This is a genomic window from Erythrobacter sp. (assembly GCF_036351135.1).
In the GTDB taxonomy this organism is placed as follows: Bacteria; Pseudomonadota; Alphaproteobacteria; order Sphingomonadales; family Sphingomonadaceae; genus Erythrobacter.
Genome location: NZ_JAZBON010000027.1, coordinates 334,311 through 388,907, shown reverse-complemented (window position 1 = coordinate 388,907; position 54,597 = coordinate 334,311). Strand labels below are relative to the sequence as shown.

Below are 54,597 nucleotides of genomic sequence, written 5' to 3'. Positions count from 1 at the left end.
CCGATCTTGTATTGCTTGCCTTCCTCGCCCGTCGTGCGAATTACGCCCGAGCTTTGCGCCTCGATCTCGCTCGTCGATTTGTCGGTTTCGACGGTGTAGATCACCTCGCCCTTCTCGACCCGCTCGCCGTCGCCATACATCCATTCGAGCAAGGTCACTTCGGTGATGCTCATTCCGAGCTTGGGCACCTTGATGTCCTCTGCCATCAGCGGCTCCAGTCCATGACCTTGCGCACGGCGGCGGCGATATCCTCTTTCTTGGGGATCCACTCCTGTTCGAGCGCATTGGCCATCGGCACGGCGGAGAAGGTGCCCCCGATCCGCTGCACCGGCGCCTTGAGGTCGTCGAACATCTCTTCGGTAATGCGTGCGGCGATCTCCGCGCCGGTCCCGAACGAGCGCACCGCTTCGTGCAGGATGACGGCTCGGCCCGTCTTGCGCACCGAAGCCATCACCGTCTCTTCGTCATAGGGCGCGATGGTGCGCAGATCGATCACCTCGACCGATATGCCGTCCTCTTCCAGCTGCCCCGCAACCTCGAGCGCGTCGAGCACGGTGCGGCCATAGGTGACGATCGTGCAGTCGCTGCCCTCGCGCGCGACCGCCGCCTTGCCGATAGGGACGCGGTGATCCGTGCCCGGATCTTCGGATTTGAGGCCGTAGCACAGGATGTTCTCAATGAAGATGACGGGATCGTTGTATTCGATCGCCGAGCGCATCAGGCCCTTCGCATCCGCGGCATTGGAGGGGGTGACGACAGTCATGCCCGGAACATGCGCGAACCAGGCTTCGAGCATGTCCGAATGCTGCCCGCCGAAGCCGACGCCGACCCCGGTGGTGGTGCGGATGACGAGCGGCACGTTGGTCTGCCCGCCCGACATGAAACGCAGTTTGGCGGCGTGATTGACGATCTGGTCCATCGCGACCGCGACGAAGTTCATCAACATGATCTCCGCGATGGGCCGCATGCCCGTGAGCGCTGCGCCCACCGCCGCGCCGACGATCGCCTGTTCGGAGATCGGGGTCGCGCGAATGCGGTCTTCGCCGTATTTCTCGGTCAGGCCGGCGGAAACCTTGAACACTCCGCCGCCCTGTTTCGCGCCGACATCCTCGCCGAGCAGGATGACGCCTTCATCGGCGGCCATCGCCTCGTCGATCGCCTGGTTCAGCGCCTGCGTCATGGTGATCTCGCTCATGCCGGGATCTCCTTCTCGAACACATCGCGGCGCAGTTCCTCCGCGCCCGGCATCGGGCTGTCGAAGGCGAAATCGCTCGCCCTCTCGATCTCGGCGTCGATCTCCGCGACGATTGTGTCGAGCTCGTCCTCGCTGAACTGGTGATCGAGCATCGCCTGGCGCAGCTTGGGCAGCGGGTCTTCCGCCTTCATCTCGGCAAGGTGCTCTTCGGGCATGTAGGAGAAATCGGCGCCGAAGAAATGCCCCATCATCCGGTAGCACATCGCCTCGATCAGGGTCGGCCCTTCGCCGCTGCGCGCCCGCTCGACCGCTTCGCGCGCGGCTTCGTACATCGCCTCGACATCGTTGCCGTCGACCTGAACGCCCTTCATCCCGTAGCTGTCGGCGCGCCTGGCGACGTTTTCAACGCGGGTGTGATCGGCAAAGGCGGTGTGTTCGCCATAGCGATTGTTCTGGCAGAAGAAGATCACCGGCAGCTTGTAGAGCGCGGCCATGTTCATCGCTTCGTGAAAGGCGCCGATATTGCTCGCCCCGTCGCCGAAACAGGCGACCGTCACACGCCCGTCCTTGCGGTTTTGCGAGGACATGGCGAGCCCGTTGGCGATCGGCAGACCCGATCCGACCACGCCGGTCGTCACCATCACCCCGGTTTCGGGATGGGTGATATGCATCGAGCCGCCCTTGCCCTTGCAGGTGCCCGCCTCGCGCCCGATGATTTCCGCCATCAACTTGTCGAGCGGCACGCCCTTGGCGATCTGATCGTGCTGTCCGCGATAAGTCGTGACGATGTAGTCGTCGTCATTCAGCGCCGCCATCATCGCCGCAGAAACCAGCTCCTGTCCGCGCACCGTGTAATAGACCACGGCGAGCTTGCCGCTGGTCAGCAGCGAGCGCATTTTCTCGTCGAACCGCGCGACTTTCATCGTGCGTTTGTAGATGTCGAGCAATTTGTCGCGGGAGAGGGCCATCGAATTCGCTCCTAGCTGTCCATTCCGTTCTGGGGGTCGGCGCTGATACCGGCGCTGTCGCGGGCTGCGACGCGCTCGTGCCAGGCCTTTAGTCGGGTGTTCTCATCGGGGATCGGCTGGCCGACCTGCGCGCCGAAATCAGTGAACGCGAATAGCAGGATGTCGGCGAGGCTGAAGCGATCGCCGCACAGATAATTGCCCTCGCCGATCATTTCCTCGAGCTTGCCGAGGCCGAAGCGGCCTTGCGCCTTCATGCTCTCGGCGGCGTCGGGGAAACAGGCGACGCGATCCTTGAACAGGCCCAGCCCCTCGGCGCCGCGAAAGCCGATCACCATCGGCACCACCACCTGCTGATCGACGAAACGGGTGGTCATTCGCGTCTGGGCGCGCGTCGCGGGATCGGTGCCGAGAAGGTCGCTGGGGCCGTTCACATCGTCGAGATATTCGCAGATCGCTACGCTCTCCGCGATCACCGTCCCGTCACTAAGTTCGAGCGCGGGGGTGTGGCCAACCGGATTCTTCGCCAGATAGTCCGGCTGTCGGTTCTCGCCCTTCAGAATATCGACGAAGCGGCGCGGCACCTTCTGCCCGGTTTCCGCCAGATACATGGTGACGACCCGCGGATTGGGCCCGACCGATTGGTAGAGGAGCATGGGGCGGCGGCCTAGAACTGGACGCGCTGGGTGAAGCCGCCATCGACGACGATGTTCGATCCGGTCATGTAGGGACAGGCTGGACTGGCGACGAAGACGATCGCGTTGGCCACCTCCTGCGGATTGCCGAACCGGCCCATCGGCATCTTCGAAAGCGTGCCTTCGTAGAGCTCGAGCATGCCGCCCTTGATCATCTCCCAATTGCCGCCGGGATATTCGATCGCGCCGGGCGTCACCGTGTTTACCCGGATCCCCTGTCCGGCCATCGCCTGGCTCAGCTGCGAAGCATAGGTGATGAGCGCGGCCTTGAGGGCGTTGAAGGCCTGCGGGGCGATGAAGGTTTCGAGCGCCGCGGTCGAGGACATGAAGACCACCGAGCCCGCATCGCTCGCTTCCAGCTTGGGGGTGAGCACTTCGAGCGCGTTGACCGCGCCCATGATGTCCATGTCGAGCCCCTGCTGCCAGTCGCCGGTGCCTCCGGTGCCGGAGGACGACGCGGTGTGGACGAAGATATCGCAGCCGCCCAGCGTATCGGCGGCGTTCGAGAGCCAGGATTTGTAGGCGTCTGCGCCATCGGCCATGTCGAACACCTCGCCATGGACGCGGCCCGAGCCCGCGGCATCGATCTCGGACTTCGCGGCCTCGATCTTGTCGTCCTTGCGGCTGAAGAAGGCGACATCCGCGCCCTCGGCGGCGAAGGTCTTGAGCGCCGCCAGGCCGAGCCCGTGTGCGCCGCCGTTCATGATGACTTTCTTGCCTGCCAGTCCGAGATCCATCGTCCACCTCTTCGCCCGATTTCGTTGACCAGCAGTGCTAGGCGAAGCGCCGTGGGCGCGACATTCGCAAAATTGGTAAGGGTAACGCGGTCGACCAGACCAAATGTCGATGTAGGCGGGCGATCGTGCCTTCGGACAAACGGGCGAGAACCCCCGGTCGCGGCGGGGACGATGGCAGGCCGGCATGGCTGGCGAAATCCTCAAGCGGCGGGCGCCCGCATGTGATCTTCAGAAAAATCCGTTCGTCGTCAGTGCCCGCACGGTGCATCGCCATCGTCAATTCGTTGACATGCATGACGACGTGGCTGTTGATCGAGGTCAGATTGATCACTTCAATCAAGCGCGCCGCCCGCACTCGGGTGCGGACCTCTTCTAAGGCTGATGCATTGGTGGGTCTAAAGGAGACGCTCATGACCACGCTCTATACTATGCCCGGCACGTGCTCGCTTGCGTGCAACATCGCTGTGGCTTGGCTCGATGCACCGGTAGAAATCCATAATCTGGCATACGGGGATCATCAGAAGGACGAGTACCTCGCCATCAATCCCAAGGGTCAGGTTCCCGCGCTCAAATTCGATGACGGCAATGTCTTGACCGAGCTCGCGGCGATTATGGCCTGGCTTGGTGCAGAGCATGGCGGAGAAGGGTACGCCCGGGACAAGAAGCTCGGCTATCGCGAGGCAGAAGCTCTGGCCTACATGACCAGCGAAATACATGCCGCCTACGGTCCGCACTTTGCCGCGAAGCGGTTTGCCGAAAGCGAAAGTGCGCAAGAAGAAGTGAAACAGGCCACATATCGAACGCTAGGCGATCACTATCAGCGTCTCGAAGACAACCTGAGCTCAACAGACGGCGAATTCTATCTCGGCAAGCGCAGCTTCGCAGATGCGTTTCTCTATGTGCTCACCCGATGGATCGACCAAACGCCCCTTGCAATCGACGATTATCCGAACCTGAAGGCGCATCGCGCGCGCATGGAACGGGACGATGATGTGCGCAAAGCGCTCAAGCGGCAGGACATGGAAGCCGTCGGCTAGCGCCTCCTGCGAGACATGATGTCGCAGGTCCACTTCCGCCAGGTCAGAGATCGACCGGGTTTCGTTGGCTCAAACCCACGTTCTTCTGGTCCGGTCCAAACCAGGTTAGATGACGTACCGCGATAAGGTCCGACGAAATGCGATCAAACAAGAGCACGAGCATTCCCCAGTGCGATTTGCGCTAAGTTATTTGCGAACTACCTCGCGCAGCATGAAGGTCACAGGCGGGCAATTGCCGTGACTGCTCGATCCGATGACCGCGAAGCCGTGCCTCTCGTAGAACGCAATATTTCTCGGATTGGGGGTCTCGAGATAGGTGGGCAATCCGTCGCGGTCGACGATGAGGCTGCAGGCTGCGTCAAGGCGGAAAAGGGTAGGTGAGATCATGATCGGTTATCCTCTCTTCCGGGCTTCAAACCGGCTTGCGAAACGTCAGCAGGGCTCCGAGTTTGCTTGATGCGCCGTCGTAGAAACCCGCCTCTTCCGTCCATTCGCGAGGATTGCGAAACGTCCCGAAAAGCATGTCGATCAGCGGGAAGTCGCAATAGTTGAAGGCATGGACGCCGCGCTCGTGATGAACGGCATGGCTCTCCGGCCGGACGATCAGAAAGCCGATCCAACGCGGCGTCCTGAGATTGGAGTGCTGGAACATCGCCAATGCGGTTACGAACACCGCCACGACAAAGCCTGCTTCGCCGCTGATGCCGACGCCAAGGATGAGCGCAAGACTGCCGATAAAGGCCCATCCCACCATGTCGAGCGGGTGGAAGTAGAACGCGCCCCACAGATCGACGCGCTCGGCGCTGTGATGCGTCTGGTGGAAAACGCGCCAGAGCAGGTCGGAATTGTGCATCGAGCGGTGCCAGACATAAATGCCCAGTTGCAACGCGCCGAAGCCGAGCGCGATTTGCGCGACGAAGGGAAGACCGGTCGCATCGAGTAACTGGTACTGGCCAAGAAAACCGTCCCATGCGAGCGGCGCAAAGGTCGCTACTGCAAAATAGAGCACGGTGAAGGCAAAGCCCTTCAACCGCCATCGCGGGACGAGCGGAAAAGCTCTTGCGGAGGCGGGCGCTTCCAGTAGCGCGAACGTGCCGAAGAGGCCGATTGAAATCCAGTGATAAGCGGTCATGATCGATCTTTCAGGGTCGAGTGAAGCGGCGCGGGACCGGTATCGGCCCGCGCGCTCGTTTCACTTTCGGGGACAAAAACCGGCCCGGAAGGCCCGGGTCGCAAGGGGAGATATTGACCTTCCGGGCCGGCGCTTGCAGCCGGGTCAGCTCCTGCAAACGTAGTAGGCGTTCTGCATGTCGTGCTCGAGGCGGTGCGTGACGACTTCGGAGAAGCCGGCTTTCGCAAACAGCTCCAGCGCCTTCTCCTCGCCCCACGCCGCACCAAGGCCGATCCCGCCCTGTGCGAGGCTGACGGTCATGCAATGCATGAGGCTGATCGTGTAGATGAAGGGGGCGAGCGGATGATCGCGGTTGTCGCCGACATCGGTGTGCGCCCAGATATCCTGGCCGATGTAAACGCCATCCTTCCGCATGGCGCGGCGAATGTTTTCGAGCAGCTTCAGGGGGTGAGGCTGATCGTGGATCGCATCGAAGGTGAAGATCAGGTCGAACGCGTCTTTATCCCTCATCCGCATGCAATCGAGCACCTCGAAGCGCAGATTGGGAAGATCGGCCGCCTTCTCGCGCGCCGACGTGATTGCCTCGTTCGACAGGTCGTATCCGGTGAAGCGACTGTTCGGAAAGCGCTGGGCGTAAACGCGCAATTGTCGCCCGCGACCGCACCCGACATCGAGCACATCGATCCCTTCCTCCAGACGCTCGACGAGACCCGGTACCAGCACCAGTGTCGCATCGGCGTCGAAGGTCAGCTTGCCCTCTTCCTCCATAACATCGTGAAATCGTGGGTAGGCGCTGTAGGACACGCCGCCGCCCTTGCTGAAGCAGCGCACGATTTCGCTTTCCACCGGCGCTAGCACGCCGACCCATTGCATCATGCTGGTCATGCTGCCGGCAGGCGCGTCCTCGCCCAGGAATAGCGCATGCTCTTCCGGCAGGCTGTAGCGGCCTTCGCCATCGACATGGGTGATGCCAGCGGTGGTAACCGCGCCGAACCATTCGGCGAGATAGCGCTCCTGAAGACCGAGGCGCTGCGACCACTCTGCGGGAGTAAGCGCGTCGCCGCCCCGCATCGCGTCGAACAGACCGAGGCGATGGCCGATGGAAAGCGACATGGCGGTCGAGGCCTTGTTGATGGTGTCGAGGAGCCCCGCCGCGAAGGGCGGGAGCTCCGACTGGTCGGCATATTCGTCGACGACTTTGCTATGGGCTAGGCACATGGGAATTTCCTCTGCTGGATTGGCTTACGCAAACATGGTGCTGGCGTCGGCGAGCCGTGTGATCGAGATGAAGAACACGATTTCGGCAGTGCAGATCGCCGCGATGGCTATTCCGAAGAATTTATCAGACATTGCTTTTCCTTTTTCGATGCTGGCTTTTTCGCGGCACCGCGTGGAAGCGATCGTGGGAACGCGCGTGGTATTGCGCGGGCCAAGCGTGGTATTGGCGTGGTGATCGTTGGAGGGAGCGCCCCGTGGCGACTCGAATCGAGATTGGCAAGGACGTGCGCGTTCTGCGCGACGGGCGAGAGATCGAGCTGCCGAAATCGCGCAAGGCTCGTGCCCTTCTCGCCTATCTCGCCTTGCAAGATCGCCCCGTTCATCGCTCTCGGCTCAGCGAGATGTTCTGGGAACGCGCGGCCGATCCACGCGGGGGGCTGCGCTGGGCGTTGACGCGGCTGCGCAAGGTTCTGGGACCGGACGAGAACTGGCTGCGAGCCGACCAGGCCACGGTGTGGCTGGACGTCCCGGTGGACAATCTCGTCTTTCCGGACGAGGATCGCGAGCGTCTTTTGCTGGCGACAGAGACGGGCGAGCACGATGCCTATGCCGCATGGTTGGTTACGCTGCGCGAAAAGCCAAGAAATGCAGCGACAGGCGCGCCCGATGATCCGTCAAGCAAGTGTGAAACGCAGCTCCGCCAGACCATACGCTACACCACCGCGGAAGATGGCACGCGCATCGCCTATGCCGCGATGGGCGAAGGACGTCCGGTTCTGAAGGCCGCGAACTGGCTGACGCATCTCGATGCGGAGCTGGAAATCCCCGCATGGTCCGGTTTCACCATCGAACTGGCGCGCCGCTACCGCCTCTACCGCTATGACGAACGGGGCAACGGTCTTAGCGACTGGAAGGTCGAGGACCTGAGCTTCGAAGCCTTCGTCAGCGATCTCGAATGCGTAGTCCAAGCTTTGGGGCTCGAACGCTTTCCGTTGATCGGCATCAGTCAGGGCGCCTCGGTCTCCATTGAATATGCCGCGCGTCACCCGGAGCAGGTCAGTGGGCTCGTCCTCATCGGAGGATATCCCGCCGGGTGGCGGTTTCATACCAATCCCGAATTGCTGGCCCGGCGCGAAGCGGAAATGACACTTGTGCGGCACGGATGGGGCGACAACTCGCCGGCCTATCGACAGATCTTTTCGCACAGCTTCTTTCCCGAAGCCGATAGCGCCACGCTCGATCGCTTCAACGAATTTCAGCGTCAGACGACCTCGGCGGAGAATGCCGCGCGGTTCATCGACACCTTCGGCGATATCGATGTGCGAGGGCGATTGTTTCAAATTCAGACGCCGACGCTCGTGCTCCACAGCCGCGATGACGAGCGCATTGCGGCGAGTGTCGGAGCCGACTTGGCAGCCAGCATGCCAAATGCGGAGCTGCAAACCCTGCCTTCCCGCAGCCACTTGCCGCATCCGGGCGAAGCCGCCTTCGACATGATGATCGAGGAAGTCGAAGCCTTTTTGGAGCGGATAAGCTGACATCGGGAGTATCGACGAGGTCGGTGAGGCGATGCGCCCCATCGCGCTCCGCGCAATCCTGTTTTCCGCCCAACATGAACTTTCGCGCGCCCGCTGCGTTGAAGGTGACATGCATATTATCGAAGACCAATTCGAAGCTGCCGGCCCTGCGTGGAACACCGTCATATCCGGCGGGCCGGTAACAGCGACGGCCATTCACGCCGGCCATATCGTGCGCAGCGAGCTCGAGCCGCATCTCGCCATCGACGAGGAAGGGCGGCGGCGCGAGGAAGATCCGCTGACGGATTTCTTCCTCAATCTTGCCGACAATGTCGTGCGGGTGAACCGTTCGCGTTTCGAATGCGACGTAAACCGCCCGCGCGACAAGTGCATCAGCGACGATCCGGAAGACACTTGGGGGCTGAAAATCTGGAAAGACGATCTGCCGGATTTGCTGAAGGAGAACTCGCGCAAGCTGCACGACCGTTTTTATACCGAGATGCGCGCGATGTTCGACGACCTGCTCGAACAACACAAACACATCCTCGTGCTCGATCTGCACAGCTATAACCATATGCGCGATGGCCCCGACGCGCCGCCGGCTCCTGAAAAGGACAACCCCGACATCGATATCGGCGCGACCACGCTGGACAAGGGCGTGTTTGGCGATGTGCTGTCCGCCCTTTCCAATGGCCTGACCCGTGTGCCGGTGCGCGGTCGCAAGCCGCAGGTCGCCGAGAATATCCGCTATCCCGACGGCGGCAATTTTCCCGAATGGCTGCACGAGATTTATCCGGATCGCGCATGCGTCATCACTTTGGAATACAAGAAGATATTCATGAATGAATGGACCGGCACACTCGATATCGGGGCGGTGCAGGATCTGCGGACCGGACTGATGCACGCGTTGGGAGCAGCGCGCGAACAATTGGCGAGGCTCGAGGGATGAGCGACACCGTTACCTTCACCGAAGAAGCACGCGAAACCGATCAAGCACTGGCGCAGATCGACCACGAGATCGACTGGCTCGCGCTGTTGACGCCGACCAATCTGGACACGGTCGAAGCGGGCTTTCGCGACTCCGGCTGGCGCACCATGCCCGAGCTTGCCTATCCGGATCTGCCCGATGATTTCGACAGCTTGCGCGACCGACTGCTCGGCTTGAAAGTCCGCGGACTTGGCAACACCGACATCGAGGCGCTGGTGCTCGAGAAGCAGCGCGAACTCGACCGGCAGATCCAGCTGGTGCGACTACGCGGGCGGTCCGGCTTCACGATGGCGGCAATCGACATGTTCGGAAATGTCGATGCACGTCTGTTGGAGGCGGCCGAGAAAGTACTCGCAAATGTCCCGGTGGAGGATCGGGTAGACGCGCCGCTGGTCGACGCGCAACACTTCATGGCGGCTGCGCGCGAGGAAATGCAGCGTTATCGCCATCGCGACGAGCGCTTCGATTTCGCGGTTGTCGAGGAAAAGATTCCGGGCACCCACCTGTTCACCTCCGCGGGCAATCTGCATGTTGCGTTCGACTACGAATGCCCCGAAACCCGCGTCTACCCGCTGATCCAGCACGAAATCGGTGTCCATAGCGTCACCCGTTTCAACGGCAGCCTCCAGCCGCTCACGATGCTCGAGGGCGGGTTGGCCGATTACGACGACCTCCAAGAAGGGTTGGCGGTACTGGCTGAATATCTGTGCGGCGATATGCCGCCCTCACGCCTGCGGGTTCTGGCTGCACGCGTGGTCGCCGCGCGCATGGCGATAGACGGGTGCAGCGCCGCCGATATCTTTGCCGCCATGCATGAGGAGCACAGTCTGAACGAGGACATTGCCTTCGATACGACGGTGCGCGCCCTGCGCGGTGGCGGAATGACGAAGGACGCGCTCTATCTCGACGGGCTGATCGACGTGCTCGCCTATCTGCGGGCCGGCGGCGATGTCGAATTTCTGTTCATCGGCAAGTTCGCGTTCAAACAGCGCGCCGTCCTGCAACACCTGCTCGATGCCGGATTTCTCAAACCGCCCGCGCTGATGCCGGATATCTTTACCGGCGAAGAGGGTCGTCAGCGCCTCGCCGACCTGCGCCGCCTCCACGTCGAACAACTCTACACCGAAAGTATACCCGCATGAAACTCGCCTTCGTCGTCAACAAGGTCGCAACCGAAAAGGACGACTACACCACCATCCGCCTTGCCCGCAAAGCCGCAGCGCGTGGATACGAGCTCGCCTTCATCAGCCTGGGCGATTTCATCTATGCCTCCAACGGCACGATCTGCGCGAAGGCCACGTTGCCACGGATCGATGAATACGCGGACGACCGATCCTTTCTCGATCATTTGCAGAACGAAGCACCGTGCGAACGCATCGTAGTTGAGGATTATGACGTGGTCATGCTGCGAAGCGACCCGGCCGATGAGCTTGCCGCGCGTCCCTGGGCGCCGCCCTCCGCGCTGTTGTTTGCGCAGTTGGCCGCAAAACATGGAACCATCGTGCTCAACGATCCCGGCCACCTCACTCACGCGCAGAACAAGACCTATTTCCAGCATTTTCCCGAGGACGTGCGCCCTTCGACCTGCATCACCCGCGATGCGGACGAGATCGAGGCGTTTCTCGGCGAGCATGGCGGCAAGGGGGTGATCAAGCCGTTGCAGGGTTCCGGGGGTCAGGGCGTCTTCATTGTAACGGAGGAGAACCGCCAGAACCTCAATCAAATCATCGAATCGGTGACGCGCGACGGTTATGCCATCGTCCAGGAATACCTGCCCGAAGCAGCCGATGGCGACCTGCGGATCATCACGCTTAACGGACGGCCCTTGCAGATCGATGGAACCTACGCCTCGCTGCGCCGATCGAACGACAGCGACGATCACCGCTCGAACATTTCCGCAGGCGGTCAGGCCGACCTTGAGCAGCCCAGCGAAGCCGCCTTGCGCGCCGCCGAATTGTGCGCGCCCAAGCTGATCGAGGACGGCATGTATCTCGCCGGATTGGACGTGGTGGGCGACAAGCTCATCGAGGTGAATGTCGATACGCCCGGCGCGCTCAATTACATCGAAGATTTGTGCGGCGTGGATTTCTGCGGCGCGATCCTCGACGATCTCGAGCGCAAGGTGCGATTGCAAACGCACTATCGCGGCAAGCTAAACAATCGCCAGCTTGCGGTCATGTAAAGCCCTTTCAGCCGCCATTGGTAAGCGCAACGCTTCGACCCGATCCGGCGATCTGTCGACCGGAAAAATGCGCAAATATTCTCAAGGACCACTGCTCAGAAGAAAATAGCAAAAACGTCTGTTTTCGAAAGGTCGCACGCATCTGGCTCAGCTTGAAATTGGTCGGCAGTTTCAGCCTCGCTTACAGGATCGCCTGTGCGGCCCAAGCGTCGATCACTTCCGCATATTTCGCCTGAAGATCGGACAGGTTCGCCTCGTGGACGCCGGACTGTTGATCAGCACAAGCGTCGCGGACCACGAAAGGCGCAAAGCCGTATTGGAGCGCGTCTAGCGCGGAGGCGCGTACGCATCCCGATGTCGAGTAGCCTGCGATTAGGAGCGTATCGATCCTGCGCTCGCTCAGCGTGGCGGCAAGGCCCTTGTCGAAGAAAGCGAAAGGATATTACTGTGTGCTCACGGTCTCGCCATCGCGAGGCCGCTGTGCCTGAGAAAAAGCGCCCAGCGGCGACCCTTCTTCGAACACGTTCAGCACCGGAACCTTTCTATAGAACAGGCCGCCATTCGCCCCGCCTTTGTCATAGCGGACATTGGTAAAGATGACCGGTCGCGAGGCTGCTCGTGCCGCTTTTAGCAGCTCGGCCGCCTTACCGAGCGCCGCCTTGGCGGTTTGGCAATAGAGGGGACTTTCGAGATCGAGATAGGCTTCGACCATATCAATCAGCATGAGCGCCGGTCTTTCGCCGGGCCGCAATCGACCGCCGAAAGGACCGGGCGAAGGTTGCTGCATCAGATAATGCCGGCCTCGGACTTGGCAGCGAGCGTTTCCGTATCCCAGCCGAGCACCTCGCCATAGACTTCCGCATTGTGCTGGCCCGGCGTGGCGGGTGCCGGGCGGCGAATGCCAGATGGCGTTTTCGAGAAACGCGGGAAGGCATTCTGCATCTTGAGCGGACCATGGCCATCGGTGTCGACTTCGACGATCGCTTTGCGCGCCCTGAAGTGCGGGTCTTCCATCATGTCCTCCGCTGTGTAGACGCGCCCTGCCGGGATCGAGTGCTCGATCATCAATGCGTCGACTTCTTCAATCGTGTGCTGCGCGGTCCACTCGTTTATGATCGCGTCCAGTTCGAGCTGTTTCTTTCCGCGGCCGACATGGGTCGCATAATCCGGATCTTCTGCAAGGTCGGGTCGGTCCATGGCCGCGGCGAGCCGCTTGAAGATGGCGTCGTTATTGGCCCCGATCATGAACGGGCCATCCTTGCAGGTGTAGACGTTCGACGGAGCGATACCGGGCAGGATCGAACCCGAACGCTCGCGAATGACACCGCTGTAATCGTATTCGGCGACAAGACCCTCCATGACCTGGAGCACGGCTTCGTAGAGCGCGGTGTCGATCACCTGGCCCTCACCGGTTTTGTTGCGGTTGTGAAGCGCTGCGAGCACCCCCATGCAGCCATAGCTCGCGCACAAGGTGTCGCCGATCGATATGCCCATACGCGCAGGAGGCCGGTCGGGTTCGCCAACGACATAACGCCAGCCGCCCATCGCCTCGCCGATCCCGCCGAAACCCGCGCGGTCCGAGTACGGCCCATCCTGACCATAGCCGGACATGCGCGCGATTATCAGGCGTGGGTCCTCCTTGAGGAGGTCATCAGGTGCAAGGTCCCAACGCTCCAGCGTGCCGGGCTTGAAGTTCTCGATCACGATATCGGCGGTCGCGATCAGTTTTCGCGCAAGCTCCTGGCCTTCGGGGACGCGCAGGTTGCAGGTGACCGATTTCTTGTTGCGAGCGATAACCTCCCACTGGACCTTCTCTTCGCCACGGCCCCATTCTCGCATCGGGTCGCCCGCACCGGGCGGTTCAATCTTGATGACTTCCGCACCCATGTCGCCAAGGAGCTGGCCGCAAAACGGACCGGCAAGAAGCTGGCCCATCTCCACGACGCGCAAACCTTCGAGCGCGCCGGTATTCGAAGGTTTGCTCACTCGGCCACCTCGCAGCCATGATGTTCGTGCCATTCGGGCGGGGTCGGCGCAGGAAGCCGGGTCTGCTCTTCGCAAGATGCGCGCAATTGTTCGATGCCTGGGCCGAAGTTGAACACGTTATCCTCTTCCCGCTTTGTGCGCATGTCGCCGCGCAAGGCTTCGGTCGCCGCCCGGTCGATCGCACCCTCGTCGCTCGCAACGACGCCATAGTCGCGTGCGCCGTCCGCCGTGACAAGCCCCTCGCGTATCTAGCGCGCCACGATCGCGGGATCGCGCTCGAGCGGGTCGCCCCAGCTGCCGCCTTAGATTATGGAATGCAGCTGGTCGCCCTCGCGCACCTCGACGTCGTCGACCTTGTTTCCGACGATCTCGGTCGTGCCATCGGCGCGCTCTATCACCTTGCGGGCGCGCTTGCCCGGCTCGCCGCCATTGACGCCCCAAGGCTGATCGCGGGCCAACTCCCCATGAGCTTCGCCGCCGCGTTCACACGCAACGGGCCAGCGCCGCCGAATCCCATTAGGGCGAAGTGGCGGGGATCGTATCCCGCTGGACGCTGATCATTCTGAGCGCGCCGAACATGTTTTCGCTCACGATGTCGATGAAATGTTCGGCTTAGGAAACCCGCCCGCCTTGCTGACCATGGCGGGCAGATCCTTGCCCATCACGTCAGCGAGCCAGCGATTGGTTTCGATCAGTGTGTCGAGGTCGAGCGCAGTTTCGATACCGGCGCGTTCCAACATGTAGGTCACGTCTTCGGTCGCCACGTTTCCGGCCGCACCGGGCGCAAAGGGGCATCCGCCCAAACCTCCGATCGAGGCATCGACGACGCTCGCGCCCGCGCTGATCGCGGCCCAGACATTGGCGAGGCCCGTGCCGCGCGTATTGTGGAAGTGGACGCGCACCGGTAGCGGGTCGATGGCTTCTCGCACCCTTGCGACCAGCCGCTCGACATGCGCAGGGTTTCCCACCCCGATCGTATCTGCGAGCGCGATTTCTACCGGCCCCGCTTCGGCGATCGCCGTCGCCATCGCGATGACGCGGTCCTCTTCGACCTCGCCTTCGAACGGGCAACCGAAGCTCGCTGCAATGGTCGCCTGACCGGTAAGCCCTGCGTCCTTCGCGCGAGCAATGATGTTGCGGCATGCCTCGACCGATCCATCGCTCGTCTGGCCTTGATTCTTCATGGCGAAGGTGTCGGTGCCGACCGCAACGGCGCCAAGCTGATCGATGCGGCCGGTCGCGATCGCCCGCTCGGCCCCGCGCATATTCATGACGAGACCGATATAGGTCACGTCGCCGCGCCCGGGCAGGCCGGCGCAGACAGCTTCGGCATCGGCCATTTGCGGAACCGCGCGCGGGTTCACGAAACTCGTCACCTCGATCCGGCGCGCGCCTGATGCGATCGCGCGCTCGATCAACGCCAGCTTGTCGTGGGTCGCAATTGCCCTCTGCTCGTTCTGCAAGCCATCGCGCGGGCTCACTTCGACCATCTCGATCGTCTTTTTGGTCGTCGCATCGGATCGGGAGGTGTTCGTCAATGCTCCGCTCCAGTGGCCAGTACGCGCAGGTCGCGTTTCATAAGCTTGCCCGTTGCGCCGCGCGGCAATGTAACGAGGAAGGTCACTTTCTTCGGCACCTCGTAATCAGCGAGACTTTGGCGGCACGCTTCCATCAGCGTCTCGGTCGACACATCTGCACCGCGTTCGGTTTCGATAAAGGCGTGGAGCGCTTCGCCCAATTCGGTGCTCGGCTCTCCCACGACGGCGCATTCCCGAAAGCCATCGGTCTGTTCGAGAACCATCTCGATCTCGCGTGGATAGACATTCATCCCGCCGATCACCACCATGTCCTTCTTGCGATCGGTGATGGTGATATCGCCGTCCTCGTCACGGATGGCGAGATCGCCCACGGTGACCCAGCCATCGATCATGGTTTGCGCGGTCTCATCGGGACGATTGAGATAGCCATTGAAGGAATAGGGGCCGCGGCAGAACGACTCGGCGGGCTCTCCGATATCCGCGATCGTTCCGTCTTCGCGCCGCAGTTCGATTTCCATGCCTAGAAACGGACCACCGACGCTGCGCTGTTTGGCCAGCAGATCGTCGGCGCGGATGTTGGTGACTATGCCGCCCTCCGTGGAGCCATAGGTTTCATGCAGCAGACCTTCCCCGAAATATTCGACCGCTTCGCACTTCAATGCCGGGGCAAGCGCGGCGGCATTGGAGATGATGGTGCGCAGGCTGTGCCTGCCTCGATATTGTTCGCGCACTTCATCGGGCGCTGCAAAGAGGCGCTGCAAATGCGTGGGCACGACGAAGATGCCACTGGAGCGATAATCGTCGATCGCTACCAGTATCGCTTCCGGTTTGGTCGAATATTGCAGCGTACAACGGCCACCATGATAGAGGGGGGCAAGCGCGAAAGGCTTCTGCTCGTCGACGAATGTGCCGGGCGAGGAGTGCGGCGCGGCCTCCAGCATCGCATCCATTCCTCACCAAGCCGGACAATCCTGGTCGCGGTCACGGGGAGTTCGATGTCGCGCGCCACAATCACCATCGAGGGGCGGCAGCCGGCAAAGATTTGCTCGAGCTCGGACAGCGCCGGGGCCGGATTGAGCTCGCAACGACAACGCCCCTTTCCGGCAGGCTAACCCACCGGTTCAATGATCTTCGCAAGGCAATAGATTTGCCGATAATTGGCCCACAAGTCGCTAGAATTCGAGACCCCAGGCCCTGTAGGTCGCCGCGAGCGACGGTTGCATCCGGAGTGCCAATTCGATCTCTTCGCGCCCACCCCTGTCGCCTCTCGTTTCGCGGACAATTCCGCGCAGCAGACGGCTCGGTGCGAGGTGGGGATCCGACAGGAGCGCAGCGTCAAGGTCGGCTTGGGCCGCTGCCAGATCGCCCATTCGCAGATGAGCAAGCGCCCTGCTGTCCAAGGCGGCAGCGGAGTAGTTGCTTTGCTCGACCGCATCTACACATTTCCCGAGACGATCCTCGTTCATGAGATCCCAGGTTCCGGCATGCCAGCAAAATGCATTGAGTGCCGTACCATCGCCGGGCCGCCGCCCCACCAGCTCTTCGATCAGTTCCAGGCCGGAGTCCGGGCTACCCGACTATGCGAGCGCAGTCGCTTTGACCAGGATTTCCCCGACTCTGTCATCGATCAGACCCTGAAGTTCGTCTGCCAAGGCAAGTGCCTCATCGGTTCGGCCAAGCAGGGCCAGTAGCTCCACCTGCGCGTCGATTGTCGATCCATCAGGTTGAAGGCCTTCGCTCAACTCGAGATCCGCCAGCGCCCCCTCAAGGTTTCCGAGCTCGCGCCTCGCCGCAGCGCGAAGAAGAAAAAGATCGCGGGATTCCTCGATCGCCAACGCTGCTTCGACGTCTTCGATGGTGCCGGCGAAATCGTAGACGCCGGCTCGAAAGCGCGCCCGATTTCGATACGCGTTCGGATCGTCGGGCTCGGCATTTCTGATCGCGGCCGCATAGGCAGCCTCGAGTTTGGCCAGACGAGATCGATCCTCGCCGAAATATTCCCAAAGTTGGCGAACGTCCCCACCCGATCGGATAACCGGCAATGTCCGATCGAAGCGCGCCAATTCGCGTCTTGCCGCCGAGATCTCGTTGGCTGGTAGCTCGGTAAGAATGCTACGCATGGTTTGCGACATGGCGAGGCGGTTTGCATCCAGGCGTGCGCTCGAACTGACATCGACGCCGCCGATCACGGCAGAAGTCTCGCCATTGCCGACAATCTCGTAAGCGCCCTCTTCGGGCAACAAGACTTCGAATTCGCCCGCGTAGTACAGCGGACCGTTGAGTCTGAGTGGAATGTCGCGCCAATCGCTGCGTGCCCGATCCGCCTCGAAACTTACGTCCTTCGCAGGCTGGGCGGGTGGCTCGAATTCGTAGACCGAGCCTTCCTTGGTCCAGTATGTGCTCTGCAAGCCCTGGGCGCGGACGTTAGCGATGCCCGTTTCGGGATCGTATTCGATCTCATGATCGATCGGCCATATCCCCGATCAGCTCGGAGACGACGCCTCGAGCGATTTCCTCCCAAGCGCTGTCGTCATTTTGCCTCGAAATCGTCTGCCACGGAGCGCCCATCTGGCCGAGATACGCGATCTCGACGTCGACCATCGCTGGAAGCCGTATCCCCGCGCTGTGGTCGAAAGACACTCGTAGAATCCGGTCCGGGGTCGATTGCGCTCTCTCGCTGAGCGCGATCAGATCGCTGCCTTCCATCCGCAGCGGGAGCGCGTAGTGGAAGCGTGGCACTTCGTCGATGTTCGCCAGCCGTGTGCCGCCCGCAGTGCCGTCGAGCCAATACTCCTTCCCGTCAATTTGCGCGCGCACGATCATGTGATCGAAATTGGCAGGCATCGGCGCCAACATCGGTAGCGCGTCGCCACCGATCGTTCGAACCAGAACAATTTCGCCTTCGATCCCGAGTTCGCGAAGCATCGCAAGCAGCAGAACCGACTTGGCCTTGCAGTCGCCAAAGCGCTTTGCCCATGTCTCTTCGGGCGCTTGCGGCAGGTAATTGCCGCCGTTTAGCCCGTTGAGCAGATAGCTGACCCGATCCTGCACCAGCTGTAGCGCCAGCGCGGCTCTCGTCAGCGCATCGTCGCGCTGCGCGGCGATGTTCTCGATCTCGCCTGCAAGGGCGCCGCCCGGCTCGACTGAGTTCTCGACGCCGTAATGCGGCGACATGAGCCGGGACACGGTGTTCCAATCTGCATAGGTCGATACCTGCAGGAGTTCGCCGAGGAAGTAGCGCATCGGGGCGTCACTCGGCACGTCTGTGGATTTTTCGACAGGAAGCTTCGCGCTCCAGATCTGATAGCCATTGCGAACGACTAGGTCTTCTACATCGGCTTCACCATGTTTGACGCGCGAGACCGGCAGGCCTTCCGGCCACGAGATGCTCACCGAACCGCTAGCAAGTGGGATCGGCTTTGCGGGCAATTGGGTCTGCCATTGCACCTGATCGCCAAGCGCGTGATCGCGCATTGTGGTCGAATAGGCGAGCCTTATCACGTCGCCCAGCTCGGCGCCTTCGACCGGCATCGTAGCCGTCAAAACCCCGTCGAGCATTCGTCTTTCCAGCATCCGTTCGCGGCGCAAAATCTCCAAGCGATTGCCAGCTTCGAGCAGATCGAATGGTTTCGCCCCCACGCAGAAGCTCGGCCCGGTGGACAATTAAGTCACCTTTGTCGGGCAGCCATGAAGCCGACAGCGTACCCCCCTAGGTGAGTGCTTGGGGCGTATTCAGGAGGATTGCGGTATCGACATAGGTCCACAATTGTCCGTCATCGATGCGCGCATGTTGATCGAGCAGGAGAATGGCCGTGCCGGAATTTGCGGCATCCGCATCGAGTTCGATTTCATCGATCCAATCGGGCGCAGCGTCATACAACACCACTTCGCCAGCACTTAGCGAAGTCGCCGATATGAACGCCGTTACGCCAGCAATTTTTCGGTGAAGCATCGAGCCTGTTCCCAGAGAAGCGGACTTCACCAAACGCAATATCGGAATACGAACAAGCCGTCCTCTCAAATGAGTTTACATGAAACAATTTTCGAAAAAGTGATGGTAGGGCAACATTTTCAAATCTCCGGCGCGGCGCGGGCTGTGAACGATCACAGGATGAAGATGCCGGTCTTCAATGCAAACTCTCCCCGAACCGCGATCGTAAAGTCGGCCACCGCGAAAGCTGCATTTCCGATGAAAGTGAAAGCGTCCTCTTCGCCGCCCGCAACGGCATCTACGCCCGAAAGGTCAAGCGTGTCGCCCTCCTCTGGATTGAAGTCCTGAATGAGGTCCGCGAGGCTGCTCTGCTTTAGCCAGATCAGGTAAGGCTTCGCTTCAGCCGGCCATGTTCGGCGTGTGTGAGATCCCATCCTCGAAGAAGGACGAGCACCACGAGCGCGCCGACTATGGGCATCAAGGTCATCGTCAGCAAAATGCCAGTTTGAGTCGCGGGGGACTGAACGGCGACCCCTTGCATGAAACCCGCAGAGCCGAGCGACAGGCCCACGAGCCCCGAACCCAGTCCATTCCCGAGCTTGAGCGCAAAGGTGAAACAGCCGAATACCGGTGCTTCGACCCGCTGGCCCGACGAAGCCTGTCCCGCTTCGACGACGTCGGGGAGCAGCGCCATCGTCATCACGTTGATCCCGCCGGTCGCGATGCCGACCAGGGCGACGACGGCGAGCCGCGCGGCGCCGCCTCCCGCGGGCAACAGTAGAAACGCCGCAAGACTCAGCGACAGGCAAAAATGCGCGGCGCGAAGCAGGTCCGCTTTTTCCAGTCGGCGACCGGCTGCACCCCAGAACGGAATGGATAGGGCTACGCAAAGAGTGAATATGATAAGCGCGGTCGAGCCCCAATCGTCCTCGCCGACGACATAGCGGCCATAATAAAGGAGCGATTTCGCGAATGCCGGGAGCAAAAGCATCCCGATCGCTCCGGCAGCGATCAAGACAAGAAGATAGCGATTGCCCACCAGGCTTCGGCTGATATCGCCCAGCGAGAAAGGGGAGGCCGCGCTCGGCGCATCCGCGCTCGCGTCGAGCCGCCTGAAGAAGAACGCGTTCTGCCACAGCAGCAGCGTCGCGATAACTGCGCCCGCCACCGCGAAACCAGCGAATGAGAGGGTTTCCCCGCCCGAATCGCCAGCGGAAAGCATCGGCCGAGTGGCGACGGCGATCAGCACCATACCAACTGCATTGAAGAACATCTTCGAACCTGCGAGCACCGAACGAACGCGGCTATCCTGTGTCGAGCGCGCCAACAGCGCATTGTGCGGCACGATGACGACGGTCAGCAAGGTGCGAAAGAGGACCGCCGTCCCCAACGCAGCCCAGGCCGCCAGCGATCCCGCAAAGCCGGGATCGGTGAAGAAAAGCACGAAGGACAGCCCGCAAAACGGCGTGGCCAGAGCGAGGTAAGGGACATATTTGCCGAACTGCGTCCAGGTCTTGTCCGCCAACACCCCGAACAGAGGATCGGTCACCGCATCCCACACCATCGGTGCCAGGATGACCAGGCCTGCCGTCGTGGGATCGAGGCCGATGATCTCGGTCAGAAAGAACAGCCACAACAGGTTCGGCGCATGGATGAAAATCGCGGTGCCGAGTTCGCCCAGACCATAGGACAGAATGTGTCCGCGGGTCAGCGAACGGGGTTGTACCGTGGCCTTCACGCTTGCGCTTTGGCTTTGATACCGGGCCTGGTCTCGCCGATCATTGCATATGCGAGCCGTTCCATCATGGCCGAGCGCAGCGATGCCGCGGCCGGATCGTCCCACAGATTGCGCATTTCGTGCGGGTCGTTTTCGAGATCGTAGAGTTCCCCCACCGGCTCGTTGGCATGATGGACGGTAAGGCGCGCGTTCCGGGTGACGACGGTGCGCATGTCGATCGGTTGCGATGTTGCGGGGTCGGGGAACATCTGTTCCTCTTCGACCAGCGCGAAATCACGCACCGCGCCGCCGCTGCCGTCCAGCAAGGGCGCAAGGTCGCGGCCGGCAATGCCGTAATGCGGGCGCAGTCCCATCAGACCGATCAGTGTGGGACAGACGTCTAGCGACGATGCCAGCGCATCGGTGCGGCCGGCAGCGATGCCCGGTCCGGACACGAATAGCGGCACGCGCAAACAGGCCTGGTAGTGCAGGCTGACTTTCAGCATCAGGCCGTGGTCGCCGAACATGTCGCCATGATCGGATGTGAAGACGACGATCGTATCGCGATCCTTGCCGCTGGCGCGTAGGGCGTCGAGGATGCGGCCGACCGCATCGTCGATCATCGTGATCATCCCGTATTCGGCGGCAGCCATCTTGCGAAACTGTTCTTCGGTTGGGCTGAAGGGCACCATCAGGCCAGGGCCATCGCCGCGTTTCGAGGCGATCTGGCGATAGCTGCTCAGGGATGTTTCGTGCGTGTCCCAGAATGTCTCGGGCAATTCGATATCGGCCGGATCGTACATGTCGTAATAGCGACCGGCCGGCGTGAACGGGTGATGCGGATCGGGAAAGCTCACCTTCAGCAGGAAGGGATCCGGAGAATCCGCCGCATCTTCGAGAAAGGCGATCGCCTCATCCTGGACATAGGTGGTCGGATAAAGCTCTTCGGGCATCGAGGTCTGCCAGACCTGTTGGGTGCCGGTATCGGGCGTGAGCGCTACCGCACGCCCCTGCATGGTGGCCGGATCGACGCCTTTGTCGATCAGCCATTGGTAATAATGGCCCGAGCACAGATCCGAATGATAGATCGTCAATCGGGTGTGGTCGAAACCGTAGAAGTCTTGCGGGAACTCGATCGGCGCCTCGCGCCAGCGCTCCATCCGCTAGTAATCGTCCCAACCGCTCGGCCAGCCGCTTCGCTCGGCATCGGCGGGAGGATCGTCTCCGAAAATGCGCTGAATGACTTCGTGCGCATCGTTCATGATCTGCAAGTGCGATTTGCCGATCATGGCGGTGCGATACCCCGCCTCTCTCGCGACGCGAGCATAGGTGTTGGCGCCCCAGTCGAGGCTAAGGCCGTTGAAGCGCACGCCGTGATCGGACGGCATCCGGCCCGTCATCAGCGTCGCGCGATTGGGCATGCAGATCGGGTTGGCGACATAAGCCCGGTCGAACACCATGCCGCGGCTAGCAAGCGCATCGAGGTTCGGCGTCCTGACGATGCGATTGCCGCCGAAGCCGGTGTGATCGGCGCGGTGCTGGTCGGTCATGATGACGAGGATGTTCGGACGGCTCATATCAGGCCGCTTCCGCTGCCGGATCGCGCAATTGCCGCAGACGCGCAGCAGCCGCCTCGGCATGCGAGCGGATCGCGGCCACCCGCTCGGGCTTTTCGACGGATTTGATGGCTGCTTCGTAGCTCGGTCTGTTGCTCAGTCGCTCCCACCACGCGGCGACTGCCAGGCGATCAGCCCATAGACTGGACAGCCCAAGCATATTGAGCCGGTGGAGATAGGGCGTCCAGGCCGCATCGGCGAGCGAGTAGTCGCCGACGAGATAATCCGTGCGGGCCAGTGCGCGATCAAGCTGCTCGAGCGTCGCATCGATAGCGGCAAGCGCGATGCCGACGCCTGGAAATTCCAAACCCTGTTCGAGCATTCCGGCCCGGGCGACCCGCTCCATCGAATCGCGCGCGGCGTCGAGCATCTTTTGTCCGCCACCGGGCAAAGCGAGATATTCGTGCCGGAACGCGATGGTGAAGGAGAGCACGCCGACCATCGCGTGCACCTTGTCATCCAGGAGCTTAACATATTCGCGCATCTGCGCGCGCGATGCGGGATCGGTCGGCCGCAGCGGGGGCTTTGGAAAAGCATCGTCGAGATATTCGATGATGATGGACGATTCCGTCACCACCGCTTCGCCTCCTTTCGCTCCCGTATCGACCAGGGTGGGTACGACGCCTTTTGGATTGAGTTTTCGATAGGCCGGCTCGCGCTGATCCCCCCTTCGAAGATCGAGGGGACGGTCCTTCCAGGCGAGGTCTTTCTCGGCCAGGACGAGGCGGACTTTCTGCGCGCAGGTCGAGATGTCGTTGTGATAAAGCGTCAGGCGCGATCCATCATCGGTCATTGGCCGTTCCCCCCTTGACCGGCGCTTCCTCCGGCTCGAACCGGTTTTCTATTTTTCCCAATCCCTCGATCTCGCACGAAACGATATCGCCGGGTTGCAGGAACACCATCGGATCCATCGCCGCGCCGATGCCGCCGGGCGTGCCGGTGAAGATCAGATCACCCGGCTCGAGCGTCATGGCCGCGGAGAGGTGTTCGATCTGTCGATAGACGTCGAACAGAAGATGCCTGGTGTTGGAGGACTGGCGAACCTCGCCGTTCACCTTGCACACGATGTCCAGCGCGTGCGGGTCGAGTTCGTCCCCTGCGCGCGTGATCCACGGGCCGATCGGTCCATGCGTATCGAACGACTTGCCGAGCGACCATTGCGGGACGCGGTGCTGCCAGTGCCGCTCCGTCACGTCATTGCCCACGCAATAGCCGAAAACGACCGATGGAGCGTCTTCGTAGGAGACGTGCTTGCAGGTCTCGCCGATGACCGCGACGAGCTCCGCTTCGTAATCGACATAGGCAGAGACCGCGGGGATTTGCAGCACGTCGCGCGGTCCGGCGATGGACGTGACCGCCTTGGTAAACCACACCTGTTCCGCAGGCGTTTCGAGCCCGCTTTCCTCGATGTGATCCTGATAGTTGAGCGCAATGGCCCAGACCTTGCCGGGGCGACGGACGGGCGCGGCGAGCGACACGGAATTGAGGGCCATGGGATCGCCCAGAAGGTTGGGCAGGGACTGCTCGACCTCTTCGATGCGCGAAATGAGATCGATCATAGGATCGGGTCCGGATGCGAAGTCGCGCCGGATCGGTCGGAGCTGTTCGCCCTCGACCACGCCGAGCGCAATACCTTCATCGTCGTGAAAAGCGGCGAATTTCTGCATCATCGGTTCCCCGCCATCGGGTGAGGAGGGCCCCAGGCATGATCGCGCTTCGCCTCGAGCAGGTGTTCGTGCCCGGCCATCAGGCTGTCTATGTCGCGCACTTCGAAAGCGGCATGTTCGAACCGCGCCTTTCCATCCGGACTTTGCATCAGGAACACGCTGTGATGGTCCGCCGGGCTGGGCCCGCGGTCGCATCGCAGGAAGGCGCCGATCAGGGTCGAACCGTCGGGCGTTTCGACCTCATCCGATGCCAGTAGGCCGAACGTATCCTGATAAAACGCGCTAGATGCCTGAAAATCGCCGACTTGCAGCACGATATGGCCAAGGCGCATGATATGTGCGGGGCCGCGCGGCGGCGCATAGCGACCGGTGCCGCGATCGAACCGACCGCCTTCGTTGCGCGCTATGCCCGCATCCTGGCTCGCACTCTCGCGCACCACCGCGCGTATCTCCCAGCCGTCGGGATCGCGCAACGCGGCGCAGCGCGTACCGCGGTCGTCGGCCCGCTTGGCACCGGACGCTTCGAGTCGATCGAGATCGCCCTCGCCCGGGACGCGCAAGCCGAAGCCGAGGAAGCGCGCATCTCCGGCCTCCGCGCGATAGGCAGGTGTGCCATCGCCCACGACGCCGATCAGGCGATCGCCCTCATGCTCAACCGCGAAGCCGAAATCGCTTAAGAATGCGGATTGCGCGCCGAGGTCCGGAACGCGGAAGCGCACGTGATCGAGATCGATCGCCTTTGTCGAAGGCGCGCTCATGAATGTGCGACCTGCTTCACGGGATTGTCCGCGACAAATGCCAGCAGGGCGCGGCTCAACTCCTCGGGCGCGTCTTCCTGAATGAAATGATGTCCTTGCGACAACGAGCCGTGTTTCTGACCGCGCGCGCCCGGAATGTGCTCCTGAAGTTTCCTGTCCCAGCCCGCGGTCACCGCGTCGCGCTCGCCGAACATGGTCAGGAACGGGCGGTCGAAATGGCTCAATCGCTCCCATGCCACCCGGTTGTCCGCGGCGCCCGGATCGTCGCGCTCGACCGGGACGAGGGACGGAAACACGCGCGCCGCAGCCTTGTGCTTGCGGCTGGGAAAGGGGGCCTCGTATGCGGCCAATTCGGCGCGCGACAGCTCCCTCGTCGATGCCCGCTGCAGCACCTTGCTGATCGGCATGACGGGCGACCATTTCGCGATCCGTTGCCACCGCATGAACGCGTCGGACATGCCGTCGCCCAGCGGCAGACCGGAATTGGCGACCATGACCCTGGCAAATCGTTCGGGCTCGGCAGCCACCAGCCGCAAACCGATCAGCCCGCCCCAATCCTGGCAGAACAAGGTGATGTTCGTAAGATCGAGCTTGGCGAGGAAGCGCTGCATCCACAGCACGTTTCGCGCATAGCTGTAATCGGATTTGCGCGCCGGCTTGTCGGACTTTCCGAACCCGATGAGGTCGGGCGCGATGACGCGCAGCCCGCCAGCCACCAGCAGCGGTATCATGTGGCGATAGAGGTAGGACCAGCTCGGCTCGCCGTGCATCAGCAGCGCGATCTCGCCGCCTCGCGGCCCCTCGTCCACATAGTGCTGACGCATCTTGCCCAAGACCCCTGGTCTTCGATATCGATGTAATTGGGCGCGAAGGGATAATCGGGGAGATCGGCGAACCGCTCATCCGGCGTTCGAAGGACCCGCGTCATGTCTTAATCCTCCACCTTGCCGTTGGTGATGCGGAGCCGGATCGCGACCAGCTCGTCGATCAAGTCCTCCCGCGCCATGCGATCGCGATTGTCGAGCCACCAGCTGATGATATCGCTCATCAAGCCGTGCTCCGCCCGCGCGACCAATTCCGCATTGACACCGGGGCGATAGGTCGATCGTTCGAGACCGCGTCGCAGACCCGCTGCGCGCTGCTTGACGAACAGCTCGGAAATATCGTGTTCGACCATGCGGCGCGCGCCGTGATCGCGAAGCGCGACACGGATCATCTCGGAATTCTCGGCCGTGAAATTCACGATGATCTCGACGTCGCGGCGATGTTCTTCGCGCGCGTCGTTCGATCGGCCCTCGACCTCGCGCAGCAACCGCGCGAGGGTTTCATAGGTCTCCTGAAGAAAGCCGGCGACCAGTTCCGATTTGTTACGATAGAAATTGTAGAACGTGCCGTTGGCAAGCCCTGCGTCCCGGCAAATCTCGGCGATCGACACGGAATCGACGCCGCGTTCGGCAAACAGTCGCAGCGCAGTTTCGCGTATCCGGTCGCGGGAATCGGTTAGCGCTTCGGTCATCGAGCCTCTCTTCAAAATGCCTGGGTAAGGGCGACGTAGACGATGCGTCCGCGTGGATCGCCGACCAGTGGATCGTATCCGCCCCGATCGAAAACAAAAGGCGGATCCTCATCGGTCAGGTTGATGACGCCGAGCCGCAGCTCCGAATCGCGATCCAAGATCAGGCCGTCCAAGGACAGCGCATATTGCAGGTCGAAAGTCGTCAGACTGTCGATCCGGGCATCGTTGTTGAGATCGTCGCGATAGCTGTCGGTGTAGCGCGTTATCGCGGTGACGCGGTGCCTCCCGGTGCTCCATCCGAGGCTCAGATTGGCCCTGATCTGCGGTGTGGGCCGAGTGAAGCTGCCGACATTGCGACTGCCGAGCCGGTCCACGCTCGGCGCGCCCGGAGTTTCCGCCACGTCGAACGAGGTGAGGATCGTACCCGAAAGGTCGAGATCGAACCGTCCCAGCCGGTCCGTGTCCAACGTATAGCCCATTGCGATGTCGAAGCCGTCGGTTTCGATGCTGCCCGCATTGACGAAGTCGACTTCGATCTGTGCGATCTGTCCGGTCTGCGGATTGACCGAAAGACCTTCGGCCACCGGGACGAAGACGCCCGGCGCGGCTTGAACGCATTGTGCGCCCGCGGCGACGGCCTCCGGGCTTTCGCGTGTGATCACGCCGTCATAATCGTAGCGGAAGAAATCGACCGAGGCGCGAAGTCCTCCCGGTTGACGATAGGCGAAACCGCCGGAGAACGAGAACGAATCTTCCGGATCGAGATCGGCATTGCCCCGCGTGACGATCGAGGTCGCGCCGCGTTGTCCGGTACAGGGGTTCACGATCGGCGCGACCTGATTGGTCGTACCGCCCGTTTGCAGCGGGGTCGGGGCGCGGAATGCGGTTCCGGCCGATGCGCGCAGGACGAGATCTTCGACAACTTCAGCCGTTACCGCGACCTGCGGGTCGAGCGAACTGCCGATCCCGTCGCTGTAATCCTCGTATCGCAGAGCCGCCTGCACATCGATTGCCGGACCGACGGGGACCTGCGTTTCCGCGAATACGGAAATCGCGCTGATCGATTGCTCGTCGAAATCGTCGATCGGAAACAGGAATACCAGATTGCCCGGCTCGTTCAGGCGATCATCGGCATCGAAGGATGACCGATTGACGCGATATTGCATGCCGGTGGCGAAGCCGACCGGTCCGGATGCGGTCTCGAAAGCGGTGCCCGTGATCGTGCCTTCCGCCGTGGTCAGCGAGGATGCGAAATCGATCGGCACCTGCGTGGTGATCCGATCAACGATTCCCGGGTCGTTGGCAAGCGCGGGATCGGTGATCGACGTGCCGAACACGGCGAAGTCGTTCCGCACCGTGGTCGTACCGGGCAGGAAGAATTCGTCGGCCAGCAGATCGCTGAAGACGATGCGGAAATCGTTCTCGGCATGGACGGCGGAAAGCGAGAAGAGCGGCCCGTCGTCAAGCTCGTAGGAAAGGCCGCCGGCAAAGCGGAACGTCTCGCTGTCCGAGACTTCCTCCACCGTGCCTGCCTCCGTGCCGAGTGGCCTCCCGACGAATATGGCCGGCGCACCGAAGGGATTGAAGGCGTTGACGGGCGAAACGATTATGGAACCCGACGCACCCGCTCCGGGCAGCGAGGGAGGCTTGCCTTGCTCTCGGAATAGGACGCTTCGAGAAACGCGCCGAACCCGCCCGGTCCTTCGTGGCGCAGATCGGCCCACAGGGCGACGCGCTCCTCCGAGGGCACCAATGCGAACTGGTCGCGCGTCGACACCTGGCAAAAGCCGCCGCCCGGTGTCTGGATCGGGTTCCCGCCCGCCGCGGTGCAGGACGGATCGACCAGCGGCACCCTGACGGGCGCACCGGCGAAAGCGGGGTTTTGCGGCGGTGCCAAGAGAACGAAGCTGCCCGGCTTGGCGGTGGCGATCTCGATCTCCGTCCCCCGCCCGGTGAATTCGCGATCGGTGAAGCGCAGTTCGGAGCGGTCGAAATAGGTCCCGGCCAGAGTGAGGCGGGTGGTGTCGCTGCCGAAACCGGCAAGGAAATTGAGCGTGATATCTTCCTGGCTGTCTTCGGTCGTCGTCTGGAATTGTCCGTCGAACTCGATCCCGTCGAAATCCTGCCGGGTAACGAAATTGACCACACCGGCGACCGCATCCGAGCCGTAGATCGCGGAGGCGCCGGTCTTCACCACTTCGGCCCGTTGGATGAGGCTGAGCGGTATCTGATTGATATCGACGAACTGGCTGCCGTCATTGGCGAAGGTGCCGCTGAAGGTCATGCGCCGATTGTTGATGAGGACGAGCGTGGCGCCGAGGCCGAGCCCGCGCAGGTTGATCTGCGCCGTGCCAAGCGTGTTGTTCTGCGTGAAGGACGCGACATTCGCTTCGCTCCCGTAGTTCGCCGGAATGTTGCGGACGAGATCGGTAATCGTCGCAAAGCCGGCCTCCTTGATTTCGGCCTCGGTAAAGACGTCAACCGGCGCCTTCGCCTGAAACTGCTCGCCACGCAGGCTGGTGCCGGTGACAATGATGACGCTCTCGTCCCCCTCGCCGTCGACCGTCGTATCCTGTGCCTGGGCCACAGAAGCTGTTGCCATAGCCAGAAAGCCCACCGACGCGCGAAAGCGTGAATACACCATAATTTCCTCCCCACGAGACGCTCATATTCGATATGAGTCTTCTCTCATCCTATATGAGATATCTCTCATAGCGCACCGTCAAGTCCAATTCTCTCCAAGCTTGTTGTGCAACGCAGCGAAGAATCGGTCTTGACTATCGATATGCTGGCCAAGAAACTTGCAAACAACGATTAAACGAGGGAAAGGACTGTCTTGGCGAGGTCAGAAAGCATGTCGTGGCCGAACGCGACCCTAACCGAGGGCGCCGTGGACAAGCCCGGTTCGACGGAAACTCTCTACGGCTGCACCTTCACACATCGCTACGCCGAGGCCGGGGGCCTGACGTGGCACGCCGCGACCGCGGGAGGCGAAGGCCCGGTGGTCCTGTTCCTGCATGGATATCCGGAAAGCTGGTATGCGTGGCACCACCAGATGGCGTTTCTCTCGGCGTCATATCGCTGCATCGCGCTCGATCTTCCGGGCTACCGGCAGTCGGAAAAGCCGGACGTCAACGCATTCGATTACGACTACGCGAATGTCGCCGGAAGCGTTGCGGCCCTGCTCGATGCCCTGTCCATTCAAGTGTTTCTGCTCGTCGCGCATGATCGGGGTGCGGTCATCGCTGATCATTTGTGCGCGGTCCCCGGCTTTGGGGACAGAATCATCAAATATGTGAGGATGCAGCAATTGGGCTGCGTGCCCCATGGCGAGCCGCGACCGCCGCATGCACTGTTCCGATCCGATGCGGCCGTCGCCGCCTTCTAGGACCCGGCAAACGTCGTCCAGGACGCCTATGTCCGCAACCCCATCGTCGCGCATCGCCCCTCCGAGGCCGATCTCGTCCGCATGGTGCGTGAGCTTGGCTATTCCGGCGTCGCGCAGGGGGCGGCGGCGAGTTTCCAGTCGGCCGATTTCGATGCAGAGCATGCGGACCGTATGAACGGGCTGTTCGATGCGATGACGATGCCGGTCCTGTTCCTGCAAGGCGCGCTCGATCACGGACAAAAGCCGGTGGAATATGCCGAGATCACCAAGCATGTGACCAATGGAACATTGCAGTTCGTTGATGCCGGGCACTTCCTGCATCTCGAGCGGCCGGATATCGTGTCACAGGCGATCCACGCTTTCCTCACCCACCATCCGCTTTCCGCCGATTGAGGGGCCGGGCGGTGTGGCAAACAATTGCGCGATATGCCGTATGTACGCTCGGCGGGCTTGTCGGCGGCGCATTCGGCGCCTGGAGCCTGGTTAGCAGCGGTCTGTTCAATGGCGATCCGATCGGGCCATGGACCACCGGTGTTGATTACGGCTCAGCCGACGCCTCTGCGCTCACCCGGGCGGCGGTCGCGCTTCACGGGATCCTCGCCCTGCCGGCCAGCGAAGCGCGGTATTTCGAAGCGGATACCGACAGCGCGGGCCGCCCACTATCAGGCGATTGCACCTATCGGATAAGCGGTTCCGATCTGGCCGGAGCATGGTGGAGCATCACCGCCTACAATTCCGACGGTTTCCTGATCGAGAACCCGGCCCGGCGCTATTCCGTCCCGAACAGGCTCGCTTCGCCTAACGGCGGGGACTGGTCCATCACCGTCAGCGCCGACGATACCGGCTCTTTAAGACTGCCTGTTGCGCGAGGTGAGCCGTTCAGCCTCGTGCTTCGCCTCTACGTTTCCGAAGATGCCGCCAATCCAAGGTTGCCAAGTATCGAGCGGCGGGAGTGCGTTACTTGAAGCTTTGGATCCGCCCTCTTATCGCCGGAATTGTGGTGGCCGTCGCGGCGTTTGCCATCACCATCGTCGCGATGCCTCAAGCGCTGATGTATGTCGCCGCTTCGCGCATTGGCGACCAGGGGCCGAATGTCATGAAGCACAATCCGCTGAAGATGCCCGAGAATTTGGAGATTGTCCGACCTGCCGCCGACCCACTGTACAATTCTTGCATCATCGACCTCTCCGCCGGCCCGGTAGAGGCCTCCATACCGTCGAGCCCTGCGCCATACTGGTCGCTATCCATCTTCGACCGCAATACCGATGTGGCTTACGTCAGGAGCAACCTGCAAACCGGCGCCGCACCCCTGTCGATCCTCGTGGCTACGCCGGAGCAGGACATGCCGGATACCTGTGCGGTGTGCTCCCGGCCTTCCAGCCCCCAATATGCGCTCCGCCCCAACTCGAGATCATTCGCAATGGAGAGATACAGGTTATGAAAATACTCATTTCCCCGCGCAGCCACGTCCCGTAGCGCTGCCCCTGGCACGAGCCTGACAGCCGACGGCGTAAGCCGCCAGCCCATGACATTTGTGTCGATCTCGACGGGAACAACGAGACCTTCATCGGAAAGAAGTTCGAGAAGGCGCCCGAGGAAATCCAGGTAGTCATTTTTGCCCAGTTTTGTTCCGATGACGCTATTCTTGTTGATCAGTCTGGCTCTACGAGAATTATGACCCGCGCGGAGTAGCGTTTGTTCTTCGCGCAGGCTGACCACGCCCTTGCCAGGTGCGCGCTGAACCAGCGCAGACCTCCCTCGAGGCTTTTCCTTACTGTCGATGGCCCAGGGCGAACGGAGCAGCGATCTGGATTTCTGCGCCACACCGTCGAGCACCGCGAGGTCGAGCGACTCTGTGTTGACAGCAAGACCGGCGAGCATTGCGCTGAGCAGTTCCTTGAGGAGTTGTTGCCGTTGGTCGGCGGAGACTTCTCCCAGTTCCGGCAGCACAGCCATCATTCGTTCGCGGTCGTTGGCAACTTCCTCAAGACCAACAAATTGCACATCAATCAGATTGAGAACTGAGAGGCTGGGATTCGTGTACCGCCATCCGCGACGGAGATCTGTCCAGACTCGACGGGCAAGCACTTTGGCGAGGGCGCGCTGTGCATCCTCACGAATGACAGCGCCCGCAGATGGATCCAGCATCCAATGAACACGCGCGCCTGCATTGGATGAGACGAAGCCAAGCGCCTTGACGACCCTGAGGCCGAATTCATCCTCACTCAGGCCGTCATGGCCATCGTCAAGTATTGCCCGCAATATGGCGCCGCGCAAAAGGCTGACAAAAAGAAAGTCATTGAAATGACCGGACTGAAGCGCTGCGTCTTGCCGGTTATCCGTAAATCCGAGAAGCTTTCGCTTCGTATCCGGAACGCCACTCTCGGCCGAATTCATCCATTCTAGGGCGCTCGACACCAATAGCGTCGTCGCAGAGCTACGGCCTTCACCCGATAACCCAGCAAGTTTGCTGCGCTCCCGCATGCCCTGATTAGGTTCATCCTGACAGCAAAGGCAGAATGCGAATTTGCTCGGCACAAAGAAGAACGCCCGGCCGCCTGAACTGTGACGTCCATCGGGTTCAACAAAAAACGAAATAGGAGCACGCGCTCTGCGATAGGACCGCAACCGCTCCACGCCATTGCGTTCCTCAAGCCAGCTTTCGGGAAACGTGCTCAGGTCTCCGTTGAATACAAAATCGGCGTCGCCTTCTGGCACGGGGCAGAGATAACCAGCAACTTCAGAACCGTCTTCTGACTCAAGCGGAGTATCATCAATGCCTCGCGGCAGAAATCTCGTATGGCCGTCATCGTCAGTCTTCGTAACGACATGATACTCGTGACCGCAGTTTCTGCAGAAACGCGTTGGGTAGAGTCGGTTGCCGGGTGCGTTTGGATCCTCCAGCTGCCCTTCAAACAGGACGGTTCGCGGATTTTTTGTCAGCGTCGTGAAGACCTCACCAGCGCCGGAGATAAAGCGGTGAAGTTTGAACGCGAGAAATGCCCGCTCTCCGGTTCCTCCTCTGTCACACTCCGGGAGGCTGACCTTGGTCAGGAAATCCTGGAGAACACTTTTGCAAATCTCAGAGCTTGAGCCGCTGTCTGCGGCCAGGCGATCAACCGCACTTTGGAAAGGTACCGGCTTTTGTCTTTTGAGTTCGAGCCCATCATCAAGACCAAGAGCAAGCTCGGTCCAGACCGCTAATGGATGCGTTCTGAGTGTCTGATCATCCAAAACATCCGGAACGCCGTCAGCAAGAGCCGATGGCAAAGCAGAAATAGCTTCTGCCAAACTGATATTGTCACTCGTAGCACGCTGAAGGGACTCATCAATAACGGCATCGGGACCGATATCCGCGCCGAACAAACGGGAGGCGACTTTTGCCACGGCAACAGCTCTGCTTTCATCTGATCCCTCGGATGCCATCGTGGCCGAAGTACCGATGCATACAGGCGCCCTGTCGGGTGCGCATCTGTCTCGAAGTCGCCGGACAAGAACGGCAACGTCTGCACCTTGTCGTCCCCGGTAGGTATGCAACTCATCCAGAATAATGAATTCCAAGCCGCTTGCATTCTCGACCACTTGTGCGTCAAGCTTATCCTGACGCGTCAGAAGGAGTTCAGCCATCATATAGTTTGTCAGAAGTATATCCGGTGGATTGGCCGCAATCTTCTGGCGCTCTTCCTGACTTTCCTGTCCGGTATATCGCTTGATCACTGGGCGCATATTTTCCGGAAGGCCCGACTGGCTGATGAATTTGTCGATCTCCTTCAACTGGCTATTTGCAAGCGCGTTCATCGGATAAACGATGATCGCCCTTGTTCTTCTTGGTTGTCCTGCGCGCAAGGCCCGGATAATCGCGTCCACCACCGGCACAAAAAAGCACATGGACTTTCCCGATCCTGTGCCGGTCGTCACGACATAACTCTTGCCCGCTTTCGCTTTTGCGATTGCTTCGGCTTGATGCCGATAGAACGTCATAGGAGCGTCGCCGAAACGAAACACCTTGCCCGTGGCGTCATCCAAATCGCCCGACTCTACAAGTTCATCGATATTCTTGTCCGACCGATAGCGGGGATTGAGTGACAACAATGCCTCGGGCCAGAAACGCCCTTCGTCATACTGGCGATCAATTTCAGACCTCAGATCCTCCGATCGAATTGAGGTGAAGGAGCGTGAGAACTGCTCATAGATTGTTATAAGGTGCTGGTCGAATTCAAAGGCTTTCATTTTTTACTGCGCCCCCCCATGAGAAAGAATTTCTTTTTGATATTTCCCTTTCTTTTGGCGGAGAATGGCAATGATTTTTTTTACGGTCCGTTCTGACCTGTTCGCAGGGCACATTCATTTTGACGACCATAAGCACGAGAGTGGAACTGCACGCATATTTTCTGCGAATGGAACGACTTGATCATGGTCATAGAGGACGACCCCCTGAACGAACCGATCTCCACATGCCTCTGCGAGTCTGCGAATTCCCGAAAAATCGCCTGCTGACACTGTGGCCGATGACTTCACTTCGACACCGACAACTTCTCCGCGCCTGTTTTCGATCACAACGTCGACTTCATTCTTATCCTTGTCTCTAAAATGGGAGAATGAAAACCTCTGTTCGTTCCAGGTGGCTATCTTCTGTAATTCGCTGAAGACGAATGTTTCCAAGATTGCACCGAATGACGTTTTGTCCTTGCGGACAACATCTGGGGAAATATCGCGCAGTGCAGCAAGTAAGCCCGCATCCAAGAAATGAAGCTTCGGTGATTTCGTTAGACGTTTCAGCTTATTGGTAAACCAAGGTTGCAGGGTTTGAACAATAAACAGGCTCTCGAAAACGCGGACATATTTCTGCGTCGTCACATGATTGAGACTTATTGCGCCACCAACGCCGGAATAGTTCACAAGTTGCCCGGAATGCTCGGCCAAAATGCTGAGTAGCTTTGGCATGATCGCGAGCTGTTCGATCTGTGCAATATCACGAACGTCGCGTTGAACGAGTGCGTCCACATAACCATGATACCAGTCTTGCCTACGAGCCCATCTTCGGCGATCAAGTGCCTCGGGATAACCGCCAGCTAGAACCATCTCGATAAGATCGTCACCAATTATTGTGGTCTCGACCGTTGGCGCAGCGCCATTGAATGCGTTGTCCAGAAACGTCGACTTCGCACCCTGTATCTCTGAGCGAGAAAGAGGAAGGAGCTTCACCACCTCCATTCTGCCGGCAAGAGAATCGGCTACCTTGGGGACCGTCATAAGGTTGGCAGAGCCAGTGAGAAGGAACCGGCCTGGGCTCTTGTCTTTGTCTACCTCTGCCTTGATAGACAACAGTAGCTCCGGGGCACGTTGGATCTCGTCTATGACCGCCCGTTCAAGGCCGCGCAGAAATCCCACAGGATCCTCGGTTGCGGCCGTCATGACAGTCGCATCGTCTAGGGTGAAGAATGGGATATCGTCGGCAGCTATGTCGGTCGCCAACGTCGTTTTTCCGGACTGTCTGGGTCCTGATATCAGCACAACGCGTGTATCAGTCAGCGCCTCCTGAATTCTGTCCTTCACAAATCGATCGTACATTCACGGCCCTTTACTTTCGACCGGATGAAAGTACGCATGCGACCATCTGAAAGTCAACGGATGACTGATTGAAAGTGATGAGCCGACCGTTTGAAACTCACACGCAGGATCGCTCTAGGCTCCTAGAGGGGAAAGCCTTCCCCTGCGGTCGAGCCTTTAGTCTCGTCCGACCCCTTCTGCGGGGAGACCCCGCAACGCCCCTTTAGAGCAAGAGGCCTGCGGCTGTTGCCTTGACGGGTTTGGAGGTCGAGAGAGAGGCTCTCGGACCGCCCGTTATGGAGATCAGCCATGACAGCGATTGAGATCATAAACGGTCGTCCCGAAAGCGGCGGCTACAAGGTGGATGTGTCCCGCGGTGGGCACAATGGGCGTGTGTCGTCCGAATGGTTTTCCCGCCCCGATGACGAGAAGTACCTCTCGCTCTCGGACCTCTACGCTTCGGTGAAGGGCCGCGCCGAGCAGAGCCAGACGCGGACGGTCGAGAGCGCGGCAATCCGGGTCGAAGCCCATCGCGACGATCCGGAGAAGCTCGCGCTCGTTCTGCCCGATGCGGACGCACCCGTCGCGCCCACACATTGGAGCTTCGGACAGCTTGCAAGCCTCGTCGGCGCGCCGGCAGCCTATCTGCGTCAGCTTACGGCGCCGCTCGCGGGCATCAACCTGCAATACGGCCTCACCAACCACCGCGCCGAACAGGTGAAGACGATGGAAGTCGCCAATGGCCGAACGGAACTGCGCGCCGTCACCGGCCCTGACTATGGCCGGATCTACGATCACGAACTCGTTTCCGCCGTCCAGCGCATTGCAGGCGACGGTGTCGGAGACACGCGCTGGAAAGTGCCGGGCGTGCTCGACTGGTCGACGGGCATCTACAACCCGATGGTCGATGTCACCAAGGACACGACCACGCTCTACGCCTCGGATCGCCACGGAGCCGCACCTGACGGCCTTCTCGAGAGGGGCGAGCCGGAGCGGAACCCGCCCGGTCCGGCAATGGCTGCGGCGACACCGTTTTCCGCCGCCGAGCGGAGCTCGGCTTTGCATCGCGATCCAAAACGGCACCGCCTCCGCCATCCTCCGCTATCGCTCCGGTCCCTCTGGTGAGGGATGCAGGCCCGGTCGCGTCCCGCTTTCCGTCGCCCATGAAGGCCGCGCGAGGCGCGGTCAGCGACAACGAGGCCTATCGCCCATGACCCAGCAAAAACCCGACACACGGTCCGCCACAGCCCTCGTCCTCGACGAGTTGCAACTCTTCGGACATCGCCCTTTCGCCGACGAGCCCGATCCGCGGCCACTGCCAGACGCCAGCACTGTCGAAGGCGCGATCGCGGATATCTTCGACGCCCTGGTCGTCGCTCTCGGCGACACGCGGCTCGAACCCGATCTCGAAGACCTGCTCTGGTCACGGCACAGGTCACCGCCAATGTCTACGACAGCCCGACCGACCAGTTCCTGCTGATCCCGCAAGGCGCGCGCCTCCTCGGTGAATATGATAGCCGCGTGGAAACCGGTCAGCGGCGAGTTTTTTTAGCGTGGACCCGATTGATCCTATCCGATGGACGCTCCATCGTCCTCGAACGCCAGCCCGGGACGGATCAAGCCGGATACAGCGGTCTCGAAGACGGTGTGGACAATCACTGGGGCCAGCTGTTCCGTGCCGCCGGGCTCGCCACGATCCTCAATATCGGCTTTGAGACTGGCGAGGATGGCGGCGACGAGATAGCCGAGGCGATCCGCGACGGTACTCAGGACACCATCGGGCGAGCCGGCGAGGCCGTCGTGCAACGCCAGTTGAACATCCCGCCGACGCTCACGATCCGGCCGGGCTTCCCGGTGCGCGTAATGGTGACGCGCGACCTGATTCTCGAACCGCAAGGAGACCTACGTTGAGCAAGTTGAAGCTAGGAAACATCCGGGACGACACCATCCGCGCCCAGCACCGTGCGTGCTCTGACGGTCTCTTCCCCGCTCGGGCCGGTTAGCCGAGTAACGGCTAGGTCATCTTCAATCGCGATCGAAGTTGCACGCATTCCTCTTTCGACTGTGATGCCTTCCTCTGTGAGAGCGTCTTCCAGCATCCGTTCCGAGTCCGCCTGGCTCTGGACGAGCATGAACGGATAGGTCTCGTCGACCTCGTCCAGCCTTAACGTTGCTAGGACGCGGCCGTGCCGACGCAGGTTTAGCCGCTTCATCCGTCGGCCATTTTCGAGGAAGCGATCCGTAACCCCTGTCGACTCCAGAAGCTGCAAAGTGCGCACGTTCACACCAAAAGCCTTGGAATAAGGGGAGATCGTCTCTGCTTTATCGATGATGCGCGGGCGGTGCCCCTTTCGCGCCAGAAACAGAGCGGTCGCCAGCCCGGTAGGACCTGCGCCCACGATAAGCAGATCGGTGTTCTCAGCCATGATCGCCTCATTGAAAGTGTGTGCTAACAATAAGAATGTTAGCGTCTGCTGTCAATGATGGTCGATACGCGTTATCTAGGGTTATGCCTGCGCCAATCGATGAGAACACGATCCTCGAAGCAGCCCTTTCCGTTTGGCGAGAGCACGGCTTTCGCAACGCGACGACGCGTAAGGTCGCCGAGCGCGCCGGGATTGGTGAAGTCACATTGTTTCGGCGTTTCTCCGACAAGTCAGCACTCTTCGGAGCGGCGCTGGCGACTCAAGCCGATGCGTTCAGCGCCGTCGCCAAAGAGTATACGGGCGATCTCGTCGCTGACCTGTCAAACATCGTCGATGCCTATGCGCAGCTTCTGGAGACGAACGGGGCGATTGTGCTCGACTTTCTGATCGAAGCACGGCGCAACGAACATTTGAAGGCAATTGCCCCCATACCGATGGCCGCAATCATGCAGGTGGCCGCCGTTGTCCAGAGGTACCAGAGTGATGGTAAGCTGAGGACGACCGACCCCTTTGGTCTTGTCCTCTCCCTCCTGGGCCCTCTGATCGTTCGGCACGCCGTGGCTCAAGCCCAGCCCATGATTTCCGCGCGTCAGCCTACTGAAGACTATGTTGAGATGTGGTTGGCAGGGCACCAAGCGAGCTGAGCAGACGCTCAAGACGAAAGCTCAACAATGCGAACTTCTAAACATGCTTACGCGAAACTCCCGCGTAAGCACTGCGCTGAAAAAAACGCTCATCACAATGCATTGAAAAATAAAGAAAAATGGCGCACCCGAGAGGATTCGAACCTCTGGCCTCCGCCTTCGGAGGGCGGCGCTCTATCCAGCTGAGCTACGGGTGCATGCCGTTCGCGAGATGCTTACGCCATGCTTACGCGAGATTTTTGGCTCCTTGAAGAGCGAATCCGATATTCGCCCAAGCCGTTTTTTAGTCACTTCTTTCTTCCAGCACCCAAAGCAATCACCAGACTTGACATCCGCCTTCGGAGGGCAGCGCTCTATCCAGCTGAGCTACGGGTGCATGCCGGTGGGCGTCTGACAAGCATTGGCGGCGGCGGAACGCAAGCCTTTTGCGCGGCGGCGGCGATTTATCCGCTCCGCCGGGCGGGTCGGCGGGTTTAACCAATCGGCAACAGCTGTGCGGATAGGCAGGCTGTCATGTCCGCTCTTCCTCCCGATGAAATCCGCGTCATGCGCGAACTCGCCGATGACGGCGCGGTCCTGGGCACAGCGGCTCCGGATTGCGATGACGACGCGCTCGCCTATCGCTGGCGCACGATCCATGCACGGGCCACCCGCATCGCCGCGCTCGCCGCGCTTTCGGGCGAACCCTATGCCGGCGCGATCGCCCGCTTTCCCGACGCTATCGCCGAGGCCGATCCACGGCGGCGCGAGCTGGCTGACAGGGCGGTGCATGATCTGGGCGCGCTGCTTTTGTCGGGCATGAAGGCGCTCGACGCGCTCGCGGCGCGGGAACAGGATTGCTGCGCGCCGGCGCTGTCGCTGTGGCGGGAATATTACCAGCTGCGCGAGGCGATCCTGCGGATGGCAGAGCCCGTCCCCGCCTGAGCGCGCCCCTTCCCCTCAATCCCCGTTGCGAGCCCGCTTGACGGCGTTCGTGCTTCGTTCCAAGTTTGGCCTATGGACGAAAGCGCATATGTCATTCGCGATTCGCACGGCACCGGCCAATCGCAGCCCGCCCCAAATCCTGGCCCGAACTCCGTCCCGATGGGGGAATCATCGGCGATGCTGATCTGCGCGGAGGAGGCGGCAGATCCCGTGGCGGGCGAGGTCGCGCGCGGGATCAGGCGGCTGTTTGCCCGCAACAACATCTGGTGCGTCGAGGAAATGCCGCTCGGCAACGGGCGCCGTGCCGATCTCGCCGGGATCGATGCGCGCGGACAGGTGGTGATCGTCGAGATCAAGGTCGCGCGCGGCGATCTGCTGGGCGACGGCAAATGGCCCGATTATCTCTCGTTCTGCGATCGGTTCTACTGGGGCGTGCCGCCCGGGCTCGACCGCGCGCCGCTCGAGACGCCCGGGTTCGAACCGGAGAAATGCGGCGTAATCGTCGCGGATGGCTACGACGCGCAGATCGTGCGCCAGGCCCCGCTCGAGCCGCTGGCCGCCGCGCGGCGCAAGAAGGTCATCGAAAGTCTCGCGAGGACGGCGATGCGACGCATCACGACGCTTGCCGATCCGCTGTGCCTGGACGTCGCCGGCGCGCAGTAAGGCGCTTTCAGGCGCGCAAAATATCCGTCCCGACGCTTTTGCCGCTATCGTTTTGCCGGGCCATCGGCCATAGATCGCTGAGACGATGGTTCCCGGCGACACCCCCTTCTGGCTCGCATTCATCCTGATCGGCGCGTTGATGAGCCTGATGCTCGCGCTGCGCTACCTTGCGTCGAGCGCGCTGTTCGCGTGGATTACGCAGCTCGCGCGGCCCGGCCTCTATGCCGGGCAGGAACGTCAGATCGCGCGTGAGATCCGCTATTCGCTGATCGCGGCGGTCATCTACGGCGCGCCGACGGGCATTATCTACTGGCTCTGGTGGTATCACGGCTGGACCAAGCTCTACACCGACTGGAACACCTATCCGCTGTGGTATCTGCCGGTCTCGGCGCTAATATTCTTTTTCGTGCAGGACACCTGGTTCTACTGGACGCACCGGGCGATGCATCGCTGGCCGCGCCTGTTCCGCCTGACCCATGCGCTTCATCACGAAAGCAGACCGCCGACCGCGTGGAGCGCGATGAGCTTCCACCCGCTCGAAAGCGTTAGCGGCGCGATCGTCATGCCGATCCTCGTCTTCGTGGTGCCGATCCATATCGCCATGCTCGGCTTCGTCTTCGCGGTCGCGACGGTGCAGGCGATCACCAACCATCTGGGCTGGGAGATCCATTCGCACCGCCTCGTTCATTCGCCGTTGGGACGTTGGCTGATAACGGCCAGCCATCACGAGCGGCATCACGAGGAATATCGATGCAATTTCGGGTTGTATTTCCGGTTCTGGGACAGGCTGTGCGGGACCGATCGCGGATTGTCGCGCCGGATGGAGGCACGCGGCAGCCCGCTGGCCGATCCGGCGGAGTGAGGCCGGTGGTTTCGTCGCGGGCGCGGGTGGCGCCAAGGGCTCTGGCCGCCGCGCTGGCTGCAAGCACATTGGTCGCGGCCGCCCCGGCTGCGGCGGGCAGCGTCACCATCAAGGTCACCGATCTGCGCAACACGCAGGGCAAGATTCGCGCCTGCATGACGCGGGTGGAAAGCATCTTCCCGCGCTGCATCAAGGATCCCGCCTCGCACCGCGCGAATGTCGATGCAGCCGAAGGCCTCACCATCCGCTTCGACAATGTCGAGCCGGGCGAATACGCCATCGCGCTGCTCCATGACGAGAACGCCAACGGCAAGGCGGACCGGGTGCTCGGCATGGCGCCCAAAGAAGGTTATGGCTTCTCGCGCGATGCGCCGGTGCGCATGGCGCCGCCGGCCTGGAAGGATGCGGTGTTTCCTGTGGGCGAGCGTTCGCGCACGATGACCATTCGGATGCGCTACTTCCTTTAAAGCTGCATAGCCGCAGACGCCCCGCCCCTGCCCCTCATTTGACCGACCCCGCGCCCTCGCCGGATCGTGCGTTTGTACCCTGCGCTCGCGTCTGCGCATTTTCCCCGCCCACTTAACGCATTGTTTACCACGTAGCGTCAGAACCGGCACCGCAAAGACCGAATATCGGCACGATTTATCAGGGGGCACCGGCCTGAATATGGATACTCTGCGCGGACCTTTCGACGGCGGCACCCCGGCCGGGGACGCATCCGGCTGGAACGAGGAGCCGGGCGCGCCGCTCGCAGACGATATCGACGGCGCGGACGAACAGGACGGCCCTGAAAACGCGCGCGACCTTCCCCCGGAGGCGATCGGCCAGGACGAGCGCCGGATGCAGGTGCGCGCCTACAATCACTGGGCGAGCTTGCTGGGCGATCATGACTTCCCCTCGATCGAGGATTTGGAGCCTGCGGATCTGCCCGATTTCGGCCCGCATTCGGTGCTGCTCGACTTCTCGACCGGGATCGAGGATCCGGTGGTCCAATATCTCGGCGACGCGCTGGGCGAGGAATGCCTTGGCGCGGATAGGTCGAGGGCCTCGCAGATCGAGCGGCTTTCCGACGTGCCGCCGCGCTCGTTGCTAAGCCGGATCACCGATCATTACATGCAGATCCTCGCCAACCAGGCGCCGATCGGGTTCGAGGCGGAATTCGTCAACGAACGCGGAACCAGCGTGCTTTATCGCGGCATCCTGCTCCCCTTTTCCAGCGATCGTGAGACGATCGACTTCGTCTATGGCGTCATCAACTGGAAAGAGATGGCCGACGCGGCGACCGCGGACGAGCTGCTGCTCGCGATCGATCAAGCGATCGACGACGAGGACGTGGACGCGGATGCGGACGGGGCCGAGGAAGCGCCGCCGCGCCGCGCCGACCCGGTGACCGAATGGGCGGATTCGCCCGCGCATGAAGAGCCCGCGGACGAGCAAGCCGCCGGACATGAGGACGGCGCCGAGGTCCCTGTTGAAGCCGACCACAACGCCCGCGGCGAAAACGACAATGTCGCCTATCTCGATGCCCGGGATCGCGCCGACGAGGACGCCTCGCCGCTCGATCTCTCCCCGAATAGTGCCGTCGAAAACCCTTCGCACGCAAACGGCTCGAACGGGGATCACGCCGACGGGGCGCACGGCAACGACTTACCCATGCCCGACTTCGGAAAATACGGCCTCGACGATTACGATGACGAGGATGAGGACGAGTACGGGGACGGGGACGGTGAAGAAACGGGCCGTGACAGTGCCGCCTACAGCTTCGCTTCGCTCGCCGACTATATCGAGGCGCCGGCCAAGAAGGCGCTCGATCTCGATGCCGAGCAGTTCGATCCCGACGATTACCGGGTCGAGGACAGCGCGGGCGAGCCCGAAGCTGCTGCTCCGTCGCCAGTTGCTCCATCTGCTGCGGTGCCGATCGCCGAGCCGGTCGAGCCGGAACCTTTCGACGCACAGGCCGGCCTGCACGACTGTCTCGCCGCCGCGCGTGCGCTCGCGCAGAATGTCCGGGTCAGCGAGGATCGCACCCGTCAGGCGCTCTACGAAGCGGTCGGGCGCGCCTACGACGTCTCGCTCGCCGCATCGGCCGAACCCGACGCCTATGCCGAGCTGATCGCCGAGAACGGTCTGACCATGCAGGACCGCGCGCCGATGACGCCGGTGGTCAAGCTTGTCTTCGGGCAGGATTACGACAAGACCCGGCTCACCGAATATGCCGCCGTCCTCACCCACGCCCACCGGATGAACCTCGAACGCGGCGCGCTCGCCGATTATCTGCGCGAAGCCGATGGCGGGCTGAAGGGCGTGGTCGCGGCCGAACGCCGCCTGCGCCGCGAGGAAGCGGGCGAGACGGTCGAGGACGAGGGCGACGTGCGCGCCCAGCTCGCCGCCAAGCTGCGCGAGCTCGAAGAGATGATGTTCGACGCCATTTCGGCGGAGGGTCCGGAATTCTCGCTCGTCATGCTGCGCCGCGATGGGGCGGGCAACGTGGCGCTGATCGGCGAGATCGACGACGATGTCGCGCTGATCGAACGCGCAGGCAAGAAGCTCGTCGGCTGAGGCCTCGTTCGGGGCCGCAACGGGACGCACAGGCGCCCTGTATGGCCCGTCAATAAGGCTTGGACTCGGCGGAAACGCGGGTTAATTGCCTGTATTCATGCTTCGTTCGCTGTTTTCCCGAAGCGCGCCCGTCCGCGTCCAGCCCTTTTTCGGCTTCCGAAACGGCGAACGCCTGTTCCTGAACGCCCGCGCCATCCGCGCCGCCGAACCCAGCTTCGCCCGGCAGGGCTTCTGGGGCAACTTTCGTACGATGCTCAGCCAGTATGCCAGCCGCGAGGTTGCGGATCTGCCGGTGACGCTCGAATATCACTGCGGCGAGAACGCGCTCATTTCAGAGCGCGTCGTCAGCGATGCGGAAGGTTTCGTGCGCTTCGACCTCAGGATCGACCCCGCCTGCCCACCGCCCGATCGCACGCGCTGGGAAAAGGCGGTGCTGCGCTGGGAAGAGCCGGGGGAGGAGGGCAAGCAGGCGGGCACGCCGCGCGAGGCCAGCGCCTACATCCTGACGCCGGGCGAGCAGACGCGGACCGGGATCATCTCGGATATCGACGACACGATCCTGGAGACCGGGATCACCGGCAATGTCCGCCAGATCGCGCGCAACTGGAAAAGGGTGATGACGACGATGCCGTCCGAGCGCGCCATCGTGCCGCATGCGCGCGATTTCTACGCGGCGATCGGCGGCGATCCCGCCCAGGACACGGGGGCGGCGGGCGAAACGCGCGGTCCGCGGGCAAGGGTGCGTCCGGTCTTCTACGTCTCTTCGAGCCCGTGGAACCTGTTTTCCTACCTCGTCGCCTTCAAACGGCAGCGCAATCTGCCGCTCGGGCCGGTGATGCTGCGCGACTGGGGGTTCAATCGCAAGACGCTGGGCAGCGAGGGGCATGGCAGCCACAAGGAAGCGGCGATCGCGCGCATTCTCGACATGTTTCCGCATCTGCGCTTCGCCCTGATCGGCGACGACTCGCAAAAGGACATGGTCGCCTTCGGCAATATCGCCGCCCAGCGTAGCGGGCGGATCGCGGCGATCTTCATCCGCGCGGTGAGCGGGGAGCCGCTGTCGGACAAGGAAATCGAGGCGAGGAAACGGATCGAGAAAGCCGACGTGCCGTTCTGGACCGGCGACGATTATCGCGCGGCAACCGAGTTCCTCCTCGCCTCGGGACTGGAGCTGGAAGGCGGGGTCGAACCGCTGGTGCGCACCGCGAGCGAAGGCACCGCCGAAGAGCCGAAGGACAGCGCCGCGGCGTAAAGGCGGGCGTGCCGTATCGAGGCTCGTATCGAAGGGAAACAGGGTTGTGCGCATATTCTTATGGACCGCCGGGATCGTTGCCGCCCTCGGCCTCGCCGGGGCGCTGGCGCTGCAATATTCGGTGGGGCGCAACGGTCCGAAGATGCTCACCGCGCTCGACCGGGTGGCCGGCGGATCGAACGGGGCCGAGCTCAAGGCGACGGTACCGCTGGGCGGGCACGAGGCGCGAAAGCTGGTCGTCTGGGGGCCGGAGCAGGCGCAGGGAGATGAACCGCTTCCGGTGCTGGTCTTTGCGCATGGCGGCGGGTGGAAGAGCGGCGATCCGGAGGATTACGGCTTTGTCGCGCGCGCCTTCGTCCCTGAGGGTTTCGTCGTCGTGCTCGCGGGCTATCGCCTGAACGAGGACGGCATCTATCCCGCCATGATCGAGGACACCGCCGATGTCGTGGGCTGGACACACCGCGAAATCGCGCAATATGGCGGCGATCCCGCGCACATCGCGCTCGCCGGCCATTCGGCAGGCGCCTATAACGTCGTGATGCTCGCGCTCGAGGAACGCTGGCTCGAAGAGGAAGATGTGCCGCAAGACGCGATCCAAGGTGTGATCGGCATTGCGGGGCCCTACGATTTTCTGCCGCTGGCACGCGATTCGTCGCGCGACGCCTTCGGCGATGCCGATATGCCTGAAACCACGCAGCCGGTGAATTTCGCGCGCGCCGGCGCGCCGCCGCTCCTGCTGGTGCACGGCGACGAGGACACGGTCGTGCGCCCGCGCAATTCGGTGGCGCTTGCCCGCGCGATGGAGGCGGCGGGCGGCGAGGCGATCCTAGCGCTGCAGCAGGGAATGGATCACAACCGCCCGATCGTCGAGCTCGCCGCGCCCTTCCGCGGCGACCGCACCATGCTCGAGCTGATGGCCGGTTTCGCGAAGGGCGGGCGCGAGGCGCGCGAGGTTTCAGTTCCCGTTCAGGCCGCCGCGCGCTAGCATGGCGGCGCCTCCCATGCGCGCGATTCCCTCCCTTGCCGCCACCTTGCTGGCCTTCTTCGCCGTCTGCATGTTCGCCGTGCAGCCGCTCGCCGCGCAATCGGTCCTGCGCGATGCCGAGACCGAGGCGCTCTTGCGGGACATGGCCCATCCGCTGATCGAGGCGAGCGAGCTCGAACCCGAGAATGTCGAGATCGTGCTGATCAACGATCCCTCGATCAACGCCTTCGTCGCGGGCGGACAGGTCGTCTATATCCATGCCGGCCTGCTGAACGCCGCCGACACCGCCAACGAAGTTCAGGGCGTGATCGCGCACGAACTCGGTCACATCACCGCGGGCCACGTCGTGCGTTTCGACGAGCGCACCCGCAGCGCGCAGGGCATCACCCTGCTTTCGCTGCTGCTCGGTGTCGGCGCAGCACTGGCCGGTGCGGGCGACGCGGCGATGGGCGCGATCATGGCGGGGCAGCAGGCGGCGATGGGCAGCTTCCTCGCCTTCAACCGCAACCAGGAAGCCGCCACCGACCTCGCCGGCGCGCGCTACCTTTCGGGCGCGGGCATTTCGGGGCGCGGCATGATTTCCTTCTTCGAGAAGCTGCGCAATTTCGAGATACGCCGCGGCTACAGCCAGTCGGACGATGCCGCCTATGGCCGCACCCACCCCCTCTCGGGCGACCGTATTCAGACCCTGCGCGGCCTTTTGGCGCGCGATGCCGCCTGGGGCGCCCCCGACGATCCGCAGCTTCAGGCCCGGTTCGAAGCGGTGCAGGCCAAGCTTTACGGCTATCTCGCCCCGCCGCAGCGCACGCTCAATCTCTATCCGCCCGGCAATGACAGCGTGCCCGCGCTCTATGCCCGCGCCTATGCCTATCACAAGGACGCGCAGGTCGAGCGCGCGCTGAGCGAGGCCGACGCCCTGCTCGCTGGCGCTCCCGACAACCCCTATTTCCTCGAGCTGAAGGGGCAGATTCTGCTCGAATCGGGTCGTCCGGAGGAAGCACTCGTGCCGCTGCGCCGCGCGACCGAGATCACGCTCAACCAGCCGCTCATCGCCGGCATGTTCGGCCATGCCCTGATCGCGACCGAGGACCGCGCGAATTACGACGAAGCCGAACAGGTGCTGCGCGCGGCGGTGGCGAAGGACCGGTACAACCCCTTCGCCTGGTATCAGCTGGGCGTGGTCTATGCCGAACGCGGCGACATGCCGCGCGCACGCCTCGCCAGCGCAGAACAGCAGGTGATGCGGCGTAATTATCCCGAAGCTTTGCGCAATGCGGTCGCCGCGGAGGCCGGGCTGCCGGTCGGCTCGCCCGACTGGATCCGGGCGCAGGACGTCGCGCTGCAGGCGCGCGCGGAACTGGAACGCATCCGCGACAATCGCTAGGCCTGCCACCGGTATGACCACTTCGACTTCGACTTTCGATATTGCCGGCTGGCGCGGCGCGCTGCTCACCGCGCTGCTCGCGCTCGCCTTCGGATTTCTCGGCGCCGCGCTCTGGTCGCTGACGGGGCTCGCCGACAATCGCACGCGCGCCTATCTCCTCGACAATCCCTCGATCCTGCAGGAGGTCGCCGAAGCGCTCGCCGCCGAGGATGCGCGCGAACGGCTCGCCTCGGTCAGCGACGAGCTCTTCACCCCCTTCCCCGGCGCCGTGATCGGCAATCCCGAAGGCTCGAAAGTGCTGGTGGAATTTACCGATTACAACTGCCCCTATTGCGCGGCCAGCCTCGAAGACGTGACCAGGCTCGTCGCCGAAGACCCTGAATTGAAGGTCGTGATGCGCGAATGGCCGATCTTCGATGGCAGCGAGGATTCCGCGCGCATGGCCCTCGCCGCCGGGATGCAGGGCAAATACCGCGAATTTCACGAGGCGCTGTTCCGGATGGGCGACACGTCGCCTAGCGGCGTCGAGGCGGCGGCCCGGGCGGTCGGGCTCGACATGGACCAGGCGCGGATCGACGCAGCAAGCGAGGCGGTCGGCCTCGAACTGGTCAAGAACCTCACCTTCGCGCAGGCCCTGGGTTTCAGCGGCACGCCCGCTTTCGTCGCCGGCGACACAACGATCGGCGGCGCGGTCGGTTACGAGAAATTGAAGGAAGCGCTGGACGACGTCGAGACGTGATGCGCGCTCTGACAATATTGCGTGCAATCCTTGCGGCGATAATGCTGTCGTCTGCCGGCGCGCTCGCGGCGCAGGACGGCGATGCGCCGGACCTTGCGCGTGAGCGCGCAGCGATCGAGACCTTCCAGCGTTTCGATCAGCGTCTGCAGGATGTCGGCTGGCGACTGGCGACCGGCAATGCGCGGTTCTGCGAGCGCGCAATCCCCGCGATCGGTCTGCAGCTACAGGACACCGCGAGCTACGGCAGGCCCGCACTGGCGCGCGCCGCACTCGGTCTCGAAGGACAATTCGCAGTGCAGACCGCGGCGCGCGGATCGCCGGCCGCGCGTTCGGGCGCCCTGCCCAGTAATCGCGGGATTACCGCGCTGGGCGACACGCGCCTGTCGGGCTGGCCGGCAAAGCCAAAAATGGACTGGGAACGATTAAAGCGCGCGCACGATCTGATCGACGCCTCGCTCGCGCGTGACGGACATCTGCTCGTCGGGCTTGCCGATGGCGAAACCGTCCGCATCGAGCCGGTCGCGGCCTGCGCCACCCGCTTCGAACTGCTCGGCGAGGGCAAGCGGGCGCTGGCCGATGGCGAGCGGGTGATGATCGGCATCCGCTTCCCCGCCTTCGCCTATGAGGAGGAGGTCTTCGCCGGGGTCGTCGCGCACGAACTGGCGCACAACCTGCTCGGCCACAGCGCGTGGCTCGATGCGAATGGCCGCAACCAGCGCAATATCCGCCTGACCGAGCGCGAGGCCGACCGGCTGATGCCCTGGCTGCTCGCCAATGCCGGCTACGATCCTCTCGCCGGGCAGCGTTTCATGGAGCGCTGGGGCCCGGGCAATGATGGCGGGCTGTTCCGCAATCGCAGCCACGATGGCTGGGACGAGCGCGCCGAATTCATCGCCGCCGAGATTCCGCGCATCCAGCGCCTGATGGAGGCGCACGGCCATGCGGACTGGTCGCGGCATTTCCGCCGCGACGTGCCCGGCGGCGACGGGGCGCGCGCCGCGCCTGGGCGGTAGGTGGGCGGTAGGTGGGCAGCTGCGCCCCGTACGCTGCGGTCAGGAGTGGTCTGCATGCGCCCGCCCGCCGCCGCGCCGGCCATTTGCGCGGACAAGGGCCATGCCAAAAGCGGCAAAATCGGCTACACCATCCGGCGCAATGTCCTTGATGCCCTTCCAGCCGGCGCCGTTCTTCGCCAACAAGAACCGGGCGTTTTGGAACCTCCAGCTCGCGGGTTGGGGCGGCTATTTGCTGCTGCGCGTCATGGTCTCGCTCGCCAATGGACAGCCGCTCGACCTGCTGACGATCCTGCTGGTCACCGCGATCACCGGCTTTTCGATCAGTCTCATCCTCTCGGTCGTCTACCGCCAGCTGATCGACCGTGCGCCGGTCGTCACCTGGGGCGGGACGGCGGTGGTCCTGCTGATCGCGGTGTTCGTCTTCGCCGGGATCGAAGCCTGGGTGCAGGGCCTTTATTACGGCGCCGCGCGCGAGACGAGCTTCACCCAGCGCTTCATCGCATTGACCTTCATCCCGCTCGCGCTGCTGGGCGGCTGGAGCGCGCTTTACTACGCGATCAACTTCTTCCTGACCGTGGAGCGTCAGGCCGACCGGCTCGAACGCCTCGAGGCGCAGGCGACCGCGGCGCAGCTCGCCATGCTGCGCTATCAGCTTAATCCGCATTTCCTGTTCAACACATTGAATTCGATCAGCACGCTGGTGCTCCTCAAGCAGACCGAGCCCGCCAATGCGATGCTGACGCGGCTGTCGGGCTTCCTGCGCCATACGCTTATCACCCAGCCCGGCAGCAAAGTGACGCTCGCGCAGGAGATCGAGACGCTGCAGCTCTATCTCGATATCGAGCGCATGCGTTTCGAGGAGCGGCTGCGCACCCGCTTCGACATCGATGCCGATGCGCGCGAGGCGATGCTGCCCGCCATGCTGCTCCAGCCGCTGGTCGAAAACGCGATCAAATATGCCGTTAGTCCTCAGGAAGAGGGCGCCTGCATAACCCTGTCGGCGCGGGTCATCGGCGACACCCGCCTGCGCATCGCGGTCGAGGATACCGGGCCGGGCGCCGAGGGTCCGGTGCAGCTTTCGATGCTGGAAGCGGGCGCGCACGGGCTGAGGCCCGAAGGCGCGGGCAAGCCGGTGTCGACGGGCGTCGGCCTTGCCAATATCCGCAACCGGCTGATGCAAAGCTACGATGCCGATCACCTGTTCGAAACCACCTCGCAGGCGGGCGGCGGCTTTCGCGTGCTGATCGAAATTCCCTTCGAACGCGCCGAGGACACGGCGACGACGCCCAAACCCGCGCGGCGCAGAAGCGATAATGACGCGGCGTCGCAGCAGCGCCCCAGAGACGACAACGTTATTCCCCTTCCCCCCCAAAGAGCGATCGGAAAAACCTGAAAATGACCATTCGCACCATCCTCGTCGACGACGAGAAACTCGCCATTCAGGGTCTGCAATTGCGCCTCCAGCCCTTCGACGACGTCGAGGTGATCGACACCTGTTCGAACGGGCGCGAGGCGATCCGCAAGATCAAGACCGAGAAACCCGACCTCGTCTTCCTCGACATCCAGATGCCCGGTTTCGACGGGTTCAGCGTGGTCAAGGGCGTGATGGAGATCGAACCGCCGCTCTTCGTCTTCGTCACCGCTTACGAAGAGCATGCGATCCGCGCGTTCGAAGCCAATGCGGTCAATTACCTGATGAAGCCTGTCGACGAGGACAAGCTCGCCGATACCGTGGAACGCGTGCGCCAGCGCCTCTCCGAAAAGAAGAGCGCCGACGATGCCGAACACCTCATGGACGTGCTCGCCGAAGTCGCGCCTGATCGCGCAGCCGATTTCGGCGGCGAGAATGCGGAAAGCGCCGAACGGTTCGAACGGCTCATAAATGTCAAGGATCGCGGCCAGATCTTCCGCGTAGAGGTCGAGAGCATCGAGCATATCGAGGCCGCGGGCGACTATATGTGCATCTATACCGGCGACAATTCGCTAATCCTGCGCGAGACGATGAAGGATCTGGAACGCCGTCTCGACCCGCGCAAGTTCCAGCGCGTCCACCGCTCGACCATCGTCAATCTCGACCAGGTCCGCCAGGTCAAGCCGCACACGAATGGCGAGTGTTTCCTGGTGCTGGATTCAGGCGCCGAGGTGAAGGTCTCGCGCAGCTACCGCGACGTGGTGGCGCGTTTCGTGCACTGAATTCTCGAGCCGCTCGTGCTGAGCTTGTCGAGGTACCGCGCTTTCTTCTAGTGCATCGCCCAAAGTGGAGGGCGGCCCTTCGACAACCGCTTTCGCGGTCGCGGGCAAGCTCAGGGCGAGCGGGACGAACATGATATTCAAACTCGAAGGCTTCGACCTCCCCCGCTTCGTGCGCGAAACGTTGGCCGAGGATTTGGGCGAAGGTCTCGGAGGCGGCGGCAGGGACGTCACCAGCGAAAGCGTGATCCCCGCCGATGCGCGCTTTGCGGGCGTCATGGACAGCCGCGACGCGATCGTCGTCGCGGGGCTGCCGCTAGCCGAGGCGTTCTTTCGTCATCTCGATCCCGATTGCCGTATCGAGACGCTGGCTAGCGACGGCGACGAGGTGCGCCCCGGCGCCGATCTCATGCGATTGGAAGGCAATGCCCGCGCGCTGCTCACCGCGGAACGCAGCGCATTGAACATCGTCCAGCACCTTTCCGGCATCGCCAGCATGGTGCGCGATTACGTCGACGCCATGCACGAAGGGAGCCGGACCTGCACCTTGCTCGATACGCGCAAGACCCTGCCCGGCCTGCGCGCGCTCGAGAAATACGCCGTGCGCATGGGCGGGGGCGACAATCACCGCATGGGCCTGTGGGACGCGGCGATGATCAAGGACAATCACGTCGCGGTTGCCGGAAGCGTCAACGAAGCGGTCCGCCGCGCGCGCGAGGCGGGGGTCAGCCCGATCATCTGCGAGGTCGACCGGCTCGACCAGATCGAGCCCGCCATCGCCGCGGGGGCGGATCGCCTGCTGCTCGACAATATGGAGCCTGCGACCCTGCGCGAAGCGGTCGCCATAGTCGATGGCCGCGCGAAGACCGAGGCGAGCGGTGGCATCAACCTCGACACCATCGCGGCGAAGGCGGCAAGCGGGGTCGACTATTGCTCGGTCGGCCGCCTTACCCAAAGCGCGCCCGCCGCCGATATCGGCCTTGATTTCCAGCCCTTGTGAGCGCCGCAAAAGCCGCCCGCCCAAAGAGCATTTGCGCGGCATGCATGTTGTTTTTGCTAGCTGGGCTCTGGGCGCTCATCTCCGGGCTCCTCGACCTTGCCGCCGCCCGTGCCGCATATGCAGGCGCCTTCCCGGATTTCGACTGGAACCGCGACTGGACGATCGTCGCGCTGAGCGCGGAGTTCACCATCGCGCTCATACCGATCGCCTGGATCCTGCTCGCCGCGCGGCCCTTCGCACGGTGGATGGTGAGCGCGCTGGGTCTCTGGAAGATATGGTGGCTGGTCGCGGGCGGACCCGGCGCATGGTTGCAGGCCGGGCTCATCGCATTGAGCATCGCGCTGCTGTTCACGCGGAGCGCCAGCCGCTACTTCAGGCGATCATGAGTGGGGCGGCATCATCACGATTTTTCGTCATCGCGAGGGTAATGACGATATTGGCAGTATCGGGCGCTACCACCGCCCATGCCCAGGCCTATCAATGCCGGGCGCCGCAGATCTCCTCTGTCCCGCAGATCGTCCCCGATCAACGGCCGCGCAGCATGCCGGTCACCGGCTACACTCTCGCACTCTCCTGGTCCCCCGCTTTCTGCCGCACCCGCAAGGGCTCCGCCGCGCACCGCGTCCAGTGTTCGGGCGATAACGGCGCCTTCGGCCTCGTCGTCCATGGCCTCTGGCCGCAGGGGCAGCGCAGCTGGCCGCAATGGTGCCCGCAACAGGCCCGCCTTACGCCGCGCGAAATTCGCGAGAACCTGTGCATGATGCCGTCCGCCCGCCTCGTCGCCCGCCAATGGGTCAAGCATGGCGCCTGCATGACACGACGCCCCGAAACCTATTTCAACGTCACCCGCATCTTGTGGAAGTCCTTACGCATCCCCGATTACGACCGCATCAGCCGCGAGGACGGCCTCACCGCCGGCCGCATCCGCACCGCTTTCGCCGATGCCAATGCCGGCTGGAGCGCGGACCAGATCGGCGTGAAGCTGAACCGCGACGGCTGGCTCGAAGAATTGCGCCTTTGCTACGGCCCCCGCTTCCGCCCAGCGCGTTGCGACCCTCGCCGCTACGGCGCGAGGGACGGGCAGGCGGCGAACATCTGGCGGGGGCTGTAGGGCATATCCGCGGGCAACTTCGAGCCGATCGCGCCACGCACCCATCGGCCCGGCGTGTGACCACGAGTGTGTAGCGGCCAAACTCTCGTCTGTCCGCGCTTCGTCCTCCATTCACGCCGCTCGGCAAAGCGGACCCAATAAGCTATACCCCAAAGGATGAGCGATGCATCACAGGACGTAGAAACCGGGGAAACCTCGCCGCCCCTCGCCGACCGGACGTTCAAGGCGCTCGAACACCTGCTGCTCATCATCGCAACCGCGATGACGCTGGCCGCCGTCGTCGCTGAAGTCGTGCTCGTGTTCGAGAAACGCTCGGTCGATCTTGCCGATATCCTGCTGATGTTTCTCTACACCGAGGTGCTGGCCATGATCGCGATTTTCTACACCGGGCGCGGTTCGTTCTTCGTCTTTCCGATCTTCATCGCCATCACCGCGCTCGCCCGGCTGATCGTGCTTCAGGGCAAGGATATGGCGCCGCAGAACGTCCTCTTCGAAGCGGGGGCGATTTTCCTGCTGGCGATCGCCGCGCTGATCATGGGCCGGGTGAAGTCCGACTGACCCGCTACCGCCGCTCCACAAAAAACCCCCGCAGCAACGCCGCAGCCTCCTCTTCGCCCATTCCCGAATACACTTCGGGCCGGTGGAAGCATTGCTCCTGCGCGAACACCCGCGCGCCGTGTTCGACGCCGCCGCCCTTGGGGTCGCTGGCGGCGTAATATAGCCGCGCGATGCGGGCGTGGGCGATGGCGCCGGCGCACATGGCGCAGGGCTCCAGCGTCACCCACAGATCGCAGCCTGTCAGCCGTTCTTCACCCAGCGCCTGTGCGGCGCGGCGGATCGCAAGCATTTCGGCGTGGGCGGTGGGGTCGGGGCCGGTGCGGGTTTCGTTATGTGCCGCGGCGATCACGGCGCCCTCCTTCACCACGACCGCGCCGATCGGCACCTCGCCGATCGTCGCCGCTTCGCGCGCCAGATCGAGAGCGCGGGACATGAAAGGGGCGGGGAAACGCATCGCTTCCCCGCCCCTATCAGGTTTCTTTCGAATCCGCGGTTTATTCGTCGCCGGTAACCGGCTCGCCCTCGGCGTCGGGCTGGGTCGCGTCGACATCGACTTCGGGCACTTCGATATTGCTGTCGACTTCGACATCGACCGGCTCGACGTCGTATTCGGGCAGATTGCCGCCTTCGAGTTCCGGCATATCGCCTTCTTCGGTCTGATCGACGTCACAGGCGGCAAGGCCGAAGGTGGCGGCAGAGAGGGCTGCGACTGCGATAATCTTTTTCATGTAAGTGATCCTCCAGAGAACGAACGGGCTTTCGGCTGCGGATTTCCCGAGAGTGAACCGCCTTCTTGCCACATTCTTGCCATCAATACGCCGGCAGCGCAAAAGGTTCCAGCTTGACCTTGTCCACACCCCTCCGTATGTGCGCCGCTTTCCGGGATCGCGCAGATTGCGCCGGGCGCGCCGATTCGAGCGCGCGGGCGGCCGCGCCCCGAACCATTGAACACTT

Annotated in this window: 59 protein-coding genes, 2 tRNA genes and 6 pseudogenes (1 of these 67 cut by a window edge); 30 read left to right on the top strand and 37 right to left on the bottom strand. The window is 62.3% G+C overall.

Annotated elements, in window-relative coordinates; all coding sequences use genetic code 11:
- The 6 genes in view from V2I30_RS11615 to V2I30_RS11590 are tightly spaced (at most 37 nt apart) and all read right to left on the bottom strand, a layout consistent with a single transcriptional unit that may run on beyond the window.
- On the bottom strand, positions 1 to 206 hold the 5' portion of the coding sequence (locus tag V2I30_RS11615; protein WP_330662311.1) for a biotin/lipoyl-containing protein. It extends 25 nt beyond the left edge of the window; 206 of the gene's 231 nt are visible here — the first part of the coding sequence; its start codon is at positions 204 to 206; its stop codon lies beyond the left edge, outside the window.
- The gene (locus tag V2I30_RS11610; protein WP_330662310.1) at positions 206 to 1,195 is read right to left on the bottom strand and encodes an alpha-ketoacid dehydrogenase subunit beta; all 990 of its coding nucleotides are present in this window, start codon (positions 1,193 to 1,195) and stop codon (positions 206 to 208) included. The genes V2I30_RS11615 and V2I30_RS11610 overlap by 1 nt, the downstream gene beginning before the upstream one ends.
- A complete protein-coding gene (locus V2I30_RS11605) occupies positions 1,192 to 2,163 on the bottom strand; it encodes a thiamine pyrophosphate-dependent dehydrogenase E1 component subunit alpha (protein ID WP_330662309.1) in 972 nt (323 codons plus the stop codon). The genes V2I30_RS11610 and V2I30_RS11605 overlap by 4 nt, the downstream gene beginning before the upstream one ends.
- 11 nt (positions 2,164 to 2,174) lie before the next feature.
- Positions 2,175 to 2,816 (bottom strand): glutathione S-transferase family protein, encoded by a 642-nt coding sequence (locus V2I30_RS11600; RefSeq protein ID WP_330662308.1) that lies wholly within the window; start codon positions 2,814 to 2,816, stop codon positions 2,175 to 2,177.
- Positions 2,817 to 2,827: 11 nt separating this feature from the next.
- Entirely contained in the window at positions 2,828 to 3,592 is a 765-nt protein-coding gene (locus tag V2I30_RS11595; protein ID WP_330662307.1) for an SDR family NAD(P)-dependent oxidoreductase, read from the bottom strand.
- Positions 3,593 to 3,629: 37 nt separating this feature from the next.
- Positions 3,630 to 4,004 (bottom strand): hypothetical protein, encoded by a 375-nt coding sequence (locus tag V2I30_RS11590; RefSeq protein WP_330662306.1) that lies wholly within the window; start codon positions 4,002 to 4,004, stop codon positions 3,630 to 3,632.
- Between V2I30_RS11590 and V2I30_RS11585 the strand changes: the two genes are divergently transcribed.
- Positions 4,003 to 4,629 (top strand): glutathione S-transferase family protein, encoded by a 627-nt coding sequence (locus V2I30_RS11585; protein WP_330662305.1) that lies wholly within the window; start codon positions 4,003 to 4,005, stop codon positions 4,627 to 4,629. The two genes, V2I30_RS11590 and V2I30_RS11585, sit on opposite strands and share 2 nt — an antisense overlap.
- A gap of 186 nt (positions 4,630 to 4,815) precedes the next feature.
- Here V2I30_RS11585 and V2I30_RS11580 read toward each other — a convergent pair whose 3' ends face one another.
- The 3 genes from V2I30_RS11580 to V2I30_RS11570 all read right to left on the bottom strand — a co-directional run bounded on the left by V2I30_RS11580 (position 4,816) and on the right by V2I30_RS11570 (position 6,979).
- Positions 4,816 to 5,016, bottom strand: coding sequence for a hypothetical protein (locus V2I30_RS11580; protein WP_330662304.1), 201 nt, complete (start codon positions 5,014 to 5,016; stop codon positions 4,816 to 4,818).
- Between the two features lie 25 nt (positions 5,017 to 5,041).
- A complete protein-coding gene (locus tag V2I30_RS11575) occupies positions 5,042 to 5,761 on the bottom strand; it encodes a sterol desaturase family protein (RefSeq protein WP_330662303.1) in 720 nt (239 codons plus the stop codon).
- A 144-nt stretch (positions 5,762 to 5,905) separates the two neighbouring features.
- Positions 5,906 to 6,979 carry a class I SAM-dependent methyltransferase gene (locus V2I30_RS11570; RefSeq protein WP_330662302.1) on the bottom strand — a complete coding sequence of 358 codons (1,074 nt, stop codon included), beginning with the start codon at positions 6,977 to 6,979 and terminating at the stop codon, positions 5,906 to 5,908.
- On the opposite strand from V2I30_RS11570, the gene V2I30_RS11565 reads away from it, so the two are divergent.
- From V2I30_RS11565 to V2I30_RS11545, 5 genes are all read left to right on the top strand, one after another.
- The gene (locus tag V2I30_RS11565) at positions 6,978 to 7,214 is read left to right on the top strand and encodes a hypothetical protein (RefSeq protein WP_330662301.1); all 237 of its coding nucleotides are present in this window, start codon (positions 6,978 to 6,980) and stop codon (positions 7,212 to 7,214) included. The genes V2I30_RS11570 and V2I30_RS11565 overlap by 2 nt on opposite strands.
- A gap of 19 nt (positions 7,215 to 7,233) precedes the next feature.
- Positions 7,234 to 8,517, top strand: a complete 1,284-nt coding sequence (locus tag V2I30_RS11560; RefSeq protein ID WP_330662300.1) for an alpha/beta hydrolase — start codon at positions 7,234 to 7,236, stop codon at positions 8,515 to 8,517.
- Between the two features lie 109 nt (positions 8,518 to 8,626).
- Positions 8,627 to 9,445 (top strand): N-formylglutamate amidohydrolase, encoded by an 819-nt coding sequence (locus tag V2I30_RS11555; RefSeq protein ID WP_330662299.1) that lies wholly within the window; start codon positions 8,627 to 8,629, stop codon positions 9,443 to 9,445.
- Positions 9,442 to 10,626, top strand: a complete 1,185-nt coding sequence (locus V2I30_RS11550; protein ID WP_330662298.1) for a tyrosine/phenylalanine carboxypeptidase domain-containing protein — start codon at positions 9,442 to 9,444, stop codon at positions 10,624 to 10,626. The genes V2I30_RS11555 and V2I30_RS11550 overlap by 4 nt, the downstream gene beginning before the upstream one ends.
- A complete protein-coding gene (locus tag V2I30_RS11545; RefSeq protein ID WP_330662297.1) occupies positions 10,623 to 11,666 on the top strand; it encodes a glutathione synthase in 1,044 nt (347 codons plus the stop codon). Before V2I30_RS11550 ends, V2I30_RS11545 begins: the two co-directional genes overlap by 4 nt.
- Before the next feature lie 181 nt (positions 11,667 to 11,847).
- On the opposite strand, the pseudogene V2I30_RS11540 reads toward V2I30_RS11545, so the two are convergent.
- From V2I30_RS11540 to V2I30_RS11440, 21 genes and pseudogenes are all read right to left on the bottom strand, one after another.
- A pseudogene (locus V2I30_RS11540) lies at positions 11,848 to 12,087 on the bottom strand (isochorismatase family protein); the annotation flags it as partial.
- A 21-nt stretch (positions 12,088 to 12,108) separates the two neighbouring features.
- Entirely contained in the window at positions 12,109 to 12,390 is a 282-nt protein-coding gene (locus V2I30_RS11535; protein ID WP_330662296.1) for a hypothetical protein, read from the bottom strand.
- A gap of 62 nt (positions 12,391 to 12,452) precedes the next feature.
- Entirely contained in the window at positions 12,453 to 13,652 is a 1,200-nt protein-coding gene (locus tag V2I30_RS11530) for a CaiB/BaiF CoA transferase family protein (RefSeq protein WP_330662295.1), read from the bottom strand.
- Positions 13,649 to 13,795, bottom strand: a complete 147-nt coding sequence (locus tag V2I30_RS11525; protein ID WP_330662373.1) for a hypothetical protein — start codon at positions 13,793 to 13,795, stop codon at positions 13,649 to 13,651. The genes V2I30_RS11530 and V2I30_RS11525 overlap by 4 nt, the downstream gene beginning before the upstream one ends.
- Before the next feature lie 159 nt (positions 13,796 to 13,954).
- Positions 13,955 to 14,110, bottom strand: a complete 156-nt coding sequence (locus V2I30_RS11520) for a hypothetical protein (protein ID WP_330662372.1) — start codon at positions 14,108 to 14,110, stop codon at positions 13,955 to 13,957.
- Positions 14,095 to 14,264 (bottom strand): annotated as a pseudogene (locus V2I30_RS11515) (hydantoinase/oxoprolinase family protein); the annotation flags it as partial. The pseudogene V2I30_RS11515 and the gene V2I30_RS11520, both read right to left, overlap by 16 nt.
- The gene (locus V2I30_RS11510; RefSeq protein WP_330662294.1) at positions 14,240 to 15,190 is read right to left on the bottom strand and encodes a hydroxymethylglutaryl-CoA lyase; all 951 of its coding nucleotides are present in this window, start codon (positions 15,188 to 15,190) and stop codon (positions 14,240 to 14,242) included. The gene V2I30_RS11510 and the pseudogene V2I30_RS11515, both read right to left, overlap by 25 nt.
- Positions 15,187 to 16,131 (bottom strand): class I adenylate-forming enzyme family protein, encoded by a 945-nt coding sequence (locus tag V2I30_RS11505; protein WP_330662293.1) that lies wholly within the window; start codon positions 16,129 to 16,131, stop codon positions 15,187 to 15,189. The genes V2I30_RS11510 and V2I30_RS11505 overlap by 4 nt, the downstream gene beginning before the upstream one ends.
- 636 nt (positions 16,132 to 16,767) lie before the next feature.
- Entirely contained in the window at positions 16,768 to 17,430 is a 663-nt protein-coding gene (locus tag V2I30_RS11500; RefSeq protein WP_330662292.1) for a hypothetical protein, read from the bottom strand.
- A 217-nt stretch (positions 17,431 to 17,647) separates the two neighbouring features.
- Complete coding sequence (locus V2I30_RS11495; RefSeq protein ID WP_330662371.1) at positions 17,648 to 18,829, bottom strand: transglutaminase-like domain-containing protein; 1,182 nt, start codon at positions 18,827 to 18,829, stop codon at positions 17,648 to 17,650.
- 70 nt (positions 18,830 to 18,899) lie between these two features.
- A complete protein-coding gene (locus V2I30_RS11490) occupies positions 18,900 to 19,142 on the bottom strand; it encodes a hypothetical protein (protein ID WP_330662291.1) in 243 nt (80 codons plus the stop codon).
- 361 nt (positions 19,143 to 19,503) lie between these two features.
- Positions 19,504 to 20,859 (bottom strand): MFS transporter, encoded by a 1,356-nt coding sequence (locus tag V2I30_RS11485; RefSeq protein ID WP_330662290.1) that lies wholly within the window; start codon positions 20,857 to 20,859, stop codon positions 19,504 to 19,506.
- Positions 20,856 to 21,998, bottom strand: coding sequence for a sulfatase family protein (locus V2I30_RS11480; protein ID WP_330662289.1), 1,143 nt, complete (start codon positions 21,996 to 21,998; stop codon positions 20,856 to 20,858). Before V2I30_RS11480 ends, V2I30_RS11485 begins: the two co-directional genes overlap by 4 nt.
- Positions 21,999 to 22,001: 3 nt before the next feature.
- The gene (locus V2I30_RS11475; protein ID WP_330662288.1) at positions 22,002 to 22,415 is read right to left on the bottom strand and encodes a sulfatase-like hydrolase/transferase; all 414 of its coding nucleotides are present in this window, start codon (positions 22,413 to 22,415) and stop codon (positions 22,002 to 22,004) included.
- Position 22,416: 1 nt separating this feature from the next.
- Positions 22,417 to 23,247 (bottom strand): glutathione S-transferase family protein, encoded by an 831-nt coding sequence (locus V2I30_RS11470; RefSeq protein ID WP_330662287.1) that lies wholly within the window; start codon positions 23,245 to 23,247, stop codon positions 22,417 to 22,419.
- On the bottom strand, positions 23,237 to 24,124 hold the full coding sequence (locus V2I30_RS11465; RefSeq protein WP_330662286.1) for a fumarylacetoacetate hydrolase family protein: 888 nt from the start codon (positions 24,122 to 24,124) through the stop codon (positions 23,237 to 23,239). The genes V2I30_RS11470 and V2I30_RS11465 overlap by 11 nt, the downstream gene beginning before the upstream one ends.
- A complete protein-coding gene (locus V2I30_RS11460) occupies positions 24,121 to 24,879 on the bottom strand; it encodes a VOC family protein (protein WP_330662285.1) in 759 nt (252 codons plus the stop codon). The genes V2I30_RS11465 and V2I30_RS11460 overlap by 4 nt, the downstream gene beginning before the upstream one ends.
- The gene (locus V2I30_RS11455; protein WP_330662284.1) at positions 24,876 to 25,703 is read right to left on the bottom strand and encodes a haloalkane dehalogenase; all 828 of its coding nucleotides are present in this window, start codon (positions 25,701 to 25,703) and stop codon (positions 24,876 to 24,878) included. The genes V2I30_RS11460 and V2I30_RS11455 overlap by 4 nt, the downstream gene beginning before the upstream one ends.
- A gap of 107 nt (positions 25,704 to 25,810) precedes the next feature.
- Entirely contained in the window at positions 25,811 to 26,395 is a 585-nt protein-coding gene (locus V2I30_RS11450) for a TetR/AcrR family transcriptional regulator (RefSeq protein ID WP_330662283.1), read from the bottom strand.
- Positions 26,396 to 26,406: 11 nt separating this feature from the next.
- On the bottom strand, positions 26,407 to 27,918 hold the full coding sequence (locus tag V2I30_RS11445; RefSeq protein WP_330662282.1) for a TonB-dependent receptor domain-containing protein: 1,512 nt from the start codon (positions 27,916 to 27,918) through the stop codon (positions 26,407 to 26,409).
- A gap of 83 nt (positions 27,919 to 28,001) precedes the next feature.
- The gene (locus tag V2I30_RS11440) at positions 28,002 to 28,982 is read right to left on the bottom strand and encodes a TonB-dependent receptor plug domain-containing protein (protein ID WP_330662281.1); all 981 of its coding nucleotides are present in this window, start codon (positions 28,980 to 28,982) and stop codon (positions 28,002 to 28,004) included.
- A gap of 267 nt (positions 28,983 to 29,249) precedes the next feature.
- Between V2I30_RS11440 and V2I30_RS11435 the strand changes: the two genes are divergently transcribed.
- From V2I30_RS11435 to V2I30_RS14925, 4 genes and pseudogenes are all read left to right on the top strand, one after another.
- Positions 29,250 to 29,783, top strand: coding sequence for an alpha/beta fold hydrolase (locus V2I30_RS11435; RefSeq protein WP_330662280.1), 534 nt, complete (start codon positions 29,250 to 29,252; stop codon positions 29,781 to 29,783).
- A gap of 81 nt (positions 29,784 to 29,864) precedes the next feature.
- Positions 29,865 to 30,176: an alpha/beta fold hydrolase gene (locus V2I30_RS11430; protein ID WP_330662279.1), complete on the top strand. Its 312-nt coding sequence runs from the start codon at positions 29,865 to 29,867 to the stop codon at positions 30,174 to 30,176.
- An 11-nt stretch (positions 30,177 to 30,187) separates the two neighbouring features.
- Positions 30,188 to 30,748, top strand: a complete 561-nt coding sequence (locus tag V2I30_RS11425) for a DUF1214 domain-containing protein (protein WP_330662278.1) — start codon at positions 30,188 to 30,190, stop codon at positions 30,746 to 30,748.
- A 71-nt stretch (positions 30,749 to 30,819) separates the two neighbouring features.
- Positions 30,820 to 31,080: pseudogene (locus V2I30_RS14925) on the top strand (DUF1254 domain-containing protein); the annotation flags it as partial.
- On the opposite strand, the gene V2I30_RS11420 reads toward V2I30_RS14925, so the two are convergent.
- Both V2I30_RS11420 and V2I30_RS11415 read right to left on the bottom strand, forming a co-directional pair.
- On the bottom strand, positions 31,056 to 33,764 hold the full coding sequence (locus V2I30_RS11420) for a DEAD/DEAH box helicase (RefSeq protein ID WP_442896933.1): 2,709 nt from the start codon (positions 33,762 to 33,764) through the stop codon (positions 31,056 to 31,058). The pseudogene V2I30_RS14925 and the gene V2I30_RS11420 overlap by 25 nt on opposite strands.
- A 363-nt stretch (positions 33,765 to 34,127) precedes the next feature.
- Positions 34,128 to 35,354: an ATP-binding protein gene (locus V2I30_RS11415; protein ID WP_330662276.1), complete on the bottom strand. Its 1,227-nt coding sequence runs from the start codon at positions 35,352 to 35,354 to the stop codon at positions 34,128 to 34,130.
- Positions 35,355 to 35,642: 288 nt separating this feature from the next.
- On the opposite strand from V2I30_RS11415, the pseudogene V2I30_RS11410 reads away from it, so the two are divergent.
- The 3 pseudogenes from V2I30_RS11410 to V2I30_RS11400 all read left to right on the top strand — a co-directional run.
- A pseudogene (locus tag V2I30_RS11410) lies at positions 35,643 to 36,281 on the top strand (DUF932 domain-containing protein); the annotation flags it as partial.
- A 262-nt stretch (positions 36,282 to 36,543) separates the two neighbouring features.
- Positions 36,544 to 36,759, top strand: a pseudogene (locus V2I30_RS11405) (hypothetical protein); the annotation flags it as partial.
- Positions 36,735 to 37,244, top strand: a pseudogene (locus V2I30_RS11400) (TrbI/VirB10 family protein); the annotation flags it as partial. The pseudogenes V2I30_RS11405 and V2I30_RS11400, both read left to right, overlap by 25 nt.
- 11 nt (positions 37,245 to 37,255) lie before the next feature.
- Here the strand turns inward: V2I30_RS11400 and V2I30_RS11395 are convergent.
- On the bottom strand, positions 37,256 to 37,759 hold the full coding sequence (locus V2I30_RS11395) for an FAD-dependent oxidoreductase (protein ID WP_330662275.1): 504 nt from the start codon (positions 37,757 to 37,759) through the stop codon (positions 37,256 to 37,258).
- 83 nt (positions 37,760 to 37,842) lie between these two features.
- On the opposite strand from V2I30_RS11395, the gene V2I30_RS11390 reads away from it, so the two are divergent.
- Positions 37,843 to 38,403, top strand: a complete 561-nt coding sequence (locus V2I30_RS11390; RefSeq protein ID WP_330662274.1) for a TetR/AcrR family transcriptional regulator — start codon at positions 37,843 to 37,845, stop codon at positions 38,401 to 38,403.
- Between the two features lie 120 nt (positions 38,404 to 38,523).
- Here V2I30_RS11390 and V2I30_RS11385 read toward each other — a convergent pair.
- A tRNA-Arg gene (locus tag V2I30_RS11385) sits at positions 38,524 to 38,600 on the bottom strand.
- Positions 38,601 to 38,705: 105 nt separating this feature from the next.
- A tRNA-Arg gene (locus tag V2I30_RS11380) sits at positions 38,706 to 38,779 on the bottom strand.
- Positions 38,780 to 38,916: 137 nt separating this feature from the next.
- Here V2I30_RS11380 and V2I30_RS11375 point away from each other — a divergent pair.
- The 16 genes from V2I30_RS11375 (at position 38,917) to V2I30_RS11300 (ending at position 53,643) form a co-directional block, all read left to right on the top strand.
- Positions 38,917 to 39,327 (top strand): hypothetical protein, encoded by a 411-nt coding sequence (locus V2I30_RS11375; RefSeq protein ID WP_330662273.1) that lies wholly within the window; start codon positions 38,917 to 38,919, stop codon positions 39,325 to 39,327.
- Between the two features lie 177 nt (positions 39,328 to 39,504).
- The gene (locus V2I30_RS11370; RefSeq protein ID WP_330662272.1) at positions 39,505 to 39,990 is read left to right on the top strand and encodes an MmcB family DNA repair protein; all 486 of its coding nucleotides are present in this window, start codon (positions 39,505 to 39,507) and stop codon (positions 39,988 to 39,990) included.
- Between the two features lie 85 nt (positions 39,991 to 40,075).
- Positions 40,076 to 40,852, top strand: a complete 777-nt coding sequence (locus V2I30_RS11365; RefSeq protein ID WP_330662271.1) for a sterol desaturase family protein — start codon at positions 40,076 to 40,078, stop codon at positions 40,850 to 40,852.
- A gap of 26 nt (positions 40,853 to 40,878) precedes the next feature.
- A complete protein-coding gene (locus tag V2I30_RS11360) occupies positions 40,879 to 41,319 on the top strand; it encodes a DUF2141 domain-containing protein (protein WP_330662270.1) in 441 nt (146 codons plus the stop codon).
- Positions 41,320 to 41,518: 199 nt separating this feature from the next.
- Positions 41,519 to 43,411 carry a PAS domain-containing protein gene (locus V2I30_RS14920; RefSeq protein WP_442896927.1) on the top strand — a complete coding sequence of 631 codons (1,893 nt, stop codon included), beginning with the start codon at positions 41,519 to 41,521 and terminating at the stop codon, positions 43,409 to 43,411.
- Positions 43,412 to 43,508: 97 nt separating this feature from the next.
- Positions 43,509 to 44,663, top strand: coding sequence for a phosphatase domain-containing protein (locus V2I30_RS11350; protein WP_330662269.1), 1,155 nt, complete (start codon positions 43,509 to 43,511; stop codon positions 44,661 to 44,663).
- Positions 44,664 to 44,709: 46 nt separating this feature from the next.
- The gene (locus V2I30_RS11345; RefSeq protein ID WP_330662268.1) at positions 44,710 to 45,648 is read left to right on the top strand and encodes an alpha/beta hydrolase; all 939 of its coding nucleotides are present in this window, start codon (positions 44,710 to 44,712) and stop codon (positions 45,646 to 45,648) included.
- Positions 45,649 to 45,664: 16 nt separating this feature from the next.
- Positions 45,665 to 47,032, top strand: coding sequence for a M48 family metalloprotease (locus V2I30_RS11340; protein WP_330662267.1), 1,368 nt, complete (start codon positions 45,665 to 45,667; stop codon positions 47,030 to 47,032).
- A 13-nt stretch (positions 47,033 to 47,045) separates the two neighbouring features.
- Positions 47,046 to 47,771, top strand: coding sequence for a DsbA family protein (locus tag V2I30_RS11335; protein ID WP_330662266.1), 726 nt, complete (start codon positions 47,046 to 47,048; stop codon positions 47,769 to 47,771).
- Positions 47,772 to 47,812: 41 nt separating this feature from the next.
- Positions 47,813 to 48,784: a hypothetical protein gene (locus V2I30_RS11330; protein ID WP_330662265.1), complete on the top strand. Its 972-nt coding sequence runs from the start codon at positions 47,813 to 47,815 to the stop codon at positions 48,782 to 48,784.
- Positions 48,785 to 48,923: 139 nt separating this feature from the next.
- Positions 48,924 to 50,177 (top strand): sensor histidine kinase, encoded by a 1,254-nt coding sequence (locus V2I30_RS11325; RefSeq protein ID WP_330662264.1) that lies wholly within the window; start codon positions 48,924 to 48,926, stop codon positions 50,175 to 50,177.
- A gap of 2 nt (positions 50,178 to 50,179) precedes the next feature.
- A complete protein-coding gene (locus V2I30_RS11320; RefSeq protein ID WP_330662263.1) occupies positions 50,180 to 50,977 on the top strand; it encodes a LytR/AlgR family response regulator transcription factor in 798 nt (265 codons plus the stop codon).
- 130 nt (positions 50,978 to 51,107) lie between these two features.
- Positions 51,108 to 51,974 carry a carboxylating nicotinate-nucleotide diphosphorylase gene (gene nadC, locus V2I30_RS11315; protein ID WP_330662262.1) on the top strand — a complete coding sequence of 289 codons (867 nt, stop codon included), beginning with the start codon at positions 51,108 to 51,110 and terminating at the stop codon, positions 51,972 to 51,974.
- Positions 51,975 to 52,018: 44 nt separating this feature from the next.
- The gene (locus tag V2I30_RS11310) at positions 52,019 to 52,360 is read left to right on the top strand and encodes a hypothetical protein (RefSeq protein WP_330662261.1); all 342 of its coding nucleotides are present in this window, start codon (positions 52,019 to 52,021) and stop codon (positions 52,358 to 52,360) included.
- A 41-nt stretch (positions 52,361 to 52,401) separates the two neighbouring features.
- Positions 52,402 to 53,085 carry a ribonuclease T2 family protein gene (locus V2I30_RS11305; RefSeq protein ID WP_330662260.1) on the top strand — a complete coding sequence of 228 codons (684 nt, stop codon included), beginning with the start codon at positions 52,402 to 52,404 and terminating at the stop codon, positions 53,083 to 53,085.
- Positions 53,086 to 53,241: 156 nt separating this feature from the next.
- A complete protein-coding gene (locus V2I30_RS11300; RefSeq protein ID WP_330662259.1) occupies positions 53,242 to 53,643 on the top strand; it encodes a phosphate-starvation-inducible protein PsiE in 402 nt (133 codons plus the stop codon).
- A 4-nt stretch (positions 53,644 to 53,647) separates the two neighbouring features.
- Here V2I30_RS11300 and V2I30_RS11295 read toward each other — a convergent pair whose 3' ends face one another.
- Positions 53,648 to 54,097, bottom strand: coding sequence for a nucleoside deaminase (locus V2I30_RS11295; RefSeq protein WP_330662258.1), 450 nt, complete (start codon positions 54,095 to 54,097; stop codon positions 53,648 to 53,650).
- Between the two features lie 40 nt (positions 54,098 to 54,137).
- Complete coding sequence (locus tag V2I30_RS11290) at positions 54,138 to 54,371, bottom strand: hypothetical protein (protein ID WP_330662257.1); 234 nt, start codon at positions 54,369 to 54,371, stop codon at positions 54,138 to 54,140.
- Positions 54,372 to 54,597 lie beyond the last annotated feature (226 nt).

What these genes read in the sequence shown, in the direction of transcription:
- V2I30_RS11565 (WP_330662301.1), top strand. Translation starts at nt 6,978, where the DNA reads ATGGGAATTTCCTCTGCTGGATTGGCTTACGCAAACATGGTGCTGGCG.
- V2I30_RS11525 (WP_330662373.1), bottom strand. Translation starts at nt 13,795, where the DNA reads ATGCGCACAAAGCGGGAAGAGGATAACGTGTTCAACTTCGGCCCAGGC.
- V2I30_RS11430 (WP_330662279.1), top strand. Translation starts at nt 29,865, where the DNA reads ATGGTGCGTGAGCTTGGCTATTCCGGCGTCGCGCAGGGGGCGGCGGCG.
- V2I30_RS11435 (WP_330662280.1), top strand. Translation starts at nt 29,250, where the DNA reads ATGTCGTGGCCGAACGCGACCCTAACCGAGGGCGCCGTGGACAAGCCC.
- V2I30_RS11290 (WP_330662257.1), bottom strand. Translation starts at nt 54,371, where the DNA reads ATGAAAAAGATTATCGCAGTCGCAGCCCTCTCTGCCGCCACCTTCGGC.
- V2I30_RS11455 (WP_330662284.1), bottom strand. Translation starts at nt 25,703, where the DNA reads ATGCGTCAGCACTATGTGGACGAGGGGCCGCGAGGCGGCGAGATCGCG.
- V2I30_RS11535 (WP_330662296.1), bottom strand. Translation starts at nt 12,390, where the DNA reads ATGCTGATTGATATGGTCGAAGCCTATCTCGATCTCGAAAGTCCCCTC.
- V2I30_RS11550 (WP_330662298.1), top strand. Translation starts at nt 9,442, where the DNA reads ATGAGCGACACCGTTACCTTCACCGAAGAAGCACGCGAAACCGATCAA.
- V2I30_RS11600 (WP_330662308.1), bottom strand. Translation starts at nt 2,816, where the DNA reads ATGCTCCTCTACCAATCGGTCGGGCCCAATCCGCGGGTCGTCACCATG.
- V2I30_RS11330 (WP_330662265.1), top strand. Translation starts at nt 47,813, where the DNA reads ATGCTGTCGTCTGCCGGCGCGCTCGCGGCGCAGGACGGCGATGCGCCG.
- V2I30_RS11470 (WP_330662287.1), bottom strand. Translation starts at nt 23,247, where the DNA reads ATGACCGATGATGGATCGCGCCTGACGCTTTATCACAACGACATCTCG.
- V2I30_RS11415 (WP_330662276.1), bottom strand. Translation starts at nt 35,354, where the DNA reads ATGTACGATCGATTTGTGAAGGACAGAATTCAGGAGGCGCTGACTGAT.
- V2I30_RS11300 (WP_330662259.1), top strand. Translation starts at nt 53,242, where the DNA reads ATGAGCGATGCATCACAGGACGTAGAAACCGGGGAAACCTCGCCGCCC.
- V2I30_RS11590 (WP_330662306.1), bottom strand. Translation starts at nt 4,004, where the DNA reads ATGAGCGTCTCCTTTAGACCCACCAATGCATCAGCCTTAGAAGAGGTC.
- V2I30_RS11310 (WP_330662261.1), top strand. Translation starts at nt 52,019, where the DNA reads ATGTTGTTTTTGCTAGCTGGGCTCTGGGCGCTCATCTCCGGGCTCCTC.
- V2I30_RS11305 (WP_330662260.1), top strand. Translation starts at nt 52,402, where the DNA reads ATGACGATATTGGCAGTATCGGGCGCTACCACCGCCCATGCCCAGGCC.
- V2I30_RS11350 (WP_330662269.1), top strand. Translation starts at nt 43,509, where the DNA reads ATGCTTCGTTCGCTGTTTTCCCGAAGCGCGCCCGTCCGCGTCCAGCCC.
- V2I30_RS11555 (WP_330662299.1), top strand. Translation starts at nt 8,627, where the DNA reads ATGCATATTATCGAAGACCAATTCGAAGCTGCCGGCCCTGCGTGGAAC.
- V2I30_RS11610 (WP_330662310.1), bottom strand. Translation starts at nt 1,195, where the DNA reads ATGAGCGAGATCACCATGACGCAGGCGCTGAACCAGGCGATCGACGAG.
- V2I30_RS11390 (WP_330662274.1), top strand. Translation starts at nt 37,843, where the DNA reads ATGCCTGCGCCAATCGATGAGAACACGATCCTCGAAGCAGCCCTTTCC.
- V2I30_RS11325 (WP_330662264.1), top strand. Translation starts at nt 48,924, where the DNA reads ATGTCCTTGATGCCCTTCCAGCCGGCGCCGTTCTTCGCCAACAAGAAC.
- V2I30_RS14920 (WP_442896927.1), top strand. Translation starts at nt 41,519, where the DNA reads ATGGATACTCTGCGCGGACCTTTCGACGGCGGCACCCCGGCCGGGGAC.
- V2I30_RS11450 (WP_330662283.1), bottom strand. Translation starts at nt 26,395, where the DNA reads ATGACCGAAGCGCTAACCGATTCCCGCGACCGGATACGCGAAACTGCG.
- V2I30_RS11505 (WP_330662293.1), bottom strand. Translation starts at nt 16,131, where the DNA reads ATGCTGGAGGCCGCGCCGCACTCCTCGCCCGGCACATTCGTCGACGAG.
- V2I30_RS11480 (WP_330662289.1), bottom strand. Translation starts at nt 21,998, where the DNA reads ATGGAGCGCTGGCGCGAGGCGCCGATCGAGTTCCCGCAAGACTTCTAC.
- V2I30_RS11575 (WP_330662303.1), bottom strand. Translation starts at nt 5,761, where the DNA reads ATGACCGCTTATCACTGGATTTCAATCGGCCTCTTCGGCACGTTCGCG.
- V2I30_RS11545 (WP_330662297.1), top strand. Translation starts at nt 10,623, where the DNA reads ATGAAACTCGCCTTCGTCGTCAACAAGGTCGCAACCGAAAAGGACGAC.
- V2I30_RS11340 (WP_330662267.1), top strand. Translation starts at nt 45,665, where the DNA reads ATGCGCGCGATTCCCTCCCTTGCCGCCACCTTGCTGGCCTTCTTCGCC.
- V2I30_RS11595 (WP_330662307.1), bottom strand. Translation starts at nt 3,592, where the DNA reads ATGGATCTCGGACTGGCAGGCAAGAAAGTCATCATGAACGGCGGCGCA.
- V2I30_RS11395 (WP_330662275.1), bottom strand. Translation starts at nt 37,759, where the DNA reads ATGGCTGAGAACACCGATCTGCTTATCGTGGGCGCAGGTCCTACCGGG.
- V2I30_RS11605 (WP_330662309.1), bottom strand. Translation starts at nt 2,163, where the DNA reads ATGGCCCTCTCCCGCGACAAATTGCTCGACATCTACAAACGCACGATG.
- nadC (WP_330662262.1), top strand. Translation starts at nt 51,108, where the DNA reads ATGATATTCAAACTCGAAGGCTTCGACCTCCCCCGCTTCGTGCGCGAA.
- V2I30_RS11295 (WP_330662258.1), bottom strand. Translation starts at nt 54,097, where the DNA reads ATGCGTTTCCCCGCCCCTTTCATGTCCCGCGCTCTCGATCTGGCGCGC.
- V2I30_RS11460 (WP_330662285.1), bottom strand. Translation starts at nt 24,879, where the DNA reads ATGAGCGCGCCTTCGACAAAGGCGATCGATCTCGATCACGTGCGCTTC.
- V2I30_RS11585 (WP_330662305.1), top strand. Translation starts at nt 4,003, where the DNA reads ATGACCACGCTCTATACTATGCCCGGCACGTGCTCGCTTGCGTGCAAC.
- V2I30_RS11475 (WP_330662288.1), bottom strand. Translation starts at nt 22,415, where the DNA reads ATGAGCCGTCCGAACATCCTCGTCATCATGACCGACCAGCACCGCGCC.
- V2I30_RS11320 (WP_330662263.1), top strand. Translation starts at nt 50,180, where the DNA reads ATGACCATTCGCACCATCCTCGTCGACGACGAGAAACTCGCCATTCAG.
- V2I30_RS11375 (WP_330662273.1), top strand. Translation starts at nt 38,917, where the DNA reads ATGTCCGCTCTTCCTCCCGATGAAATCCGCGTCATGCGCGAACTCGCC.
- V2I30_RS11490 (WP_330662291.1), bottom strand. Translation starts at nt 19,142, where the DNA reads ATGCTTCACCGAAAAATTGCTGGCGTAACGGCGTTCATATCGGCGACT.
- V2I30_RS11335 (WP_330662266.1), top strand. Translation starts at nt 47,046, where the DNA reads ATGACCACTTCGACTTCGACTTTCGATATTGCCGGCTGGCGCGGCGCG.
- V2I30_RS11570 (WP_330662302.1), bottom strand. Translation starts at nt 6,979, where the DNA reads ATGTGCCTAGCCCATAGCAAAGTCGTCGACGAATATGCCGACCAGTCG.
- V2I30_RS11365 (WP_330662271.1), top strand. Translation starts at nt 40,076, where the DNA reads ATGGTTCCCGGCGACACCCCCTTCTGGCTCGCATTCATCCTGATCGGC.
- V2I30_RS11420 (WP_442896933.1), bottom strand. Translation starts at nt 33,764, where the DNA reads ATGACGTTCTATCGGCATCAAGCCGAAGCAATCGCAAAAGCGAAAGCG.
- V2I30_RS11370 (WP_330662272.1), top strand. Translation starts at nt 39,505, where the DNA reads ATGCTGATCTGCGCGGAGGAGGCGGCAGATCCCGTGGCGGGCGAGGTC.
- V2I30_RS11465 (WP_330662286.1), bottom strand. Translation starts at nt 24,124, where the DNA reads ATGATGCAGAAATTCGCCGCTTTTCACGACGATGAAGGTATTGCGCTC.
- V2I30_RS11580 (WP_330662304.1), bottom strand. Translation starts at nt 5,016, where the DNA reads ATGATCTCACCTACCCTTTTCCGCCTTGACGCAGCCTGCAGCCTCATC.